34 protein-coding genes (1 of these 34 running past the window's edge) are annotated in these 57,671 nt (G+C 72.3%); 20 read left to right on the top strand and 14 right to left on the bottom strand.

The features are described 5' to 3' along the window. Positions 1-460 precede the first annotated feature (460 nt). Positions 461-2,335: an asparagine synthase (glutamine-hydrolyzing) gene (gene asnB, locus ACH4EB_RS23640; RefSeq protein WP_398349550.1), complete on the top strand. Its 1,875-nt coding sequence runs from the start codon at positions 461-463 to the stop codon at positions 2,333-2,335. A 60-nt stretch (positions 2,336-2,395) separates the two neighbouring features. On the opposite strand, the gene ACH4EB_RS23645 is transcribed toward asnB, so the two are convergent. From ACH4EB_RS23645 to ACH4EB_RS23685, 9 genes are all read right to left on the bottom strand, one after another. Next, positions 2,396-3,766, bottom strand: coding sequence for a glutamate-cysteine ligase family protein (locus tag ACH4EB_RS23645; protein ID WP_398349551.1), 1,371 nt, complete (start codon positions 3,764-3,766; stop codon positions 2,396-2,398). A 170-nt stretch (positions 3,767-3,936) separates the two neighbouring features. Continuing rightward, on the bottom strand, positions 3,937-5,112 hold the full coding sequence (gene metK, locus ACH4EB_RS23650) for a methionine adenosyltransferase (protein WP_398349552.1): 1,176 nt from the start codon (positions 5,110-5,112) through the stop codon (positions 3,937-3,939). Positions 5,113-5,122: 10 nt separating this feature from the next. Beyond that, positions 5,123-6,244, bottom strand: a complete 1,122-nt coding sequence (locus ACH4EB_RS23655; RefSeq protein ID WP_398349553.1) for an aminotransferase class I/II-fold pyridoxal phosphate-dependent enzyme — start codon at positions 6,242-6,244, stop codon at positions 5,123-5,125. Beyond that, positions 6,241-7,341 carry an iron-containing redox enzyme family protein gene (locus tag ACH4EB_RS23660; protein ID WP_398349554.1) on the bottom strand — a complete coding sequence of 367 codons (1,101 nt, stop codon included), beginning with the start codon at positions 7,339-7,341 and terminating at the stop codon, positions 6,241-6,243. Before ACH4EB_RS23660 ends, ACH4EB_RS23655 begins: the two co-directional genes overlap by 4 nt. Positions 7,342-7,403: 62 nt before the next feature. Then, on the bottom strand, positions 7,404-8,600 hold the full coding sequence (alr, locus tag ACH4EB_RS23665; RefSeq protein WP_398349555.1) for an alanine racemase: 1,197 nt from the start codon (positions 8,598-8,600) through the stop codon (positions 7,404-7,406). A gap of 59 nt (positions 8,601-8,659) precedes the next feature. After that, a complete protein-coding gene (locus ACH4EB_RS23670) occupies positions 8,660-9,835 on the bottom strand; it encodes a KamA family radical SAM protein (protein ID WP_398349556.1) in 1,176 nt (391 codons plus the stop codon). After that, positions 9,832-10,896, bottom strand: a complete 1,065-nt coding sequence (locus tag ACH4EB_RS23675; RefSeq protein WP_398349557.1) for a C-terminal binding protein — start codon at positions 10,894-10,896, stop codon at positions 9,832-9,834. Before ACH4EB_RS23675 ends, ACH4EB_RS23670 begins: the two co-directional genes overlap by 4 nt. Positions 10,897-11,537: 641 nt before the next feature. Beyond that, positions 11,538-12,908 (bottom strand): glutamine synthetase, encoded by a 1,371-nt coding sequence (locus tag ACH4EB_RS23680; protein WP_398349558.1) that lies wholly within the window; start codon positions 12,906-12,908, stop codon positions 11,538-11,540. A gap of 193 nt (positions 12,909-13,101) precedes the next feature. Beyond that, the gene (locus ACH4EB_RS23685) at positions 13,102-14,058 is read right to left on the bottom strand and encodes a S1 family peptidase (protein ID WP_398349559.1); all 957 of its coding nucleotides are present in this window, start codon (positions 14,056-14,058) and stop codon (positions 13,102-13,104) included. A 729-nt stretch (positions 14,059-14,787) separates the two neighbouring features. Between ACH4EB_RS23685 and ACH4EB_RS23690 the strand changes: the two genes are divergently transcribed. After that, positions 14,788-17,634 (top strand): LuxR C-terminal-related transcriptional regulator, encoded by a 2,847-nt coding sequence (locus ACH4EB_RS23690; RefSeq protein ID WP_398349560.1) that lies wholly within the window; start codon positions 14,788-14,790, stop codon positions 17,632-17,634. A 26-nt stretch (positions 17,635-17,660) separates the two neighbouring features. Here ACH4EB_RS23690 and rfbB read toward each other — a convergent pair whose 3' ends face one another. From rfbB to ACH4EB_RS23710, 4 genes are all read right to left on the bottom strand, one after another. Next, positions 17,661-18,611 (bottom strand): dTDP-glucose 4,6-dehydratase, encoded by a 951-nt coding sequence (gene rfbB, locus ACH4EB_RS23695; RefSeq protein ID WP_398349561.1) that lies wholly within the window; start codon positions 18,609-18,611, stop codon positions 17,661-17,663. Continuing rightward, complete coding sequence (locus ACH4EB_RS23700; protein WP_398349562.1) at positions 18,608-19,672, bottom strand: glucose-1-phosphate thymidylyltransferase; 1,065 nt, start codon at positions 19,670-19,672, stop codon at positions 18,608-18,610. The genes rfbB and ACH4EB_RS23700 overlap by 4 nt, the downstream gene beginning before the upstream one ends. Positions 19,673-19,995: 323 nt before the next feature. Next, the gene (locus ACH4EB_RS23705) at positions 19,996-21,195 is read right to left on the bottom strand and encodes a cytochrome P450 (RefSeq protein WP_398349563.1); all 1,200 of its coding nucleotides are present in this window, start codon (positions 21,193-21,195) and stop codon (positions 19,996-19,998) included. Between the two features lie 20 nt (positions 21,196-21,215). After that, on the bottom strand, positions 21,216-22,523 hold the full coding sequence (locus ACH4EB_RS23710) for a glycosyltransferase (RefSeq protein ID WP_398349564.1): 1,308 nt from the start codon (positions 22,521-22,523) through the stop codon (positions 21,216-21,218). 358 nt (positions 22,524-22,881) lie between these two features. Between ACH4EB_RS23710 and ACH4EB_RS23715 the strand changes: the two genes are divergently transcribed. From ACH4EB_RS23715 to ACH4EB_RS23770, 12 genes are all read left to right on the top strand, one after another. After that, positions 22,882-24,396, top strand: coding sequence for a flavin monoamine oxidase family protein (locus tag ACH4EB_RS23715; protein ID WP_398349565.1), 1,515 nt, complete (start codon positions 22,882-22,884; stop codon positions 24,394-24,396). Then, positions 24,393-27,725 carry a ferritin-like domain-containing protein gene (locus tag ACH4EB_RS23720; protein WP_398349566.1) on the top strand — a complete coding sequence of 1,111 codons (3,333 nt, stop codon included), beginning with the start codon at positions 24,393-24,395 and terminating at the stop codon, positions 27,723-27,725. The genes ACH4EB_RS23715 and ACH4EB_RS23720 overlap by 4 nt, the downstream gene beginning before the upstream one ends. Positions 27,726-27,739: 14 nt before the next feature. Next, on the top strand, positions 27,740-28,996 hold the full coding sequence (locus ACH4EB_RS23725; RefSeq protein ID WP_398349567.1) for a cytochrome P450: 1,257 nt from the start codon (positions 27,740-27,742) through the stop codon (positions 28,994-28,996). Positions 28,997-29,037: 41 nt separating this feature from the next. Then, the gene (locus ACH4EB_RS23730; RefSeq protein ID WP_398349568.1) at positions 29,038-29,865 is read left to right on the top strand and encodes an SAM-dependent methyltransferase; all 828 of its coding nucleotides are present in this window, start codon (positions 29,038-29,040) and stop codon (positions 29,863-29,865) included. Positions 29,866-29,947: 82 nt separating this feature from the next. Beyond that, entirely contained in the window at positions 29,948-31,381 is a 1,434-nt protein-coding gene (locus tag ACH4EB_RS23735; RefSeq protein WP_398349569.1) for an NDP-hexose 2,3-dehydratase family protein, read from the top strand. A 1-nt stretch (position 31,382) separates the two neighbouring features. Further along, a complete protein-coding gene (locus tag ACH4EB_RS23740; protein WP_398349570.1) occupies positions 31,383-32,384 on the top strand; it encodes an NAD-dependent epimerase/dehydratase family protein in 1,002 nt (333 codons plus the stop codon). 85 nt (positions 32,385-32,469) lie between these two features. Continuing rightward, complete coding sequence (locus ACH4EB_RS23745) at positions 32,470-33,579, top strand: DegT/DnrJ/EryC1/StrS family aminotransferase (RefSeq protein WP_398349571.1); 1,110 nt, start codon at positions 32,470-32,472, stop codon at positions 33,577-33,579. Positions 33,580-33,631: 52 nt separating this feature from the next. Beyond that, positions 33,632-34,249, top strand: coding sequence for a dTDP-4-dehydrorhamnose 3,5-epimerase family protein (locus ACH4EB_RS23750; protein WP_398349572.1), 618 nt, complete (start codon positions 33,632-33,634; stop codon positions 34,247-34,249). Positions 34,250-34,565: 316 nt separating this feature from the next. Beyond that, positions 34,566-35,405: a methyltransferase domain-containing protein gene (locus tag ACH4EB_RS23755; RefSeq protein ID WP_398349573.1), complete on the top strand. Its 840-nt coding sequence runs from the start codon at positions 34,566-34,568 to the stop codon at positions 35,403-35,405. Between the two features lie 87 nt (positions 35,406-35,492). After that, on the top strand, positions 35,493-37,127 hold the full coding sequence (locus tag ACH4EB_RS23760; protein ID WP_398349574.1) for an FAD-dependent monooxygenase: 1,635 nt from the start codon (positions 35,493-35,495) through the stop codon (positions 37,125-37,127). 264 nt (positions 37,128-37,391) lie between these two features. Then, on the top strand, positions 37,392-38,417 hold the full coding sequence (locus tag ACH4EB_RS23765; RefSeq protein WP_398349575.1) for a TerC family protein: 1,026 nt from the start codon (positions 37,392-37,394) through the stop codon (positions 38,415-38,417). Positions 38,418-38,920: 503 nt separating this feature from the next. Then, positions 38,921-39,220: an STAS domain-containing protein gene (locus tag ACH4EB_RS23770; protein ID WP_398349576.1), complete on the top strand. Its 300-nt coding sequence runs from the start codon at positions 38,921-38,923 to the stop codon at positions 39,218-39,220. Positions 39,221-39,309: 89 nt separating this feature from the next. Here ACH4EB_RS23770 and ACH4EB_RS23775 read toward each other — a convergent pair whose 3' ends face one another. Next, positions 39,310-40,278: an NAD(P)-dependent oxidoreductase gene (locus ACH4EB_RS23775; protein ID WP_398349577.1), complete on the bottom strand. Its 969-nt coding sequence runs from the start codon at positions 40,276-40,278 to the stop codon at positions 39,310-39,312. A 59-nt stretch (positions 40,279-40,337) separates the two neighbouring features. On the opposite strand from ACH4EB_RS23775, the gene ACH4EB_RS23780 reads away from it, so the two are divergent. From ACH4EB_RS23780 to ACH4EB_RS23805, 6 genes are all read left to right on the top strand, one after another. Next, positions 40,338-40,781, top strand: a complete 444-nt coding sequence (locus tag ACH4EB_RS23780; protein ID WP_398349578.1) for a MerR family transcriptional regulator — start codon at positions 40,338-40,340, stop codon at positions 40,779-40,781. 466 nt (positions 40,782-41,247) lie between these two features. Beyond that, entirely contained in the window at positions 41,248-52,575 is an 11,328-nt protein-coding gene (locus ACH4EB_RS23785) for an amino acid adenylation domain-containing protein (protein ID WP_398349579.1), read from the top strand. After that, the gene (locus ACH4EB_RS23790) at positions 52,572-54,428 is read left to right on the top strand and encodes a class I adenylate-forming enzyme family protein (protein ID WP_398349580.1); all 1,857 of its coding nucleotides are present in this window, start codon (positions 52,572-52,574) and stop codon (positions 54,426-54,428) included. The genes ACH4EB_RS23785 and ACH4EB_RS23790 overlap by 4 nt, the downstream gene beginning before the upstream one ends. Next, on the top strand, positions 54,425-55,255 hold the full coding sequence (locus tag ACH4EB_RS23795; protein ID WP_398349581.1) for a hypothetical protein: 831 nt from the start codon (positions 54,425-54,427) through the stop codon (positions 55,253-55,255). The genes ACH4EB_RS23790 and ACH4EB_RS23795 overlap by 4 nt, the downstream gene beginning before the upstream one ends. Before the next feature lie 248 nt (positions 55,256-55,503). Then, positions 55,504-56,169: a class I SAM-dependent methyltransferase gene (locus tag ACH4EB_RS23800; RefSeq protein ID WP_398349582.1), complete on the top strand. Its 666-nt coding sequence runs from the start codon at positions 55,504-55,506 to the stop codon at positions 56,167-56,169. 378 nt (positions 56,170-56,547) lie between these two features. Continuing rightward, positions 56,548-57,671, top strand: partial view of a BCCT family transporter gene (locus ACH4EB_RS23805; protein WP_398349583.1) — the 5' portion only. 565 nt of this gene lie beyond the right edge of the window; 1,124 of the gene's 1,689 nt are visible here — the first part of the coding sequence; it begins with the start codon at positions 56,548-56,550; the stop codon falls past the right edge of the window.

Raw genomic sequence — 57,671 nt, forward strand, 5'->3', positions numbered from 1 at the left:
GGCCGGACGAACTCCCACTCGGCATCCGACAGCTCATGTCGACGTATCACCCGACCATGATCCACCACGCAAGATCATTTGAAGACACGACCTAGGCCACCGACATGACCAGGGGCAATACTGAAACCAGCCGCTTCCCGCGACCCCGGAATCGGCCGGCACGCCGGGGTCCGGCGACCATGGCGCCGGACCCCTGCCGCTCTGCCACCCCGCTCCCGCCCCACCTGAGACCGGCGGGCAGCGAAGCGCCTCGCGCCTTGCCACCGGCTCCCACGGCCTGCCGTCCTCCGAACCAGCGGGAGCTGCCCGGCGGTGCCGGCGGTGCCGGCCGGAAGTACCGAATACCGGCTTGTCTTGTCCTCCGTCGGGCCGCCCGTCGGCAGGCGGCGATTCGGCAGACGGCATACGAGGTAGAGGGAACGGGAGCGGACAGCGCGAACGATGCCGAGGTGAGGTTCCCATGTGCGGTATCACCGGGTGGATCGCTTACGACAGGGACCTCACGGGCGAACGTGAACGCGAGATCCTCACCGCGATGACCGGGCCGTTGCGGTGCCGTGGGCCCGAGGCCGAGGGCACGTGGGCCTGCCGGCACGCGGGCTTCGGTCATCGGCGGCTGGCCCTGATCGACATCGAGGGCGGCCGCCAGCCCATGGTGGCGGAGGAGGACGGCCGCGTCGTCGGGGCCATCACCTACAGCGGCGAGGTGTACAACTACCGGGAGCTGCGGCGCGAGTTGGAAAGCAGCGGCCACCGGTTCCGCACCGCCGGCGACACCGAAGTGGTGCTCCGTTCCTATCTGGCCTGGGGAGCGGACTTCGTCACCCGGCTCAACGGCATGTACGCCTTCGCGCTGTGGGACCCGCGCGGCGAGGAACTGCTCCTGGTCCGGGACCGCATGGGGGTCAAGCCGCTGTACTACCACCCCACCGCCTCCGGGGTGCTCTTCGGCTCCGAGCCCAAGGCGCTCCTGGCCCATCCCGAGGTGGCGGCCGTGGTGGACGCCGACGGGCTGAGGAACCTGCTCGGCCTGGTGAAATCCCCTGGGCACACCGCCTACGTCGGCATGCGCGAGGTACGTCCCGGCCACACCGTCCGGGTACGCCGCCCGGGGATCGGCGAGCACCGCTACTGGGAGCTGGAGGCGCGGCCGCACACCGACAGCCTGCGGGACACCGTGGCCACCGTACGCTCGCTGCTGCACGACACGGTAGCGCGGCAGACCGTCGCGGACGTTCCGCTGGGCTCCATGCTGTCGGGGGGCCTGGATTCCAGTACCGTCACCGTGCTGGCCGCCGAGGCACTGCGCGAGCAGGCACGCGGGCCGATCCTGTCCTTCGCCGTCGACTTCGTCGGACAGGCCGAACATTTCGCCCCGGACGACGTCCGCTCGACGTCCGACGGCCCGTACGCCCGCGCGGTCGCCGCGCACGTGGCCGCCGACCACACCGAGGTCCTGCTGGACTCGGCCGAGCTGGTCGACGTGCGCACCCGCGAGGCCGCGGCTCGCGCCTACGACCTGCCCGCGGTCCTCGGCGAGCACGACACCTCGCTCCACTCGCTGTTCAAGGCGGTCCAGCACCACGTGAAGGTGGTGTTGTCGGGAGAGTCCGCGGACGAGGTCTTCGGCGGCTACCGCTGGTTCCACGACACGGGCGCGCTCACGGCCGGCACCTTCCCCTGGATCGCGGAGGGGGCACCGCCGTCCGATCAGGCCCCGGAGCGGACGCTGTTCGCCCCCACCTTGCTCGATCCCACCCTGCTCGACCCGGCCGTGCTCAAGACGCTGGATCTGTCCGGACACCGCCAGGAGTGTTACCGCCAGGCGCTGGCGGAGGTCCCGCACACGGACGTCACCGACCCGGTGGAGCGCCGGATGCGGGAGGTCTGTTATCTGACGCTGACCCGGTTCCTGCCACTGCTGCTCGATCGCAAGGACCGCATGAGCATGGCTTCCGGCCTGGAAGTGCGCGTTCCGTACTGCGATCACCGGCTCGTGCAGTACGTCTTCAACACTCCCTGGTCGATGAAGACGTTCGACGGCCGGGAGAAGAGCCTGCTGCGTGCCGCGGCCCGGTCCGTACTGCCCGAGTCGGTCGCCGAACGGGTGAAGAGCCCCTACCCCCGTACCCAGGATCCGCGCTACACCAAAGCGATCGGCGCCGCGCTCACCGACGCCTTCGACGACCCGACGTCCCCGGTGCACGGTCTGGTGGACGTCGCGGCGGCACGTGACGCCATGGCGCGGGGTGACGAACAGGTGCGGTACGCCGGGGACGTGGTGCTGGCCCTGGACACCTGGCTGCGTCTCTCGGGTGCGCGGCTCACACTGTAGGGAGCGGTCCTTCGGTGTGCGGGCCCCGGGGCGCCACGGTCGGGCGGTGCCGGGGTGCGGTCAGGCGGTGCCGGGGATCCGGTGGGCCGCGACGTACTTCTCGGGGAAGCCGTCCGGGTCCTGGTGCCACTGTGCGAGAGTGCGCTGGGCGAACGTCTCCCCGGTCCGGACCACGTCCTTGAGCGGCTCCAGGAAGGCGAGTGTCTCGGGGCGCTCCAGGCCCGCGTCCACGCGTGCGCACAGCCCCGCCTCGCTCAGGTGGAGCAGCTCGGCTGCCAGAGCACGCACCGGACGTCCCGCGAGGGACGCGTCCATGCCTCGTCGGGCGATGTCGTCGAGGGCCGCGAGGTGCTGCTGGTGGCTGATGCCGCGCAGCAGTTCCCAGGCCGCTGCCCGGGCGGGCGGGTGGTAGGTCAGGCCGGTCCAGAACGCCGGCACCGCGGCGAGGGCCGGGTAGGGCAGTCCGTCCACGGCCCGGAGTTCCAGCGTGTCCCGCAGGCGTACGTCCGGGAAGATCTGTGACAGGTGATCGCGCCAGTCCGGCAGGCCGGGCCGGGTGCCGTCGTCGAAGCCCTCGGTCATCAGGGTACGGAACGGCACCGGGGGGACCCGCTTCCGGCTGCCGTCCGGCATCCCGCGGTGGATCATCGGGAGGCCCAGTGCCCAGTCGATGAACAGATCGATGGTGAAGTCCTCGCGCAGCGTGACGGGGATGATCCGGGTACGTGCCGGGTCGGCATGGCGCCAGAAGCGCATACGGCGGGACAGCAGGCCGCTGGGCTTGCCCGCTTCCAGCGGGGCGTTGACGAAGAGCGCGGCCGCCGGCGTGGCGGCCGCGGACAGTACCCGGAGCTTGTCGGCGAGATCGGTGGGTGAGGTGTAGTCGAAGGAGACCTGCGTCGAGAGAATCATGGACATGATGCGCGGCCCCCACCGGCCTTCGCTGCCCAGGCTCTCGAAGTGCTCGCGCATGATGGCCGTACGGGAGTGCGGCATCCACTGCACGTCCTCGAAGGCGGTGCACGGGTACTGCGCGCCGGGGACGAGGGCGAAGCCGAACCGGTTCGCGGCGGCGGCGAGCCGTTCGAGCGCGGCCCGGGACGTGCCCATCGCCTCGGCGACGCAGGGCTCGGGGGGCGAGGAGTACTCCACGGCCCCGCCGTGCTCCAGGGAGACGTGCCCGCCGTCGGGCAGTTGGACGCCGACGAGCGTGCCGTAGTCGTGGACGGCCGTGGCGCCGGGTGCCGACGCCAGATGGGCGAGGTAGGCACCGATGCCGTTCTCCCCCTCGTAAGGGACCGCCTTTCCGGTCCGGGGGCACAGGGCGGCCGTCTCGACCTCGATGCCGACGAGCTCGTCCTGCTTGTGCTGCTCGAAGACGCTGCGCAGCTCGGCCGGTGAGAGCACACGGGGTGCTGATGTGATGGACATGGAACACACCTTGTGGTCACGGAAGGACGGCGATGTGACGGTGTCGGGTCGCTGGAGCCCTCGACACGCACGACAGTCTTCCACGGTGGACGCGGTTCGGCCGGGTGTACACGGGCGTACACCCGGCCGGGAGGGCCGTCGGCCGGTCCGGGCAGCGGGCGCCCGCCGGGTCAGACCGGGTGCGCGAAGCGCTCTCGCAGCCGGGCGGTGAGACCGGTCCGGTCCCAGGTGAAGTCCTGCGCGGGCCGGCCGAAGTGGCCGTAGGTCGCGGTCGGCCGGAAGCGTACCGTGCGCAGGTCCAGACGCTCGATCATGGCCGCCACCCGGAGGTCGACGAGGTCCGGCAGGGCGTCGGCGACGCGCCCGGCGTCCACGGTGCCCGTCCCCTCGAAGTCCACGTCCACCCACACCGGAGCGGGCCGACCGATGGCGTAGGCCAGTCCGACGCGGCATCGCCGGGCCAGCCCGGCGGCGACCAGGTTCGCCGCCAGGTGCCGGGCGGTGTAGGCGCCCGAGCGGTCGACCTTGGTGGCGTCCTTGCCCGAGTAGCAGCCGCCGCCGTGGCGCACCAGGCCGCCGTAGGAGTCCACCATGAGTTTGCGGCCGGTCAGGCCCGCGTCGGCGGACGGGCCGCCCGCCACGAAGGTGCCCGCCGGGTTCACGTGGATGTGGGCGGGCGCGACGCCCCGCTCCCGCAGCGCGGGCTCGACCAGCTTGCCGGCCACGGTTTCGGTCAACTGCTCCAGGGTGAGCTCCCGCGGGTGCTGGGCCGAGACCACGACCACGGCCTGCGGCTTTCCCGTCTCGCCGGACACGGGGCCGCCGGTCACCTGCACCTGCACCTTGCCGTCCGGCCCCAGCAGCCGGGCGCCGTCGTCGTCGTTCGTCGTGGCGACGCGCCGCGCGATGTCGTGGGCGAGGACACAGACGAGGGGCATACGTTCGGGCGTCTCATCGGTGGCGTAGCCGTAGACGATGCCCGAGTCACCGGCGCCGCCCGAGTCCACGCCATGGGCGATCTCCGGCGACTGGCGGTCCAGCAGCAGCCGTATCTCCGAGGTGGCCGCGGACAGGCCGTGCCGCGCGGGATCGTGGTAGCCGACGTCCTCCAGGACGGCACGCACCGTGGCCTCGACGTCCACCTCGGCGCTGGAGGTGATCTGCCCGGTGACGACGACGCTGCCCCGGGTGACCAGGACTTCGCAGTTGACGCGCGCCCCGGGGTCTGCCGCGAGGAACGCGTCGAGCACACTGTCCGACACCTGATCGGCGACCTTGTCCGGGTGGCCGGGGCACACCGACTCGGCGATCTGCGCGGCCGTCAGTTCGGAGGGTGGCAGGGGCATGAAGACTCCTTCACGGAGGGAACGGGGTGAACGGTGGCCGGACGCGGCGCTGTCCGGCGGTGGGCGGGCGATCCAGGCAGCGCGCCAGGATGTCCAGCACCCGCGCACGCTGGGCGGCGGGGCCGATGCTGATCCGCAGGCAGTCCGTCATGCCGGGGGCGGTGAGGTGGCGTACGAAGACGCCGGACTCCGCCAGAGCATCGGCGAGGCGTCCGGCCATGGCGGGGTCGGCCGGCCGGGTGGTGACGAAGTTGGTCGTGCCGGGCAGCACGGTCAGCCCCAGGTGGCTCAGGGCCGTCGCGTAGTGGGCGCGTCCGGCCGCGGTCTCCTCCAGGACAGCGGACAGGTGCGCCGTGGCGTCGAGGGAAGCCAGCGCCGCCGCCTCGGCGATCCGGCCCACGACGTAGTGTTCGGCGCCCCGGCTCACCAGGGCGAGCAGCTCCGGGGCGCCGATCGCGTACCCGATGCGCAGCCCCGCCAGCGCGTACGCCTTGGAGAAGGTGCGCAGCCACAGCATGCGCCGGCGCGTGACCTGCGAGGCGGTCAGCGTCCTGGAAGGGTCCTGGTACTCGGCGTAGGCGCCGTCGACCAGCAGCAGCGTGCGGGCAGGCAGGGAGTCCGCCAGGGCCAGTGCTGCCGGGGCCCCCTGCGAACTGCCGGTCGGATTGTCGGGGTCCGCGAGGTAGACGATGTCCGCGTTGCTCTCGTGCGCCGCACGCCCCAGCGCGTCCACGTCGGCCTTCCCCGCCCGGTAGGGCACGGTCCGCAGGCCGGCTCCCGACGCCCGGGCGAAGTAGCCGAACGTCGGGTAGGTCGCCCCGCTGGTCACCGCGGTCCGGCCGGGGCCGAGAAGCGCCCGTGCCGTCACCCCGAGCAGCCCGTCCACGCCCGAGCCGATCATGACGGTGTCCCGCCCGGTCCGCAGATGGGCGGCCAGCCTCTCGCGCAGCGCGAAGTGTTCGCAGTCGGGATAGCGGTGCGCCTGCGCGGCGGCGACGGTGATCGCCCGGATCACCTCGGCGGCCGGGCCGAACTCGTTCTCGTTGGTGCTCAGCCGGTCCCGGGCCCGCAGCCCGGTCGCCCGTTCGGCCATCTCCAGTGACGGGAACGGGTTGCCCGCCGCCGGGCTCATGAGGTCCGCTCGGCGGCCACCTCGGTCACGCCCAGCAGGTCGGCGAGGTACTCGTTGTAGCGGCGCATCGCGAGCATCCGCAGCGCACCGCCGGTGACCAGTTCGAGGCCGGCTTCGGGTTCGGCCGCGACGATGGGCAGCACGACACCGTCCAGCCATTCGGGCCCGTGCTCCGCGTCGCCCTCCATGTGGTTGTAGAAGAACTCGAAGTCCTGCTGGGCCCCGTAGCCGTGCCGTTCCAGACCGCTGACCACGGCGGCGTCCCGGTCCACGTCGAACAGCTCCGGCATGGCCAGGCTGCCGAGCGCCTTGAAGTGGTTCCGGCGGTTGCAGGCCAGGACGAAATACAGGTTGTGCCCGGCGTACGGACGCCAGTCCTCCCACGGCGGGACGGTCGGCAGCGACAGGCCCAGGGTCCGCAGGCTGCGGGTGAACTGGAGCGTGTGGGCCCGACGCTGTTCGCCCTCGCCGCATTCGTCCCACAGGTGGTGGCTGATCTCGTGTTTGACGGTCTCCATGAAGTGCGGCTGGGCCAGCACGAGGGCGTCGAAGAAGCGGTAGTTGAGGTAGCCGTCGGCCTGGATGAACTGCGCCAGTTGCGCCATCGTGGCCCGCTCCGCCAAGTGGGTCTCCACCAGGCGGTCGAGTTCGTTGCGTTCCTTGGCCTCGGTGAGGAACCAGTCGCGGACGAATTCGGGCCGGGTGGCCTCCCGCGGGCCCGGCAGCCGGTCCGCGATCGCCGCGGTGTCCGTGCGCAGCACCGCTTCCTCGTACGTCCAGCGGAACGCGTTCAGCCATGCGCTGCGCTCGTGGACCGCGATGCCCAGCGGATGGCCGAGGAGCCCTTCATAGACGGTGTACGCGCTGCGGTGCACGTCCAGCAGAGCGCCGGTGTCGCCCTCGGTCCGGGCGCGCTCCAGGGCCTCGTCGAGCGCCGTCAGCAAGGCGCGGTGTGCGGCGGTGATTTCGAGCGGCTCCACCGGGCCGCGCAGGATGGTGTTGAGGAGGCTCTCCACAGAGCCCTGGGGAACGTCCGCGGCCGGGCGCAGCACGCCCCCGCGGGGCGGAATCCGTTCGGAGGTCGGGTCTTCGGTCATCTTCTCCCGTCCACTCTCGCTGGGGCGCGCGGCGAACGGGCCGTCACACGCCGTCGTGGTGGTCAATGCGCGCGCGGATCTTCGAGGCGTACGGGCATGCGGAACGTCGCGAGCAGTTCGTACAGGCTCAGGCCGAGTTCCGCGCCGGCCTGCTGGGCCGTGCGCTCCGGCCCGCCGCCCGGGCGCCGCGGGCCGATGAAGGTCATCCAGTCCCCCGGACGGGCGTCCGGCACATCGGTCACGTCGAACTGGGTGCAGTCCATGCCCGGACAGCCGACCATGGGACAGCTCCGGCCGCGCAGCAGCCCGCTGAACGCGGGTGCGGCCGCGCTCACACCACGGGAGAACCCGATCGCCACGGAGGCGAGGCGCCGCCCCGGGGGAACAGCCGCCGACCGGTCGTACCCTAGGCCCTCCGCCCGGGTCACGGTGAGCAGGTCCAGCACCCGGGCGCGCACGGAGACCGCGGGACGGAGCCGGTCGAGGCCGGTGCGGGCCGGGTCCGCCGTTTCCTGCCTGGCGGGCTCCAGCAGCCCGTACAGGCCGATGCCGGGCCGCGCCCAGTCGGTTCCCCGCACCACCTCGGGGTGCAACAGGCCGTGGGTGGCGGCGAGCGAGGCTTCGAGGCGTGGGCCGAGCACCGTACGCGCCCGGGCCAGCCGGGCCCGGAACATGGCGACCTGTTCGGCCGTCTCCCGGTTGTCCCGGTCGGTGCCGGGCAGGTGGGCGAACATCCCGGCCACCCGCGTCGTGGTACGCGTCTCGTGCAGAGCGTCCAGTACGGTGGCGAACTCCCGCTCCTCGCGCGGGCCGAACCGGTTGAAGCCGACGTTGGTCCGCAGCCACACGGTCACGGGGGTGCCGTGCCGCCACGCCACCGCATGGTGGCGCCGGATCTGTTCCCGGGTCGCGACGGCGGGCATGAGCCCGTACCGGGCACAGGCAGCCGCGGTGTCGGTGACGTCCACGTCCATCACCAGGACCGGAGCGTCGATGCCGTGCTCACGCAGTTCGGCCCCTTCCGCCACCGTGTCCACGGCGAGCGCGTCCGCTCCCGCATCGACCAGCAGGCGGGCGATCGCCGGCGCGCCCAGCCCGTACGCGTCGCCCTTGACGACGGCCATGATCCGCCGGCCTCCGGCAGCCGTGCGCAGCACCGCGAGATTGTGGCGCACCGCATCGGCCGCGACCGTCTTCTCCAGCCGGGCGGCGGCCAGGGAGGTGACGGACTCGCACCGGAGCGTCCCGGTTCGTGTCATCGGGTCTCCTTCCTGGCGGGCCGAAAGGGGGCGGCGGCCCCGGGACGGGTGCGGACCTTTCACGCGGTTTCGAGATCCGGGTAGTGGATCCGCTCCCCCTGCCAGTTGACCAGTTCCAGCACGCGAAGTCCCTTGCCGTCCCGGGCGTGCCGCGGATAGCCGGCCACGGAGTCGAGGTCCACCAACGGAACGGTGTACTTGCCGGTGGCGTGTGGCAGGACGTACTCGGGGACCGCGGGATTGGAGATGTGCCGCTTCAGCGAACGGACGATCTCTATTCCGCGCTGGACCGGGGTCCGGAAACACTCGGCCTCCGGGCTGTGCGGCATGAAGTGGTAGAGATAGCCCGCGTGCACGCCGCGCCGGTACAGCCCCATGCACAGTTCCCGCATGGTCTCCGGAGAGTCGTTGACCCCGCCCAGGAGGGGCACGTTGGCGAAGATGATGGGGACCACCGCCTGCAGCTTCTTCACCGCTGCGGTGAATTCCGGGGACAATTCCCTGGGATGCGTGACGTGCAGGCCGACCGATACGACGCCGCGCCGGGCGAATACGTCGCAGAGCCCCGTGTCGATCCGGAACGGATTGAACGTCAGCGCCCGTGTGTGGAACCGCACGAGCAGATCGGCCCGGGCGTCCCGGGCTTCGCCGAGCACCTGGTCGATTTGATCGTTGCTGTGCATGAGGGGCTCTCCGCCGCTCAGGATCATTTCCTCGACCCGTGGGTGGGTCCGCAGATAGTCCAGGGTGGCCCGCCAGTGATCGCGGTCGAAGGTCGCCTTCGCCGAATCCTTGTCGAGGGTGCGGAGTGCTTCGTAGCAGAACTGGCAGTAGGCGTGGCAGACGTTCGCATATCGCACGATCACCCGGTTGTCGTACTTGTGCTGGGCGATGGGGGTGACCATCTCGTGCGGAAGTTCCCAGTTCTCGGTTTCGCCGTCGTAGGCGTAGGGCGCTTCGTCCTTGTCGTTTCCCTGCGGGGCGACCTGCTTCCACAACGGGTCGTCGAGCAGCGGGCCCCCGGTGTCCGGGTCGGTGGCGATCAGTTCCAGAAAGTAGGGCGTCACCTGAAATCGTTGGGAAAGATTGTGCCTGCTGATGCGCTCCAGGATCTCCGGAGCACATCGGGGAAAGCGCTGCTGGAGCTGGCGGGCCGTCCGGATCGCATGGCGCTGCTGCCATTTCCAGTCGGTCCACTGCCCCTGTGCGACGGTCGGGGCGACGTCCGTGGTCATCCTGCTCTCCTCGCGACGGAGGGGTGGGGGCCGGAAGCGGGCCGCGGCACGGCGACCGCCGAGGTGACCGGCTCGCCGGTGATCATCTGGCACACCGCCTCGGCGGCTCGGGTGCGCAGTTCGACGAGGGACGGCACGGAGTAGAAGGCCGCGTGGGGGCTCACCAGGGCTCTCGGGTGGGCCCGCAGCCATGGGGGGATGTCCGGCTCGCCCTCCACGACGTCCAGGCCGACCCGGCCCGGCCGTCTCTCGGCGAGCGCGTCCTCCAGGGCCGAGATGTCGATCAGTGCGCCGCGCGCCGTGTTGATCAGGACCGCATCCCGCTTCATGCGGTGCAGGCGGCCGGCGTCCAGCAGGTGGCGGGTGTCCGGGGTGAGCGGCGCGTGCAGGCTGACCACGTCGGATTCCGCCAGCAACCGGTCGAGCGCGTGGCACCGCTCGAAGCCGAGCGCCTTCTCGATGCCGGGGTGGTTGTACGGATCGAAGAACGCCACACGCAGCCCGAACGCCTGCGCCCGTTGCGCCACCGCGAGCCCGATGCGCCCGAGGCCCACCACGCCCCAGACCAGCCCTCTGAGCCGGCGCGGATCGCCGATCGCGCGCCAGTCCCACCCGCCGTCGCGCACATGCTCCTGCAGGGCGCCGAGCCGGCGTTCCAGGGCGAGGAAAAGCGCCAGGGTGTGGTCGGCGACCTCTTCGGTCCCGTAATACGGAACGTGATAGACGGGAATTCCGCGGTCATATGCGGCTTCGATGTCCACGTGGTCGTACCCGACGCTGGCGCACACGACGCCCCGGCAGGACGGAGACCGCTCGAAGAACGCCGCGTCCAGCGGGACCCGGTGCCAGAGAATGGCATAGTCGGCTGCCAGATCCTGGAGAAGTCCGCGCTCCCGCGGCGGCACGATCAGCGGCCGGACATCGCCCAGCGAGCCGATGACGCTCCGCTCCAGTTCGGCTCCCTCGACATACCCCGCTCCCGGCCCGTCCAGCACGACGACCGAAGGCCCGGTGCCGTGCGTGGTTTCCCGCCGACCGTTGACGCAAGGTGGGGTCGCCATACTTCCGCCTCTCCGCATACGGGCCTGTGAGGCACGATCAGTAATTGAAACCATTCACGGAGACGCACACCAGCCCCAATTCCAGCCTACGCAAACCGGCCTACGTACGGCATCGGCGCAGATCAATCAGGCACGTAAACCGCGGACGTGCCCGGGATGCCCACCAGGCGAGCGCTCCGCGGGTCCATGAGCTGGCATGTCTCGCGGGGTGCAGAGGGTGAACGTTTTCTCCGGATCACGGCCGCGACTCCCCTTGACCGGCCGACCGCTCGGTGCAACGCGCGCGGCCGACACCAAGAGCCGGTGGCACGGCCCGTTTCCATCGATCCGGCTACCGGTGGGCAGGCCCACACGGATATCGCCCGGCTGCCATCCCCGTCCACGCGGAAACCGGCGGCACCCCGAAATTCAGAGATGCTCAAAGGCCCGGATAGAAGCCCTGCTCCTCACCGGTCCCCTGCGCATATCAGCGCATCAGGGCAGACGGCGCAGCCACCGAACCACGGCTCTTCAACCAGGCCGGGGAAAGCACCGACGTACGCCTTGGGACTTTTTCCGGAACTCTGCGCCACGTCCCGTGCGCCTCAAGCCGTCCCGCACCACGCGAGGGCCCCGTCACGGCGGACGGTGCGGCGGGACAGTCAGTAGCGCCACCGGGTGGCCTCGACGACATCGGCGCGGGTGTGATCGGCGAAGAGCTGCTGTTCCCTGCGCCGCACAGCGAGGACGGCGCCGAACATGTGGTCGCCCATCGCCTCGCGCAGCACGGCCGACCTCTCGAAGTGCCGGACGGCCTCCTGGAGACTGTCCGGCAACCGTTCGATGGCGCAGCGGGCCCGCTCGTCGGCGTCCGCCCGCGCCGGATCGTTCCCGTACCCGTCGGGGAGCCGCAGGTCCTCCTCCACACCGGCGAGGCCGGCGGCCAGGAGCGATCCCACCACCAGGTACGGGTTGGCCGCCTGATCGAAGCACTTCACCTCGGCGTTCGCGCCGGCGCCCCCTTCGCCTGCCGCGCCGGTGATGAAGCGCAGCGCCGCCTCGCGGTTCTCCAGTCCCCAGCACCGGTACGCCCCCGCCCACACGGACGGCACCAGCCGGAGGTAGCTGGCCGGGGTCGGGCAGCCGACGGCGGTGAGGGCAGGCAGTGACCGCAGCACACCGGCGAGGAACGCCTCGCCGGTCGCGGTCATGCCGTGCGGCCCCTGCCCCGCGTGCAGCAGGTTCTCCTCGTCTCGCCACAGGCTCAGATGCACATGACCGCCGTTGCCCACTCCGGCCGTGGTGGCCAGCGGCGCGAAGGAGGCCCGCAGCCCACGGCCTAGCGAGAGGGTCCGCACGGTGTGCCGCACGAGGACGGCGGTGTCGGCCGCACCCAGCGGATCCTCGGCGACAGTGGAGACCTCGAACTGCCCCGGCTCGTACTCGGGGTGGATCTGCAGGACCTCCACCCCCTGGGCGGCGAGCGCGTCCACGATGTCGAGGAGGTAGGCCCCCGAGTCCGCCAGGCGAGCCAGCCCGTACGCCGGACCGTCCCCCAGGCGGCCGGGGTCGACCGTCCACTCCGTCTCGAACCCCATGCGCAGGCTCAGCCCCCGGTCGGCCGCCGCGCGCGTCATACGGTCCACGAAGGCCCGGTGACACCCGGGGTGGCGCTCTCCCCCCTGACGGAAACGGTCCGCCGGCGCCCACGCCCACCCGGGCTGAGCGGCGAGCGCGGTGAGCCGGCTCAGGTCGGGCACCAGGCGCAGGTCCCCGGTGCGGCTTCCGCACCCGTCCTCGCACGCCATCGAATCGTCCACCAGGAACGCGTCGAACGCCGGGGACACACCGACGCCCCGGCTCGCGACACCGGGCAGCCGGCTGAGCGGCACGGCCTTGAGCCGGCTGATGCCGGCGTTGTCGACCCAGCTCATGGCGACCAGCCGGACGCCTTCGCCCGCCAGGCGCGCCATCACCCGGACCACCGGTGACGAGCCGTCAGCGGCGGTCACGGCCGTACGGCCATCGTCCATGCCTCAGGCTTGACCTCACCATGACGGCCTGAAACGGAAAGCCGAGGTTCGATCACGGAATTGGCCGGAAAGCCCACAGGCCCCCGGCCGCCCGGCATGGCCCCCGCGCTCCCGACGGCTCACCGGACCAACGCGCAGTGGCCTGCGCTCCCCCACGGGAACGCAGGCCACCTGTCACAGCCGGCCGGGCCGGCTAGGGGATGCTCGCCCCGTACGCGGCGAGGGCCTCCGTCACCGGCTGGTAGTACGTGGTCCCGCCCCGCGAGCAGTTGCCGCTGCCTCCCGACAGGAGTCCCAGCGCGGTGGTCACCAAGGACGTGCCGTCCGGGTCGTACGTGAACAGCGGTCCGCCGCTGTCGCCGGGCTCGGCGCACGCGTTGGTCCTGACCAGCCCGTACACGCGGCCTTCCCGGTAGGTCACCGTCTGGTTCAGCGCGGTGACGGTGCCGAGGTGGGTCCCGGTGGTGGCGCCGCTGCGCGCGACCCGGTCGCCCACGACCGCGTCGCGCGCGCCGGTGACCGGCAGCCACCGCCCGTTGTGGAGGTCCACGGCGCTCCAGTGCGGCACCCCCGCGGTGTACCGCGCCAAGGCGTGGTCGTTGCCGGGGAAGCTGGAGCGGGCGGTACGCGCGAACTGCGGGCCGCCCCGGGTCGTGGCCCAGCTCTTGACCGGGTTGCCGCAGTGTCCCGCCGTGAGGAAGGCGTCCGGCGCGCCGGCCCGCCTGACGTTGAAGCCGAGCGAGCACGTCGCGGAGTAGTCCCGGCCGTGGATGGCGTCGCCACCCTCGATGAGCGTCGTGAGTCTGGTGGTGGTCCTGCGCAGCTCCACCGTTTTGCCCAGCGGCTTGAGGAGCGTGGTGAGTCTGGCCAGCCGGGCGCCCTTGACCGTGGGGTCGGCCTCGACGACCACCCGGTTGAGCCGGGGATCGACTCCCCAGGCGGTGCCGGGGATCAGCTCGCTCCGGTCCAGCGTCGCCATGGTCGCCATCAGCGGGTCGGGGGCCCGTACGGCCCGGGACTCGCCGCCCTCCACGGTGTGGGCCCGCGCGGCGGCGTCAGGACTGAAGGGGGAAAGGCTCGCGGCCGCCAGGGCGGCCAGGGCGGCGGCCGCCAGGGCGGCGGTCCGTCGGAAGGGAAGCGATCGCTGCACGGCATCTCCCGAATGCGTACCGGACTCACGGGTCCGAGGCGGTGTTCTGCGTTCTGCCCACGCCGGGCTGCACGCGGGCGAGGGCTTCCATGCTGGACAGCGAATACGCGGCCCGGGGCCGCCGATCAGCGCGGTTGTCACGGAAACCACCCGTGGAAGCGAAAAGCCGCCGACACCTGTTCGCCCCACGCAACTCCGTCCCCGGCGCCGGTGGCGTCGTGCGTCCCGCTGGGCGCGCCGGCTGCTTCGGCTCCGGCCCCCGCATGGACTGCCCGCCGAAACCTGTGGCCCGCTCCGGTACCGCGTCCGGGCAGGCGCACACGGACGAAAGAGGAAGAACATCACCAGATGCGTCCACGCCGCCTGCCGCGCAGTTCCAGCCGATGTGGTTCTTCCAGAGAATCACCCGGGTACCTCGTGGGGAGGCTGGCGACCATGCCGTCACTGCGGGCGCACGAACACCAGCGGCCCCGGGCGGCGCATGGCTGGAACCACCCTCCCGCGGCGCCCAAAACGTTGACCACTGAACCTCCGTTCGCGCCGGGGCGTATTCCCGGTAGCGCGGTGGGGGGGCACCTCCGTCAGGGGCCGGCCGCACGAGTCACCGGTGCGGCCGGCCTGCCGATGGCCCCTCTTGTACAGGCCCGCGGCACGCCTGCCCGTGTACCCGGGCAGGCCGGGGCCGGCCGTGGTACTGGTCCGTTCCTCGAACTCGTCAAAGGGAGCGTCATGGGGTCCAATGCACGACCGTTACCGCAGGTCCGCGGCCGGGATCGGCAGTTGGCGCAGGTCCGCGCCAACCTGCGGCGGGTGGCGAGCACCCGGCACAGCGGTGTCCTGGTGGTGGAGGCCGCGCCCGGGGCGGGCAAGTCCCGCCTTCTCAGGGAAGCCGTCACACTCGCCGGCGGCAGCGGCTTCGCCGTCGTCAACGGCATCACGGCCGGGCCCGCAACCGTCTCCGAAGGTCCGGCAGCGCTTGCGGGTGCCCGCTCGGGCACGCAGGGTTCCGCCGACCACCGGTGCCACGCCCCGCAGGTGACGTCCGTGATCGAGTCGGCGCGGACATGGTTGCGCAACGACAGTGAGCACCGGCGCGTCCTCGTGGTGCTCGACGACCTGCATCTGGCGCCCCTGCCCGCCTGGACAGCGTTGTGCGAACTGATCGAGACGTTCAGTACCCGGCCGGCGCTGTGGCTTCTGGCCTTCTCCTCGGACCGTGACGCCGTCCCGTCCGAGGCGGTGCGGACCTGCCTCGGCAAGCTGAGGAGCAGGATTTCGGTGGAAGCGGTGCACGAGCTGGGGCCGCTCTCGGGTGAAGCGCTGACGCAGTTGGTCACCGATGTGACCGGTGCCGCCCCCGGCTCGGCGCTCCTGGCCCTGGCGGAAAGCGTCGACGGCACCCCCCGGGCGGTGATCGAGCTGATGCGCGGGCTCGTGGAGGACGGTGACGTCTGCGTGGTCGACAACGTCTCCCGGCTGCATCCCGACGTCAGCGGCGGCACCGCGGACGGGGACGGTGTGTGCCTGCCCGCACCGGTGCCGAAGCGTTTCGCCGGGCTGCTCGACAAGGATCTCCAGTCGCTGTCCGAGCCGACCCTGAAGGCTCTTCGGGTGGCAGCGGTGCTCGGCTCGCCGTTCGCACCGGAGGACCTGTCGGCCCTGCTCGGCCAGACGCCGGTCGCCCTGCTGGCGGCGGTGGACGAAGCCGTCAGCCGCAAGCTGGTGGTCTGCGGCGAGCACGACCTCGCGTTCCGCAGTGAGCCGATCTGGCGGGTCCTGCTCGACTCGGTGCCCTTACCGGTGCGCGCGCTGCTGCGCCGGCAGGCGGCGCAGGTTCTGCTGTCGCGCCGCGACGGCCTCGCGCGCGCCGCCCTCCAACTGGTGCACATCGTCCAGCCCGGCGACATGGAGACCCTGCGTATCGTCTCGGAGGGATCCCGGAAACTGCTGACCGCCGATCCGTCGACCGCGGCGTCACTGGCGATGCGCTGCATGGAGTTGCTGCCTCCCGGGCAGGCCGAGCGTTTGCGGTGCGCGAAGACCGCGGTCGAGGCGTTCACCCGAGCGGGTCACCTGGAGAAGGCCGTCACCTTGGCCGAGGACACCATCGACGAGGCCACCCGGCTCGCGGCCCTGTCGCCGGGCTCGCTCGCCGAGGACGTCGCCGCGCTGCGGGCGACGATGGCGGCCGCACTGCTGTTGCAGGGAGACGCGCCCAGGGCACACCGGGCCGCACGCGAAGCGCTGACGGCGCAGGAGGCCGGCTTCGGGCGGCGTCAAGCCGTGATCGCTCATCTCGCCGCCTCCTGGCTGACCGGTGACAGTACCGCGCACAAGCGGGTCCAGGAGATCCTCGACGCCCCCGGACGGCACCCCCAGGCCGTGCACGTCGGCGCGATGGCCTTCCACGCGTTCGGCCGATGGCGCGCCGGCCGGGCGGGCGACGCGCTGCAGACCCTGCGCCAGGCGGTCGCCCTCGGCGGCGGGGACCGGGTCGCGCAGTTCCTGGATCCACGCTGGTTCCTTGCCTTCACGCTCACCCGGCTCGACGAGTACCAGGAGGCACAAGAGGTCGTCGAGTGCTGCGCACCGTTGGCCGCCGCGCAGGCGGGCACCCCGGCCGCCGCCGTCGCGGCCGTCCTCCGGGCACCGCTGTATCTGGCCCAGGGACGCCTGGAGGCGGCCGAACAGGCCGCGCGGGACGGTGTGGGCGCCGCCGGGCCGTGCGTGCCGATGCTCGCCCCCCAGGCGTGGCTGGTGCTGGCCCTGACCGCGCTGCGCCGGGGGGCGCTCCCCCAGGCCGAGGATCACCTCAAGACCCTGGAGAAGGACTTCCCGACAGCTTCCTGGAGTCCCTGGTGGGCCGCGCGCCTGCTGCTGAACGCCCAACTGGCCGAGGCGCGGTCGGATTTCAGGGCGGCCGCGGAGATCCTGGCGGAGATCGCTTCAGAAGCCGGTGCGCTGCGCGAACTGGCCCTGGAGGACCCGGCGGCCGCGGCCTGGTGTGTGCGCTGCGCGCTGGCGGCGGACCGGCCGGACCTCGCCCGCGCCGTCATCGAGGCGACCGAGGACCTGCGACAGCACAACCGCGGCGTTCCCGCGGTGCTCGCCGCGGCCCTGCACGCTCGCGCGCTCGCCGACAAGGACGCGGACGCCCTGGACCGGGCCGGCCGGCTGCACCGCAATCCGTGGGCCCAGGCCGCGGTGGCCGAGGACCAGGCCGTCCTGCTGCTCGACCGTGGCGACCAGGAGAACGCAGTCAGCGCGCTGGACCGGGCGCTGGGCGCGTACGGCGCGCTCGGCGGTGAACACGACGCCGCCCGCGTACGGGCCCGACTGCGCCGGCTCGGCGTCCGGCGCCGGCACTGGACGCGCACCGAACGACCGGTCTCCGGCTGGGAGAGCCTGACCAAGACCGAACGGAAGGTGGCGGAACTGGTGGCGGGCGGTCTGACCAACGGGCAGGCCGCCCGCCATCTGTTCATCTCCCCGCACACGGTCGGATTCCACCTGCGGCAGATCTACCGCAAGCTCGGCATCCGCTCCCGTACGGCCTTGACCCGCTTCACCCTGTAGCGCACACCTGCCCCGGTCGCAGCCGCTCACCCGGTCCCCTGCATCAGCGGCTGCCACCACCGGCGGTTGGCGGCGTACCACGCGACCGTCTCGGCGAGCCCCCGCTCGAAGGTGATCCGCGGCGTATGGCCCAGGGCCCGCAGTTTGTCGTCGGTCAGGGAGTAGCGGCGGTCGTGGCCCTTGCGGTCGGGCACGTGCTCGACGCACCGCCAGGGGGCCCCGAGCGCCTCCAGCAGCCGGGCGGTCAGCTCCCGGTTGGTCAGCTCGGCGGTCCCCGCCACGTGGTAGACCTCGCCCGCCTCGCCGCGCTCGGCGACCAGCCGGACGGCCCGGCAGTGGTCATCGACGTGGATCCAGTCGCGTACGTTCCGGCCGTCGCCGTACAGCGGCACCTTGAGGCCGTCGAGCAGACGGGTGGTGAACAGCGGGATGACCTTCTCCGGGTACTGGTACGGCCCGTAGTTGTTCCCGCAGCGGGTGATGCTGACCGGCAGCCCGTGGGTGCGCGCGTAGGCCAGGGCGATCAGGTCGCCGCCGGCCTTGGCCGCGGCGTAGGGGGAGTTCGGGTTGAGCGGGGCCGACTCGTCCCAGGATCCGGTTTCGATGCTGCCGTACACCTCGTCGGTGGAGATGTGCACGACCCTCGGGGTACCGGCGTCGAGGCATGCCTCCATGAGGCACTGCACGCCCAGGACGTTGCTGTGGACGAAGTCGCCCGCGCCGGCGATCGAGCGGTCGACGTGTGTCTCGGCGGCGAAGTTGACGACGACATCGTGGCCGGGCACCACCTTCCGGAGCAGTTCGGCGTCGCAGATGTCGCCGTGGACGAAGGTGAACCGGCCCTCGGCGGGCGCCAGGTTGGCCGGGTTCCCGGCGTAGGTCAGCTTGTCGAGCACGGTCACCTCGTCCGCGCCGGCGTAGGACCGTACGAAGTGCGAGCCGATGAAGCCGGCGCCGCCGGTCACGAGGATCTTCATGAGGTGACCTGCACCTTGCTGTGGTCGCCGAGGACCAGGCGGTGGGCCCGCAGGGCCCCGGGAGTGGACGTCACCTCGACCTCGCGTCCGATCAGCGAGCGTTCGACGCGCCGCACCCCGGCGAGGGAGGCCCCGCGCAGCACGATGGAGTACTCGATCTCGCTGTCGGTCACCGCGCAGTCGCTGTCGATGGAGGTGAACGGGCCGACGTAGGAGTCGCGGATGTGTGAGCCGGCCGCGATGACCGCCGGGCCGACGATCCGCGACCGGGTGACGGTGGCGCCCTCTTCGACCACCACCCGGCCGACCAGTTCGCTGGAGCTCACCTCACCGGCGCAGTCGGCCGCGACGCCGTCCAGGACCAGGCGGTTGACCTCCAGCATGTCGTCGACGTTGCCGGTGTCCTTCCAGTACCCGGACACGACGCTGGAATCCACCCGGCACCCCGCGTCGATCAGTTCCTGGATCGCGTCGGTGATCTCCAGCTCACCGCGCCAGGACGGCTTGATCCGGCACACGGCATCGTGCACGCGGGCGGTGAACAGGTAGACGCCGACCAGCGCCAGATCGCTCTTCGGGTGCTGCGGCTTCTCCTCCAGTGCGATCACCCGGCCGCGCGGGTCCAGCTCGACCACGCCGAACGCGCGCGGGTCCGAGACGCGGGCCAGCATGATCTGGGCGTCCGGGCGGTTGGTGCGAAACCGCCGCACGAGCGAGCTGATGCCGCCGACGATGAAGTTGTCGCCGAGGTACATCACGAAGTCGTCGTCGCCGAGGTAGTCCCGGGCGATGTGGACGGCGTGCGCCAGACCCAGCGGTGCCTCCTGCGGAAGGTAGGTCACCTCCAGGCCGAAGCGTGAGCCGTCGCCGACCGCCGCCTCGATCTCGGCGGCCGAGTCGCCGACGACGATGCCCACCTCGCGGACCCCGGCCTCGGCGACCGATTCCAGGCCGTAGAACAGGACCGGTTTGTTGGCGACCGGCACAAGCTGCTTCGCCGAGGTGTGCGTGATCGGCCGCAGCCGGGAGCCGGACCCGCCGGCCAGCACGAGCGCCTTCATCGGCGCCCCTTCGCCGGAGCGGCCGCACCGGGGCGGCGCACGGCCCCGCGCCCGTCCGGCCCAAGCAGGTCCGGCCGGCTGCCGAAGGCGTCCGGCCTCAGCCGGGGCGTTCCCCGGTCGCGCGGTACGTCAGCCACAAAGCTAGGAGCCATCTTCTTCCCCATATCCGTGAGCGGGCCGATTCCGTGGCGCGTCCTGGTGAGAACCTGTGTCATGACCCCGGCCGGGCGCCCGCCGCCCGGCCCGGCCGGGCCTCCCCTTCCCGGCGTTCGATCCGCGCAGGTGGGGATCGGCCGGCCCGGCGCGCCGCGGCACGGTCGCCTTCAGGTCAGCGTGGCGGGCAGGGCGCTCAGCCGGCGGATCATCCACTCCGATTCCCACTGGACGGCGGTGTCGCTGCTCAGCCGCGCCCGCGGGAACCGGCGCAGGAAGCCGCGTACCGCGATCTGTGCCTCCAGCCGGACCAGCGAGGCGCCGATGCAGTAGTGCATGCCCAGGCCGAAGGTCAGGTGCCCTTGTCCCTTGCGGGCCGGGTCGAAGCTGTCGGCCTCCTCGCCCGGCCCGCGGTTCGCCGCCGCGATGCTGACCTGCACCGGGGCGCCCTTGGGGATCAGGTAGCCGCCGAGGTCGAGGTCCTCCATGGCGAAGCGCCAGGTCGGGTGCGGGAACGGCGGGTGCACCCGCAGGGCCTCCTCGATCCACTCCTTGATCTCCTCGTCGGTCCGCGGCCGGTCCTCGGGCGGCCGGCGCAGCGCCTCGTACAGCGACGCGGAGATCGCGCTCCCGGTCGTCTCGTAGCCGGTGATGATCATCCCGACCGTCCAGACGATGACCTCGCCCTCGGTGATCGCGTCCGGCCCGTCGGAGGCGGACAGGAAGCCGGTGATCACCCCGTCCCGCAGCGGGGCCGGGTCGCGCACCCAGTCCCGGACCGCGCCGAACAGCGCCCCGACCGCCTCGGTGCGGGCCGGGTAGTCGGAGGAGTAGAGCATCACGTCGGTGATGCTGCGCAGCCGCCGCTCCGCCTCCAGGGGCAGGCCGAGCATCTCGGAGATGAACGCCAGCGGGATGCGGTGGGTGTAGTCCGTGACCACGTCGACTTCGGCGGAGTCCGCGGAGCGGGACTGCTCCAGCTCGTCCAGGAATCCGTCGACCTTGACGCTCACCCGCTCGCCCCACCGCTCGGTGTTACGGGGGCTGAGCACCGGTGCGTGCAGCCGCCGGATCCGCGCGTGGTGCTCCCCGTCGCTCATGATCATGGCGCGGGCGTACTCCGGATCGGGCTGCGAGCCCACCATCAGGCCCGGCTTGCGCATGAAGTCCGGGACCAGGCTCACGTCCTTCTCCATCCGGGGATGCGTCAGCGCGATCCGCACCAGTTCGGGATCGCACACGACCCAGGCGTGCCGGCCGAGGTAGGGGATCCGCACGACCGGCGCCACGCGGGCGGCCGCCAGCAGGTCCGGCATGCAGTCGAACGGCCCCGGGTCCACCGGCATGCTCGCCAGGGGGGCTTGCGCCAAGCCGGTTTTCGTCGTGGCATTCACTGTGTGACACCTCCGGTGGGGACCTGGCCCTGGGAGCCGGCCATGGACTCGATCAGTTCGGCGGCCCGCCGCGGGGCGTCGCAGCTCTGGAACTCCCGCGACATCTCGCGTGCCCGCCGCCGGTAGCGTTCGTCGTTCAGCACGGTGGTCACCGCCTCGCGCAGGCCGGATTCCGTCACGGCCCGCCGTTTGAGGACGACACCGGCCCCGGCCCACTCGACCCGCGCCGCCACATCGGGCTTCTCCTCCGAGCCCGGCGCGACGACCAGCGGCACCCCCTGGGCGAGGGCCGCGTTGGCGCCGTTGTAGCCGCCGTTGGTCACCATCACGTCCACGTGTGGCAGCAGGTGATGGTAGGGGATGAACCGCTCCAGCCGGACGTTGTCCGGCAGCGGCCGCAGCCGGTCGACGTCCACGCCGCTGCCGGTGGTGACCACGACGAGGACGTCCTGCCCGCCCAGGGCCCGGACGGCGGGCGCGAGCAGCCGGTCGACGTCGTTGGCGGTGGTGCCCTGGGTGAGCAGCACGACCGGCCGGCCGCCCCGCAGCTCGTCCCACCAGCCGGGCGGGTCGAAGTGCTCCGGGGGGAGGCCGAGGAGTCCGCCCACGAAGTGGGTTCCCGGCAGCAGGTCGCTGCGCGGGAACTCGAAGGACCGCACGGTGCCCATCAGGTACAGGGCCGGCGGGCGCGCGATGTTCGCCATGGCGCCGGTCCGCAGCCGGGGCAGTCCCACCCGGGCCCGGGTCCGGTCCGCCTCCCGGCGCATGCCCCGCATCACCACCTGGTCGGCGACGAACCTGAGCAGCGCGTTGCGTGCCCGCCCCAGCGGCGACGTACTGGGCATCGCGCCCCGCCCGAGCGGGGCGGTGTCCCTGCTGCCGGCGATGTAGACCGAGTTGTTCAGCCAGACCAGCGGGATTCCGGTGCGCTCGCCGGCGAAGCAGGCGCCGTAGCACATGTCGTCGGCGAGGATGCACTCGGCCGCGAACCGTTCGAGCACCGCCAGCAGGTCGTCCATCTGGCCCGGTGCGGTGCGGTAGAAGATGTCCCGGACGCCGGTGGTGAAGTTGGCGGCCCCGGTCAGCCCGGCGTGGCCGGGGAACGCTTCCTCCCGGCTCCGGCCGCCGAAGTCGAGCCCGGCGTGCATGGGTTCGAAGTGCGCCCCGGTCCGCTCCACCTGTTCACGGAAGGCGCGGCCGGTGTACCACCGCACCTCGTGGCCGCGCCGGGTCAGTTCGCGTGCGACTTCGAGCATGCTGACGACGTGTCCCGGTGCCGGTGTGGTAGCGATCAACACACGCATCAGCTCTCGCTTCCGTCGGGGTCTGGTGTCACCGTTGCCGCCGGGCGGACCGGGCGCCCACGTCCCGGCCGTCCGGCCACACACGCCAGCATCACCCGGCCCTGGCCCCTGGAGGGGGGAACGGGGCAAATCCCGCACGTTCGCGCGGGGTGGCGGTGCCGGGCCGCCCCGATGGCGCCGACGTGTCGCCGACCGAACCGTCCGTCCCCGGGCCCGGCGGGGGATACGAACGCGCCGTCACTGCACAAACAATGACCGACAAGCAATCCCCGGCATCGCCCTTTCCGGGACCGGGAAGGCGCTGGCGTTCATCCAGGACATGCTCCCGGCCTTGGACATCGCGTACTGGAGGAAACCTGTGACGGCACCCTCGCAGAAGATCGACGGGGCGGACGAGGCGCTCGGCGGGCCGAAGAAGGTCACCGTCATCGGCGCCGGCATCGCCGGTCTGGTCACGGCCTATGAACTGGAGCGCCTCGGACATCAGGTCCACGTCATCGAAGGAAGCCGCGACATCGGCGGCCGCATTCACACCCACCGGTTCTCCGGCCGCGGCCAGGCCGGGCCGTTCGCCGAACTCGGCGCGATGCGGATCCCCGCCGGGCACCGGCTGACCATGCACTACATCGCCGAACTCGGGCTACAGCACCAGGTGCGGGAATTCCGCACCCTGTTCTCCGACGACGCGGCCTACCTGCCCACTGCCTCCGGCTACCTCCGGGTGCGCGACGCGCACAAGACCCTCGTCGAGGAGTTCGCCGCCGGACTGCCGAGCCGGCATTACCAGGGGAACACCCTGCTGTTCGGCGCCTGGCTGGACGCCAGCATCAGGGCCATCGCCCCCCGCCAGTTCTACGACGGCATGCACGACGAAATCGGCGTGGAACTGCTGAACCTCGTCGATCACATCGACTTGGCGCCCTACCGGTGCGGCAGCGCGCGCAACCGGATCGACCTGCACTCCTTCTTCGCCGACCACCCCCAGGTGCGGTCGTTCTGCCCGCCTCGCCTGGAGCGTTTCCTCGACGACGTCCTGGACGAGACCAGCTCCACCATCGTGCGGCTGCGCGACGGCATGGACGCGCTCCCCCGGCAGCTCGCCGCGCGGATCCGGGGGCCGATAGCGACCGGCCAGGAAGTGGTCGGCATCGACGTCCGCGACGACACGGTGGTCCTGCGGATCCGCCAGGGTGTCAGGTCCCTCACCCGGACCTGCGACTACGTGGTGTGCACCATTCCGTTCACGGTGCTGCGGAGGATGCAGTTGTCCGGCTTCGACCAGGACAAGCTGGATATCGTCCACCAGACGAAATACTGGGCCGCGACGAAGGTCGCCTTCCACTGCCGCGAGGCCTTCTGGGAGAAGGACGGGATCAGCGGGGGCGCGTCCTTCACCGGCGGGCACGTGCGGCAGACCTACTACCCGCCCACCGAAGGCGATCCGGAGCACGGCGCGGTGCTGCTCGCGAGCTACGCCATCGGGCCGGACGCCGACGCACTCAGCCGGCTGGGCGAGGCGGAGCGCAACGCGGTCGTCACCAGGGAACTGAGCGCGATGCACCCCGAGTTACGCCGGCCGGGCATGGTCCTGGGCGTCGCGGGCCGGGACTGGGGCGCGCGCCGGTGGTCCTGGGGGGCGGCCACGGTCCGCTGGGGCCAGGAGGCCGCGCTCCGCGAGGCGGAGCGGCGGGAGGCGGCCCGGCGGCAGAAAGGACTCTTCTTCGCCGGTGAGCACTGCTCGTCGAAGCCCGCGTGGATCGAGGGCGCGATCGAGTCGGCGATCGACGCCGCGCACGAGATCGAGTGGTACGAGCCGCGGGCCAACCGCGTCTTCGCCGTCACCCGGCCGGGCCCCTCGCGGGAGTCGGCATGAGCGTCTTCGACGTGCCCCGGCTGCACTTCGGCGGGACGGCGACGACGCACCTGCCGACCGGCGCGCGCAGCGGCCTCGTCGATCTGGCGACGAACACGGCGCTCACCGACGACGGGCAGCCCTTTCCCGCGCAGCGCCCGCCCGCCGAGTACCACGACCATCTGGACCGGCTGGGGCCGCGGTTCGACAGCTCGGGCCGGCCGGCGTCCGACGGGCCCTTCAGCGCGGCCAAGGGCGAGGACTTCGCCGGCAACGGGCACTTCTCGATCGACGCGCGGATCATCGGCGTCGAGGTCCGGGCAGGCGATGTGGACACCGCCGACCCGGTGGTCGGCCGCGGTGTCGACATGTGGGGGCACTACAACGAGTACCTGGCCACCACGGTCAACCGGGCCCGTGTCTTCGACGTCGACCCGTCGTCCGACTGGACCACGACGCTCATGGTCGGGCAGTTCTGCTTCGGGCGGGACGGCCGCTCCCACGACGTCGGGTACATGGCCACCGGAGGCGTCCGCGGCTTCCATCCTCCGAGGTGGCACAACGCCCGGCACGTCCGGGGCGTGGGCGGTCGCTGGCTGGCGGAGCGGCTGCGCCGGTCCGTGGTGCACCAGTTCGCCGTGACCGAGCAGGACGAACTGACCTGGCTCGACGAAGCGGCGGTCTCCCCGGCCGTGCGGCACCTGCGGGCCGCGGCCGCCGCCGAGGGGGCCGGCGGCCTGGTGGTGCAGTTCGCGCTGAGCCATCTGGCCGCTCCGCTCGCGCCCGACCGGCCTGGCCGGTGGCGGTTGCGCGGGACGATCGCGCCGTGGCGCCCGCACGAGCCGCGTACGTATCCGGCGGGCCGGCTGCTCGTCCCGGAGCGCCGCACGCCCGGCCGGGCCCCTGGTGAGCTGCACAACCTCTCCGTCGAGCTGACGGACGAGCACGTCACCCTCAACATGATCACTGCGGTGCCCACCCGTGCCCCGGAGGCAGCCCCCGGGGCCGCGGCCGGCCCTCCCGTCCCGGTCGACGTCGGCGATCTCGAACTGCGCACGGCGGACAGCGACCGGCTGGTCGCCCGGGTGCCCCGACAGGCGTACCTCGGGGAGGAGTACGCCCTGGCCGGCGGCCTGGTGACGGTCCCCATCGAGCTGCCGGCGGACGCCGCGGCCGACGAGGCGCTGCGCCTGGTGGGCACCGGCCCGGACGGCCCGGTGGTGCACCTGCGCGAGAAGGAGATCAACGTCCAGGCCGATGACGCGAGCCTCTTCCTGGAGCATCCGCGCGACCCGGACGACGCGGACCAGGACGTCGAGGTACTCGTGCGCTCCTTCGTGCGGGGCCGCCCGGCCGCCGTCGACGAGATCCACGTACGGCAGTTCTTCAACCCCCGGGCCCTCCCGCGCGACCCGGCCGCCCGCTCCCCCGAGGCGCGGTGTTCCGATGTCGCCATCGTCCACCTGCGCGCGGGACGGCGGGACGGCTCCGGCCCGTGGTCCGACACCTGCCTCCTGGACACCGACCAGGCGGGCCTCGGATGGTTCACCCTACGGGGCGCGGCGGCCGGCACCGCCCGCGTCCTGCTGTCCGCCGGCGCCGGCGACCTGCCGTGCGACGTGGACCGGCCCGGTTCGGCGGCCCTCGGCCACGACCACGACGACGCGCTCGGCTACTGGCCCGGCGCCGGCCACCTGTCGGTCCGGGTGCTGCCCGACGACTGGCGGCTGGCCGGCATCCGCCAGGAGGAGGTGACCTTCGACCTGGTCTACACGGAGGTCTTCGCGTTCTACGAGCACCTGTACTCCTTCATGAATGCGGAGGTCTTCAGCCTGGCGGACCGGTGCAAGGTGGAGACGTACGCGAAGCTGATCTGGCAGATGTGCGACCCGCGCAACAAGGCGAAGACGTACTACATGCCGCCGACGCGGGACCTGTCCGAGCCGAAGGCACAGCTCCTGCTGACGTTCCTGCGGGCCCAGCAGGCGCCGGACGAGGTCCTGCTGACGGAGCCCGCGGCCGGCCGCGCGAGCGGGAAGATCACCACCCGCGGCCGCCTCGTCGAGGTGCTGCGCGACGCCGCCGCGATCGAACTGGCCGTCATGCTCCAGTACCTGTACGCGGCCTATTCGGTGCCCACCCACGGTGCCGGCCTGGAGTACGTGCGGCGGGGCACGTGGACGCCCGAGCAGCTCCGGCTCGCCTGCGGCGACGGCGGGGAGACCCTCGACGAGGGCATCCGCAGCATGCTGCTGAACATCGCCCGGGAGGAGATGATCCACTTTCTCCTCGTCAACAACATCCTCACCGCGGTGGGCGAGCCGTTCCACGTGCCCCGGATCGACTTCGGCACCGTCAACCACGAGCTGCCGGTGCCGCTGGACTTCTCCCTGGAGAGGCTGGGGCCCGGCAGCGTGGAGCGGTTCGTGCAGATCGAACGGCCGGAAGACCTCGTCCACGACGTACGGCGGGGCGACACACCGGCGGCCCCCGCGACCCACGACGACCGGCACCCCTACGCCTCGCTGAGCGAGCTGTACGCGGACATCCGCGAGGGCCTGCACCGCGTCCCGGACCTCTTCCTGGTGGAGAAGGGCAGGGGCGGCGGGGAACACCACCTCTTCCTGCGGGAGTCGGTCAACCGGCACCACCCCGACTACCAGCTCGAAGTCGACGACCTGTCCAGCGCGTTGTTCGCGATCGACGTCATCACCGAGCAGGGAGAGGGCGGTGTGCTGGACGCGCGGACCGCCGAGCACTCGCACTACGCCTCGTTCCTGCGGATCTCCGACCTGCTCTGCGGGGCGCCGGCCACCCGGGCCCGCCCGGGCGGCGAACGGTGGAACCCGGCCTACCCCGTCGTACGGAACCCGACCCTCGGGCAGGGGAACGCAGCCATGGAGACGGTCACCGACCCGGACGCCCGGTCGGTCATGGAGCTGTTCAACCGCTCCTACTTCATGGCGCTCCAGCTCATGGTCCAGCACTTCGGTGAGTGCCCGGACGCGAGCCTGCGCCGCTCCGACCTGATGAACGCGGCGATCGACATGATGACGGGGCTGATGCGCCCGCTGGCGGAACTGCTGGTGACCCTGCCGTCGGGACGGCGGGGCCGGACCGCCGGGCCGTCGTTCGAGCTGTCCGAGCAGCCCGCGCCGGTGTCCCGCCCGGACGTGGCCAGACGCGGCATCGCGCTGCGCCTCGACCATCTCGCGGTGGCCTGCGGCAAGCACCCCCTGGTGCCCGCCCGGGTGGGTGAGATGAGCGCGTTCTGGGCCGACCACTTCCGGCCGCCGGGCCGCCAGGCGTCCCCGGCGGGCCCGTACGGAGCGGCGACGCCACACTCATGAGCGAAGGAGACCGCATGCCATCCGCGACGCTGCCGCGGTTCGACCTCAAGGGCTGGGACGGGGAGGACATCGCCCACCCGTACCCGGTGTACCGGCGCTACCGGGAGGCCGCGCCGGTCCACCGCGGGGCGCCGGGCGCGGGCGCACCGGACACCTTCTACGTCTTCTCCTACGACGAGGTCGTCCAGGTGCTGTCGGACCGGCGGTTCGGCCGGGACGCGCGCGTGGCGTCCGGCGACCCCGGCGCGGCGCCCGTCCCGGTCCCCGCCGAGTACCGGGCCCTGCGGACCGTCGTCGAGAACTGGCTGGTGTTCCTGGACCCGCCGCGCCACACCGAACTGCGCTCCCTGCTCGGTACGGAGTTCTCCCCTGCGATCGTCACCGGTCTGCGGCCCCGCATCACGCAGATCGCACACGAGCTGCTGGAACAGCTCGGACGGCACCGGGAGGCCGACCTCGTCGAGGGCTTCGCGGCGCCGTTGCCCATCCTCGTCATCTCCGAACTGCTCGGCATTCCGCAGGACCACCACGGATGGCTGCGCGCCAACGCGATGGCCCTCCAGGAGGCCGGCAGCACCCGCTCGCGCAACGGCACCGGCGGCTACGCACGGGCCGAGGCAGCCGCCGCCGCGTTCACCCGCTACTTCCGGCAGGAGGTGACCCGGCGGCACGGGGACGACCGCGGTGACCTGCTCACGCTCCTGGTCCGTGCCCGGGACGGCGGTGCGCCGCTGAGCGTGGACGGGATCGTGGGAACCTGCGTCCACCTGCTCACCGCCGGACACGAGACCACCACCAACTTCCTGGCGAAGGCGGTGCTGGCGCTGCGGGCGCACCCCGAGGTCCTCGACGAGCTGCGCGCCGCTCCCGAACTGACGCCGGGGGCGGCCGAGGAGCTGATGCGCTACGACCCGCCGGTGCAGGCGGTGACGCGATGGGCGTACCGGGACACCCGCCTCGGTGAGCTCGAGGTGCCGCGCGGCAGCCGGGTGGTCGCCCTGCTCGGTTCGGCGAACCGGGACCCCGCGCGCTTCCCGCGCCCCGACGTCCTGGACGTGCGCCGCCCCGCCGACCGGCATCTGGGCTTCGGGCTGGGCATCCACTACTGCCTCGGCGCGACGCTGGCCCGCGCGGAGGCCGAAATCGGTCTCCGGGCGCTGCTGGACGGCATGCCCGGGCTGGGCCGCGGCGGCCAACAGGTCGAGTACGCCGACGACATGGTCTTCCACGGGCCGACACGGCTGGTGCTCGGCAGATCCGACCTGCCGTGACCCCCGGCGCCCCACCGACACCGCACGAAGGAAAGGCACTCATGACACAGCAGCCCGGCACCAGCCCCGACTCCGTCGGCCAGGCGTACGACGTGTTCGCCGACGCCGGGGCCACGACCGCCCTCGGCGGCAACATCCACGTCGGCTACTGGGACGACGACCCCGGCCTCCCGATCACCGAGGCCACCGACCGCCTCACCGACCTCGTCGCCACCCGCCTCGGCCTCCGGCCGGACCAGCGGCTGCTCGACGTGGGCTGCGGCAACGGCCTCCCGGCCCTGCGGATCGCGGGCGCGCACGACGTCCGCGTGACCGGCATCACCGTCAGCCACCAGCAGCTCGCCCAGGCGGACAAGGAGGCGGACGGCTCCGACGCGCGCGACCGGGTCTCCTTCCGCTTCGCGGACGCCGTGGACCTGCCCTTCGACGACGGCTGTTTCGACGGGGCCTGGGCGATCGAATCGCTGCTGCACATCACCGACCAGACCGCCGCCCTGGCGGAGATCCGCCGCGTCGTCCGCCCCGGCGGGCGTCTGGTCGTCACCGACCTGTGCCAGCGGCAGCCGTTCACCGGCGAGGACCGGGCCGTGCTGGACGGCATGCTGGACGTGTACGAGATCGCCGGGATCAACACGCCCGACGAACACCGCGCGCGCCTGGCGGAAGCGGGCTGGCAGTTGCTGGAGCTGACGGACATCGGCGAGCAGGTCCGCGCCAGTTACGGGCACGCCGCGGCCGCCTTCCGGAACCTCGCCGCCTCCCTCGACGCCCCGGCGGCGGAGCAGATCAGCGCGGCGGCCGACCTGATGGACGCCTTCGGCAAGCACCCGCACGCGGGCTACGTCCTGATCACCGCGCAGCGGACCTGACCCCACGGGCGTGGCCGGCCGGGCGCGTGCCGGCGGGCGAACACCGTTCCGCTCTCGACCCCCGCAGACAGGGAGTACTTCGATGTCGTCTTGCCTCGGCCCACCACCTGCCGCCCCCGTCGCCGTACGTCCGCGCGAGGACCGCGCGCTGGCCGGCCGTCTCGCCCGGTCGGCAGCGGCCCGCAGCGGGGTGCGGTCGCGGACCGAGGACGTTCACGCCTGGCTGGCGGAGCGCCGCCGGGCCCATGTCTTCCGCGTGGAACGCATCCCGTTCGCGGAGCTGGGCGAGTGGCGCTTCGCGCCCGGCACCGGCGATCTCGTGCACCGCAGCGGGCGGTTCTTCACCGTCGAGGGCCTGCACGTGGAGGAACACGACGGGCCCTACGGCGACGGCCCCCGCCGGGAGTGGCAGCAGCCCGTGATCAGGCAGCCGGAGGTGGGCATCCTGGGCATCCTGGCCAAGGAGTTCGACGGGGTGCTGCACTTCCTGATGCAGGCCAAGATGGAGCCGGGCAACCCCAACCTGCTCCAGCTCTCGCCGACCGTGCAGGCCACCCGCAGCAACTACACCAGGGCCCACCGGGGCGCGGACGTGCGGCTGATCGACCACTTCGTGCGGCCCGACCGCGACCGGGTCATCGTGGACGTGCTCCAGTCGGAACAAGGCTCGTGGTTCTTCCGCAAGTCCAACCGCAACATGATCGTCGAGACGGCCGACGAGGTCCCCGCGACGGACGACTTCCGCTGGCTCACCCTCGGCCAGATCGCCGAACTCCTGCACGAGGACGACATGGTCAACATGAACGCCAGAACCGTGCTGTCCTGTGTGCCGTACCCGGACACATCGCCCGGCGCGCTGCTCTCCGACGCCCAGCTCCTGTCGTGGTTCACCGGCGAGCGCTCCCGCCGCGACGTGCAAACCCGCCGCGTACCGCTGGCCTCCGTGCGCGGCTGGAAGCACGGTGTCGAGGCGATCGAGCACGAGGACGGCCGCTACTTCAAGGTCGTCGCGGTCTCCGTACGGGCCGGCAACCGCGAAGTGGTCCGCTGGGACCAGCCGTTGATCGAACCCGTCGGCACGGGGGTGACCGCGTTCCTCGTGCGCGAGATCGACGGGGTGCCGCACGTGCTGGTGCAGGCCCGGGCCGAGGGCGGCTTCCTGGACACGGTCGAGCTGGCGCCCACCGTCCAGTGCACGCCCGGCAACCACGCCCACCTGCCGGAGGCGGACCGCCCGCCCTTCCTCGACGCCGTCCTCGACGCCCCCGCGTCGCGGATCCGTTACCAGGCCGTCCACTCCGAGGAGGGCGGGCGCTTCCTGAACGCCCGGAGCCGGTACCTCGTCGTCGACGCCGACGGGACCGGGGCCGCGCTCGACCCGCCCCCCGGCTTCGCCTGGGCCACCCCCGCCCAGCTCAGGGCCCTCACCCGGCACGGGCACTACCTCAACGTGGAGGCCCGCACGCTCCTGGCCTGCCTCAACGCCATGGCGATACGGACCCGGGGAGAGGTGTGACATGGCACGCACACCGGCAGCCGCCGAACCGCTGATCACCGTGCTCGGCGCCTCGGGCTTCGTGGGGTCGGCCGTCCTGCGCGCACTGGCGCACCGCCCGGTCCGTCTGCGGGCGGTGGCGCGCAGGCCGAGCGCGATTCCCCCCGGCCCGGCCGGGACCACCGTCGTCACCGCCGACCTCACCGACCGGACGGCGCTCGCCGAGGCCGTCTCGGGCTCGGACGCGGTGGTGCACCTGCTCCTGGCGGACGGCGGGTGGCGGGCGGCCGAGACCGAGCCGGAGGCCGAGCGCGTGAACGTGGGCGTGATGCGGGACCTCCTGGACGTCCTGCGGCCGGCCGCGGGCGACGGGACGCCCCCGCTGGTGGTGTACGCGGGCGCCGCCTCGCAGGTCGGCGTGCCGCCGCGGGAACCGCTCGACGGGGGTGAACCCGACCACCCCGCAACCGCCTACGACCGGCAGAAACTGACGGCGGAGCACCTCCTGCTCAAGGCCACGGCCGAGGGCCGGGCGCGCGGCATCAGCCTGCGCCTGCCCACGGTGTTCGGTGAGGGAGCGGCCCCCGGTACCGGCGACCGCGGTGTCGTGTCCGCCATGGTGCGGCGGGCGCTCACGGGCCTGCCGCTCACCATGTGGCACGACGGCACGGTGCGGCGCGACCTGGTCCACGTCAGCGATGTCGCGGCGGCGTTCGCGGCGGCCCTCGACCACCCGGACGCCCTGGTGGGCGACCACTGGCTGATCGGCGCCGGCCGGGGCGACGCGCTCGGCGACGTCTTCCGGCTCATCGCCCGGACCGTGTCCGACCACACGGGGCGGCAGCCGGTCGCCGTGGAGTCCGTCGAACCGCCGGCCCACGCCCCCGCGACGGACTTCCGCAGCGTGACCATCGACTCCTCCCCGTTCCGGGCGGCCACCGGCTGGCACCCCCGGACCTCACTTCCCGAGGGGCTGCGGCGCACCGTCGCCGCTCTGGCCGGGCAGGAGGGCGAGGCCCGGTGACGACACGCACCTCTGATGGACGACACCCACCGCAGGCGTCCGGCCGCAGCACGGCCGTCCGCCGCAGTCCTGGAAAGGCTGGCACATGACCACGCGTGTTTGGGATTACCTGGCGGAGTACGAGGACGAGCGTCCGGACATCCTCGACGCCGTAGCGACGGTCTTCGGCTCGGGGCAGCTCGTGCTGGGCGCGAGCGTGCGCGGCTTCGAGGCGGAATTCGCCGCCTATCACGGGGCGGCCCACTGCGTCGGTGTCGACAACGGGACGAACGCGATCAAGCTCGGGCTGCAGGCGCTGGGCGTCGGCCCGGGCGACGAGGTGATCACGGTGTCGAACACCGCGGCACCGACCGTGGTCGCCATCGACGGCACGGGCGCCACCCCCGTCTTCGTCGACGTGCGCGAGGACGATTTCCTCATGGACACCGGCCAGGTGGCGGCGGCGATCACCGAACGCACGCGGTGCCTGCTCCCGGTGCACCTGTACGGGCAGTGCGTGGACATGGCTCCGTTGAAGGAGCTGGCCGCCCGGCACGGGCTGGCCATCCTGGAGGACTGTGCCCAGGCACACGGCGCCCGGCAGGGCGGCACGCCGGCCGGCACGACCGGCGACGCGGCCGCCTTCTCCTTCTACCCGACCAAGGTCCTCGGCGCGTACGGCGACGGCGGCGCGACCCTCACCTCGGACGCGACCGTGGCGGAACGGCTGCGGCGGCTTCGGTACTACGGCATGGAGGACCGCTACTACACCCTGGAGACGCCCGCCCACAACAGCCGCCTGGACGAGGTGCAGGCCGAGATCCTGCGGCGCAAACTCAAGCGGCTCGACACCTACATCGCCGGCCGCCGGGCCGTCGCGCGGCGCTACGCCGACGGTCTGGCCGACACCGGTCTCGTGCTCCCGCGCACCGTCCCCGGAAACGAGCACGTGTACTACGTGTACGTGGTGCGCCACCCCCGGCGCGACGACATCATCGAGCGCCTCAAGGCGTACGACATCCACCTCAACATCAGCTATCCGTGGCCGGTGCACACCATGACCGGGTTCGCCCACCTCGGATACGCCACGGGGTCCCTGCCCGTCACCGAGGCGCTGGCCGGCGAGATCTTCTCGCTGCCGATGTACCCCTCGCTGCCGCGCGACCTCCAGGACAAGGTCATCCACGCCGTGCGCGAGGTGCTGGCGACGCTGTGAGACCCGCCGACCGCCAGTCCGCCGAGCCGTTCACCCAGCCACGGGAGCAGACATGAAAGCACGCGAACTCGCCGTCGAGGGAGCACTGGAGTTCACCCCCCGCGTCTTCCCCGACGAACGGGGCCTGTTCTTCTCGCCGTTCCAGGAGGAGGCGTTCGCCGAGGCGCACGGCGGCCCGCTCTTCCGCGTCGCGCAGACCAACCACAGCGTCTCCCGGCGCGGTGTGGTGCGCGGCATCCACTACACCGTGACACCGCCCGGCACCGCGAAGTACGTCTACTGCGCGCGCGGCGCGGCCCTGGACATCGTGGTCGACATCCGGGTCGGCTCGCCCACGTACGGCCGGTGGGACTCGGTGCTGATGGACCAGCAGGACCACCGGACCACCTATTTCCCGGTGGGGGTGGGCCACGCGTTCGTGGCGCTGGAGGACGACACCGTCATGTCGTACATGCTCTCCGGGAGCTACGTACCGGAGAACGAACTCGCCCTGTCCGTCCTGGACCCGGTGCTCGGGCTGCCCGTTCCCCGGGACACCGAGCCGATCCTGTCCGAGCGGGACGGCGCGGCGATCACGCTCGCCGAGGCCCGGGAACAGGGCCTGCTGCCGGACTACGGCCGGTGCCAGGAGATCGAGAAAGGCTGGTCACCGGAGGCCGCGAACGCCTGACGGCCCGGCCCGCCGGACAGCCCCGAGAGAGCCATACCCCCCGGCCTGCCCGGGCGCGCATGGGCTGAACGGTGTTCCGCCCACCCGGCCGGACCGAACCGGCGGCGCGCCCCCACGTGAACGAGCGGGTTTTCGTCCGCACCACTGCTTCGCGGCCCGCGCGGCCCGATGCTGAGGGCTACGGCGGCCGGGCCGGGTCCGCCGCCACCCCGCACCGGCCGCGTGGGGGCCCACCTCCCACCGGCCCATCGCACACCCTGCCCGCACCAGTCCCCCGCACCACGCTCCGCACCCGTCGAACCGAAAGGCCGTTGCCATGACCGACTCCGCCCAGACGCTGCCCGTGCCGGGAGCCGTCGGCAAGCTCTACGACCGGCTGACGCTGAACGCCATGAACGACGGCACCTTCAACACCAACGTCCACATCGGCTACTGGGACACGCCGGACTCCGAGGCCTCGATCGAGGCGGCGATGGACCGGCTCACCGACGTGTTCATCGAACGGCTGAAGGTGGACGGCTCGTCCCACGTCCTCGACCTGGGCTGCGGCGTGGGAGGCCCCGGCCTGCGGGTCGTGGCGCACACCGGCGCGCGGGTCACCGGCATCAGCATCAGCGAGGAGCAGATCAAGGCCGCCAACCGGCTGGCGGCCGAGGCCGGGGTCGCCGACCGGGCCGTGTTCCGGCACGCCGACGCAATGAAGCTGGACTTCGCCGACGGGACGTTCGACGCCGTGATGGCCCTGGAGTCGCTCTGCCACATGCCGGACCGGCAGCAGGTGCTCACCGAGGTGTGCCGGGTGCTGCGCCCCGGCGGCCGGCTCGTGCTGACCGATGTGTTCGAGCGCTTCCCGCGCAAGGAGGTGCGGCACCCGGGCATCGACAAGTTCTGCAACGGCCTGATGTCGACCACGGCGGACATCGACGACTACGTCGCGCTGCTCCACCGTTCCGGCCTGCGGCTGCGCGAGATCCTCGACGTCACCGAGCAGACCACGCTGCGCCTCGCCGACGAGATCGCGAAGCTGTCGGCCGTCGAGGACCGCCCCGAAGCCCTCGACGAGAGCAACTTCTTCACCGACGACGCCTTCCGGCCGTCCGACCTGGCGGGCGTCGACGACTTCGGCTGTCTGCTGGCCACCGCGGAACGCCCGTAGCCGATGACAGTCCCGGGAGGGCGCCCCGCGCGCCCTCCCGGTTCCACCGACGGCCGGGACGGGCCCACGAAGAGAGGCAAGGACGACATGACGCATTCCGGTGAGCGGACCGACGTGCTGATCGTGGGCGGCGGCCCGGTCGGGATGGCGCTGGCCCTGGACCTGCGGTACCGCGGGATCGACTGCGTGCTCGCGGACGCCGGTGACGGAGAGGTCCGGCACCCCAAGGTCAGCACGATCGGTCCGCGTTCGATGGAGCTGTTCCGCCGCTGGGGTGTCGCGGACGCCGTCCGCGGCGCCGGGTGGCCGGCCGACCACCCCCTGGACATCGCCTGGGTCACCCGGGTCGGCGGTCACGAGATCTACCGGTACCGCCGGGGTACCGCCGGAAACCGCCCGGCCTTCGCGCACACCCCCGAGCCCGACCAGATCTGCCCGGCGCACTGGCTCAACCCGGTGCTGACGCGGGCCGTGGGCGTCCACCCGGACGGTCCGCTGCGGCTCCGTACCACCGTCGACCGCGTGCTGCGCACCGACGACCACGTCGACGCCACCCTCACCGACCACGCCACCGGCACGACCGGCACCATACGGGCACGGTTCCTGGTCGCCTGCGACGGCGCCGCCTCCCCCATCCGGCAGTCCTGCGGCATCGACGCGCCGGCCCGCCACCGTACGCAGATCTTCCGCAACATCCTCTTCCGCGCGCCCGAGCTGAAGGAGCGGCTCGGCGACCGCGCCGCGCTCGTCCACTTCCTCATGCTCTCGTCCACGCTGCGCTTCCCCCTGCGCTCGCTGAACGGCAGCGATCTGTACAACCTGGTCGTGGGCGTGGACGACGCCGCCGCCGACCGTGTCGACGCGCTGTCGCTGATCGGCGACGCCCTCGCCGTCGACACCCCGGTGGAGCTGCTGAGCGACGGTGAGTGGCACCTCACCCACCGCGTCGCCGACCGGTACCGGGCCGGACGCGTCTTCCTCGCCGGCGACGCCGCGCACACCCTCTCGCCCTCCGGCGGCTTCGGCCTCAACACCGGCATCGGAGACGCCGCCGACCTGGGCTGGAAACTCGCCGCCACGCTGAACGGCTGGGCCGGGCCGCAGTTGCTCGACACGTACGAGACCGAGCGCAGGCCGATCGCCGTGCAGAGCCTGGAGGAGGCCAACCTCAACCTGGAGCGCACCCTGCGCAGGCGGCTGCCGACCGAGGTCCACCTGGACGGGCCCGAGGGCGAGCGGGCCCGTGCGGAGATGGCACGGCGGCTGGCGAGCAGCGGCGTGGAGCGGGAGTTCGACGCCCCCGAGATCCACTTCGGGCTGCGGTACCGCTCCCCCGTCATCGTCGAGGACCCCGACGTACCGGTGCGTCACGGCAAGCCGGACGCCGGCTGGCGCCCGGGCAGCGAGCCGGGCTACCGCGCCGCGCACGCCTGGTGGGACGCCGGCACGTCCACCCTGGACCTGTTCGGGCGCGGGTTCGTCCTGCTGTGCTTCGCCGAGCACCCCGGGGTGGCGGGGGTCGAGCGCGCGTTCGCCGAGCGGGGCGTGCCGCTGACCGTGCGGACCGGGGGTGACGGGGAGATCGCCAAGCTCTACGAGCGGCCCTTCGTGCTGGTCCGCCCGGACGGCTGTGTGGCATGGCGCGGTGACGAGCTGCCCCGGAACCCGGGATCCCTCGTCGATACGGTGCGAGGTGCCGGGGCCGCGCCCGGACACCGGTGAGCGGGCACGACGAGCGGGAAACGCGGCGGACCGCACCGGAGCGAATAGCCTGCCGCCGCGAAGCCGGGAGCAGCGCTTTTGCCGCGGCGCCGGGGAAACGACCGTCAGCCGGACACGGAATTCCCTGCCCGGACGTCCTTCACATGCCGGCGCCGGCGAGCCGGCGCCCGGACGGGCGCCGATATGTGTGGGCGACAAGCAGGAACTCTTGAGTCAGACTTTTTACAGAGGCAGGAAGTGTTTCTGGCCTGTAAGGGGACTCCCGTGCTCGATGTGCCGTTCTGGCTGTGGGCGGTGTTCGCCGTCACCGTGGTCGTGTCGCTGGCCGTGGACCTGCTGGCACATCGACAGGCGCATGTCATCGGGTTCAAGGAGGCCGCTGCCTGGAGCGGGGTGTGGGTCGGGCTCGCCGTCGTCTTCGGTGCCGTCGTCTTCCTGGTGCTGGGCGCGACGCCCGGGGTGGAATACACCACGGCGTGGCTGCTGGAGAAGAGCCTGTCGGTCGACAACCTGTTCGTCTTCGCGCTGATCTTCGCCTATTTCCGGGTGCCGCGCGCCTACCAGCATCGCGTGCTGTTCTTCGGCGTCATGGGCGCGCTGGTGTTCCGAGGTGTTTTCCTGGCCGCCGGCGTGGCCGTGGTCAGCCGGTTCACCGCGGTGCTGTTCGCCTTCGCGGCCGTCCTTTTCTACAGCACCTACAAAATCCTCAAAGGGGAGGAGGAGAGCTTCGATCCGGGCCGGAGCATCGCCGTGCGGCTGCTGCGCAAGATCATGCCGGTGCGGGACGAGTACGCCGGGATGAAGTTCTTCGTGAAGGAGGCCGGCAAACGGATCGCCACCCCGTTGCTCGCGGTGGTCGCCGCGATCGAGGCGGCGGACCTGGTCTTCGCCGTGGACAGCGTGCCGGCCGTCCTCGCGGTCAGCGACGACGCCTTCATCGTCTACACCAGCAACGCCTTCGCCATCCTCGGGCTGCGGGCCCTGTACTTCCTGCTCGCCGGGCTGCTGGACCGCTTCCGCTACCTCAGCAAGGGCCTGGCGCTCATCCTCTCCTTCATCGGCGTGAAGCTGATCCTCCAGGCCTCCCACAAGCTGTTCAGCAGCAGCATCCCGGAGATCCCGTCTCCGGTCAGCCTGGCGGTCATCGTCGTCGTCCTGGGGGTGGCCGTCACGCTGAGCATCAGGCGTCCGGGCCCGCCCGACCAGCACGATGCCGCCGCGGGGCCGGCCGCCGACGGCCCCGCGGGGCAGGAGACACGGAAGCCGGGCGATCACCTGCGGGACGGCTGAACTGTTCCCCTCACCGCGCGGATCCCCGCCCCCCTCTGTGAAAAGTTTTCACCAAGAAAAGGCAAAAAGAGCTATTGTTGTCATATGGCCAGAGACGAGCATGCGACGGCACCGCAGGCCGGAAACATCTGCCATGTCTGTCATCACTCCGTGTCCGCGGTGCTCACGCGACACAAGACGATGGGGGTCTTCGTGCCCCGCTGGGAGCCGGGCCCCTGCCGCAACCCCGACTGCCCGAACTGCCCGGAACACACACGACGGGAGCAGCGGCCGGTAGCCGACGGGACGAAGTCCTGACATCCGGGACCGCGCACCAACCAGGGCCGTGACCGGCGACAGGTTCCGGTTTCGCGGGACGCCGACCGCGCGGCCGGTGTCCCGCGCTGGTCGCGGTGACGCCCGGATGCGGTACGGAAAGGCCACCGCACCGCCCAGGTGAGCGCACGCACCAGGAGGCCACCATGACAACCGGGGCCCGCCCCACCCCAACACCCCCGCCACCCGTGACCATCGCCAGTGTCGACGACTGCCGCGTCGTGCTCACCCTCCGCGGCGAACTGCACGCCGACACACTCCGCATGCTCGAAACCCGGTTCGCCGACCCGCGCCTGCGCGAAGCCCGCGCCTGGGTCCTGGAGCTGCACGAGCTGACCCACATCGACTTGGCCTGTGCGTACGCCCTCCTCCGCGCCCTCTCCCGACGGCCCGACGGCACCGCGCTCACCCTCCGCGGCGCGCGCCGCCACGTGGCGCGGACCCTGCGGCACGCCGGCATCGACGCGGTGGGTGCGATAGAGGCGTGACACCGGCGCGCCCGGAGACGGCAGGCCACGGCGCCCGACGAACAGGGCGGTCCGCCGACTCCGGGAGCGAGCCATGCGAGGGCGCGGGATCACCCCTCCTGGAACCCCTGGGACTCCTGGAACCCCTGGGACTCCTGCCTGGAGGATGGGCGCGAAGCCGACGGCGCCTTCTTGAAGACCTCCGACACAGCCAGGTAGTTCATCGCGCCGTACCCCTCGGTGATCGCCTGCTCGGCCATCTCCTTCATGAGCCGCGGCTGGCCGGGATGGATGCCCTGCTCCTCACAGGTACGGGTGATGTGCTCGATCGCGTTCAGGTTCATCTCCATGGTGCCCATGTCACCCGGGTAATCGCCCCGGTCGAGACGAGGCGCCTGCGCGGCGAGGGTTGCACTCACCACCGAGGGCAGGAACCAGTCGAGTGCGAGGCCGGCGAAGTCGACCGCCGGGACACCCGCCGAGCCGACCAGGGCGGCGGCGTGCAGGAAACCGTTCGTGGTGGCGTACATCAAGTCGAGCAGCGCCGCGTTGTAGAGCACCGCCAGGCCGGGGTCGGATCCCAGGTGGCGGGGGTCGCCCAGGCTCGCCAGGATGGCCCGGTGCTCGTCGAAGACGTCCTGTGAGCCGCTGTAGAGGAAGACGGAACCGGGGTGTCCGACGAGCGGCGGCGGCACCATGATCGCGCCGTCCAGGTAGGCAACACCGCGCTCGGCCGCCCATCCGACCACCGTATGCGCCTCATGCGGCGTACCGGACCCGAGGTTCACCACGACGCGACCCCTCAAGGCGTCACCGGCGGGTGCGAGGACCGCGTGCAGGGTCTCGTAGTCCTTGAGGCACACGACCGTGACCGGGCTCGCGGACACCGCCTCGGCGACGGTGTCCGCGCGGTGGACCCCCTTGGTGACGAGGTTGTCGGCTCTTTCCGGAGAGCGGTTCCAGACGGTCGTGGGGTGGCCGTGCTTCCAGAGCGTCTCGGCGAGGGCGAGCCCCATGGGGCCGAGACCGATGACCGTGACGGGTGTGTGCCGCGGAGTTGCTGATGGCTGGTTCGTCATGGGCCATAGACTGCTGTCTCACACCGATGTGAGAGTCAACTGGACGTGGTGGTCGTCACATGCGCATGGGGGAGTTCTCCCGACGGACCGGGGTCAGCCAACGCCTGCTGCGCTATTACGAGGAGCAGGGGCTGCTCAACCCGGCACGGCGGCCGAGCGGATACCGCGAGTTCACGGAAGAGGACATCTCCACGGTCCGGGGCATCCGCATGCTGCTCGGCGCCGGCCTCAACACCGCCACCATCGCCGAGCTGCTGCCCTGCATGATTGACGACGGGAAGATCCTGGCGCCCGCCTGTTCCGGCATGCTGCCGGACCTGAACCGGGAACGCGCACGCATCAGCGAGGCCGTCGCCGGCCTGCTGGCCGCCCGCGACGCGCTGGATGCCCTCATCGCCGCCACGGTGCCGGCCGGCACCGACGATCCGGAGGCGTGCTACGCGGCCGGTGTCGCGAAGCGGCCGGCCGGCAAGGCGGTACCGCTGGGCGCGAAGGCCACCTGACGCCGCGTCAGCCGGCGTGCGGAAGACGAGTACGTCGTCGACGTGACCAGCCGGGGCATCGTCCACCCGGTCCCCGGTGCCCGGGAACCACGAGTTCTGTGGCACCGCTGTCAACGGTGGTGCCGGATCCGGCACATCCCCTTGCGTGGTCACACCACGGCCGCCCAAGGCCCGGGCCCAAACCCCGGCCCCGGCCCCGGACGTGACGAAGAAGGGTGCCCCGCTCTCCGCCCTGGTCCGGGCTGGACGAGCCGCGGGAATCTCACACGTCGGCCGCGTCTTCCGCCGCGCTCACCAGCGCGTTTGAGAGGGTCCATCTAAACGTGAGATAGAACATATTGCCGACTCTTTACCGTCTCATTGCCTTCCGTGTTTCGATGAGGCGGCCCGTTCTCCTTCCACTCGGCCACATCCGACGGCAGTCCGCCGGCGCCCTGCCGGCAAGACGATGGGGATGCTCGTTCTCATGCCCTTAGACCGCCCTGAACTGCCCCTTTCCGATGCGCAACTCGGGGTCTGGCTCGCGGAGCAGGCCGGCTTCAGCCGTCCCGGCGCCTATCAGTGGGCCGAGTACCTCGTGCTGGACGGCGATGTCGACACCGGCCTCCTGGCCGCCGCGGTCGGCAGAGCGGCGGCCGACTGTGAAGCGGTCAACGTCCGCGTCATCGAGGCGGCGGAGTCCGCACCGGTGCAGCGGCTGCTCCAGGATCGGGACCACTCCGTCGAGGTGATCGACCTCCGGGGAACGTCCGACCCGGACGCCGCCGCACTGGAGTGGATGCGGGCCGCCATGGCCGAGGCCGGGGGCGGCGACGCCGGGCCGTTGTTCCTGGGGGCCGTGCTGCGGGTCGCCGAGGACCGTTCGCTGGTGTTCCACCGGGTGCACCACATCGCTCTCGACGGCGCGGGCATGGCCCTGTTCGCCGAACGCGTCGCCGAGGTCTACAGCTCTCTGCACGACGGGCGCACCGTCCCCGAGAGCGGCTGGAACGGACTGCGCTCCTTGCTACGGGCCGAGGCCGCTTACCGAGCGGCCCCCGACCACACCGCGGACCGGGACTGGTGGCTGGAGCGGCTGGCCGGGCGGCCGGACTTCCTGAGCCTGGGCACCCGCCCGGTCGCGGCCACGAGTGGTTCGCTGCGGCTGACCAGGGTGCTGTCGGCGGCGGAGTTCGCCGGGCTGCGGGCCGGGGCGCAACGGCTCGGACACCGCTGGTCCCGGCTGCTCACCGCGGCGACCGCGCTCCATCTGCACGCGGTGACCGGCAGCCGTGACGTCGTACTGAGCCTGCCGGTCGCCGGCCGCCCACCCGAACTCGCCCGCACCGTGCCGGCGATGTCGGCCAACGTCCTCCCCTTGCGGCTGCACGTCGATCCGGCGGCCACCATCGGCGCGCTGCTCGACCAGGTCGCCGACGAGCTGCGGCTGGTGCGCCGCCACCAGCGTTACCGGGGTGAACACCTGCGGCGGGAGCTGCGCTGTCCCGAGGACGGCCGGAAGTTCTTCGGCCCGGTGCTCAACATCCAGCGTTTCGACCGCCCGTTGCGGTTCGGCACGGTGACCGCGACCGTCCACAACCTCCAGGCGCCGCCGTCGGAGGACCTCTCGATCGTGGCCTACGACCGCGGTGACGGCGTGCTGCGCTTCGACTTCGACGCCAACCCCGCCGGCCACGGCGAGGAGTCGCTGCGTGACCTCGCCGACCGCTTTCTGCACGTGCTGTGGCAGGTGGCGGAGGCCGGCCGGGACACGCCGTCGGCGCGGATCGCGGCGACGACCGCGCGAGAGCGCCGGCACAGCGCCGCGCTGGGCACCGGCGCCCGCACCTCGGTCGCGTCCCACGGCACCGCCGTCGGCCGGTTCGCCGAACAGGTCGGCCGTACGCCCGGCGCGTTCGCGGTGCGCTCGGTCGAGACCGGTGAGCGGCTGACCTATCGCGAACTGGACGCGCGCAGTTCGGCGCTGGCCGCCGGGCTGGCCGCGGCCGGCGCGGGCCCGGAGCGGACCGTCGCGCTGCTGCTCGGCCGGTCGGTGGACCTGGTCGTCGCGGCGCTGGCGGTGGTGAAGGCGGGCGCGGCCTACGTGCCCCTGCAACGGGACGACGCGGTCCCACGGCAGGAAGCGGTGCTGTCCGACGCGGGCGTACGGGTGCTGCTCACCGACGGGGGCACCGAGGGAGACCGGATCGTCGCGCGGGCCCGTGACCACGGGGTGCGGCAACTGGACGTACGGGCCGGGGGAACCGCGAGTCCGGAGCCACGGGCCACGCCGGACGCGTTGGCGTGCGTGATGTTCACCTCCGGCTCCACGGGACGGCCCAAGGGCGTGGCGGTCACCCAGGGCGATCTCGCCGGGCTTGCCGCCGACCGGTGGTGGGCCGAAGGGGGCGCGCAACGGGTGCTGTTGCACTCGCCGCACGCCTTCGACGCGTTCAACCTGGAGCTGTGGGTGCCCTTGCTGACCGGTGGCGAGGTGGTCGTCGCCGCGCCGGGGCGGCTGGAGCCGGCCGAGCTGCCCCGGATCACGGCCGCCACCGGGATCACCGGACTGTGGCTGACCGCTGGGCTGTTCAACGCGATCGCCGCCGACGACCCCGCGTGCCTGGCCGGGCTGCGCCAGGTCTGGACCGGCGGTGACGTGGTGGCTCCCGCGGCGGTGCGCGCCGTTCGGTCCGCGCTGCCGGACCTCACCGTCGTCAACGGGTACGGGCCGACCGAGACCACGGTGTTCGCGACCAGGTGCGCCGTCGAGGAGGTGCCCGAGGACACCGGACCGGTCCCCATCGGGACGCCGCTGGACGGCAAGCGGATGCTGGTGCTCGACGACGCGCTGCGGCCGGTGCCGCCCGGTGTGGTGGGTGAGCTGTACGTCGGGGGCGTGGGAGTCGCGCGCGGCTACCTCGGGCGGGCGGCGGCGACCGCCGAGCGTTTCCTCGCCGACCCTTCCGGCCCGCCCGGCGCCCGCGTCTACCGCACGGGCGACCTGGCGCGCTGGAACCGCGACGGGCGGCTGGAATTCGCCGGCCGGACCGATGGGCAGGTCAAACTCCGCGGCTACCGGATCGAACCGGGCGAGATCGACGCCGCGTTGCTGGCCGAGCCCGGCGTACGGCAGGCCGCGACCGTCCTGCGCGAGGACCGGCCCGGCGTACGGCGGCTGGTCTCCTACGTGGCCGCCTCGGGTGACCCGACGGCGCTGCGCGAGGGCCTGGCGGACCGGCTGCCCCCGTACATGGTGCCGTCGGCCGTGGTGACGGTGGACCGGCTGCCGCTGACCCGCAACGGCAAGCTCGACCGGGCCGCGCTGCCCGCTCCGGACGCCGGTGGCGAGGCCCCGGCCAGGGCCCCCCGTACCGCCGTGGAACGCCGGCTGGCCGAACTGTTCAGTACCGTTCTCGGCCTGCCGGACGTCCCGCTCGACCGGGACTTCTTCCAGCTCGGCGGCGACAGCATCAAGGCGATTCAGCTCGCCGGCGCGGCCCAGCGGGCCGGTCTGGCCGTCAGCACCCCGGACGTGTTCCGTACGCCCACCGTCACCGGTCTGGCCGGTGCCGCCGAGGCGGGGCGGCCGGAGCCCGGGCCCCGGGTCACGCTGGGCGACGCGGACGATCCCACGGTTCCGCTGACGCCCATCATGCACTGGCTGCGCGAACGCGGCGGGCCCATCGACGGCTTCGTCCAGTCCTTGACCGTACGCACTCCGGCGGGCAGCACCGAAACGCAGGTGCGCGCGGTGGTGCAGGCGCTGGTCGACCGGCACGGCATGCTGCGGCTCTCGCTGACCACGGTGGACGGCCTGTGGGCTTTGGAAGTGCTGCCCGGCGCCACCGTCGAGCTGAACCGGTCCGGCGCCGTGCTCCACCCCGAGTACGGGCAGGTGGTGCAGGCGAGCTGGCGGGATGCCGGGCCGACGGAACCGGGCGAGCTGACCCTCACCATCCACCACCTCAGCGTCGACGGAGTCTCCTGGCGCATCATCCAGGAAGATCTCCGGACCGCGTGGGAGTCCGTCCGGCACGGGCGCACACCGCACCTGCAACCGACGGGAACCTCCTTCCCCCAGTGGGCGAAGGCCCTGGTCCAGTACGCGCACCACCCGTCCGTGCTGGCGGAGTTCGCCCGGTGGCAGAAGACGCCCGAAGACCCGCCGGTCGCCGGCCGCGCCCTGGACGGCGCGGTGGACACCGAGGCCACCCGGCGGCGGCATGCGGCCACCCTGTCCGGCGCGCTCACCGCACGCCTGGTGTCCGACGCGACCGCGGCCTTCGACTGCTCGGTGCACGAACTGCTGCTGACCGCGTTCGCCCTGGCCGCCGCCGACTGGCGGGAGGGGCCGGACACGCTGTCGGTCGACCTCGAAGGCCACGGGCGCGAGGAGTTCGCCGCCGACCTCGACCTGTCCCGCACGGTCGGCTGGTTCACCACCCTGTACCCCGTGGTGCTCGATCCCGGCTGCTCCTGGGCAAAGGCCCGTACCGATCCGGCGGCGCTGGACGGCGCGGTGGCCATGGTGCGCTCCTGCGTACGGGATGCCGCACGCGCCGGGCTGGCTTACGGCCTGCTGCGCCACCTCAACCCGCAGAGCGGGCCGGTGCTGGCCGCCCGGCCGACGCCGCAGTTCGCCTTCAACTACCTGGGCCGGTTCGATGTCGGCGGCGACGGCGACTGGGCGGTGGCGGCCGGAGCCACGCTGCTCGGCGCGCCCACCGGCGGCGGACTGGCGATGAGCCACGCCGTGGAACTCGACGCGGTGCTCGCGGAGCACCCGGACGGTCCCCGGCTGGTGGCGAACTGGTCCTGGCCTGGCGGGCTGCTCGCCGAAGAGCGGGTCGCCGAGCTGGGGCGGCGGTGGTTCGACGTGCTGGCGGCGCTGGTGCACCGGGCCCGCGCCCGGGCGACGGGTGAGCTGCCGTTGCCGCCGCTGGCGCAGGGGCTGCTGTTCCACTCGCTCTACGACCATGACGGCGCGGACCCCTACCTCGTCCAGTTCGTCTTCGAACTCGGCGGAACGCTGGACCCCGCGGCGCTGCGCGACGCGCTGCACCGCCTGCTGCTGCGCCATCCGCAACTCGCCGCGGGCGTCCGGCACGGTCCGTCGGGACGCCCCGCGCTGGTGGCCGTCCCGGACTTCGCCGTGGAGTGGCAGGAGATACCCGCGCACCAGGATCTCGAACGTTTCCTGGACGCCGACCGCAGGCGGCGGTTCGACCTCACCAGCCCCCCGCTGGTCCGTGCGGCCCTGCTGCACCGTGCCGGCGACCGGCACACCTTCGTACTGACCACCCACCACCTCCTGCTGGACGGCTGGTCCCTGCCGATCCTGATCAGGGAGCTGTTCGCGCTCTACGCCGGCCGCACGCTCCCGCCCGCGACGCCGTACCGCGACTTCCTCGACTGGCTGTCGACGAGGGACTCCCGCGCGGACGAGGCCGCCTGGCGCGCGCTGCTCTCCTCCGTGGACGGTCCGACGCTGGTCGGCGGGGCGGGGCGGCGTGGTTCGGCCGCGGCCCGCCACCGGCTGACGGCCGAGCTGGACGGCACCACGAGCGCCCGGGTCGACGCCGTGGCGCGGCAGCACGGGCTGACCGCCAACATCGTGGTGCAACTGGCGTGGGCCGTGCTGCTCGGCACCCTGACCGGCCGTACCGACGTGGTCTTCGGCGCGACGGTCTCCGGCAGACCGGCGGAGCTGCCCGGCGCGGAACACATCGTCGGGCTGCTGATCAACACCATTCCGGTGCGCGTCCGCCTCGATCCGCACCGGTCGGTCGCCGAGTCCCTCGCCGGACTGCGCGCCCAGCAACTGTCCATGCTGGACCACCAGCACGCCGACCTGACGCGGCTGAAGTCGATCGCCGGGCATGCCGAACTCTTCGACACCGTCGTGGTCTTCGAGAACTATCCGATCGACGAGAGCGCGCTGCGCGATTGCGTGCCGGGACTGGAACTCCGGGACGTCGAAGGGCGGGACGGCACGCACTACCCGCTGACCCTCATCGCCATGCCGGGTGACGGACGCCTGCGGCTCCGCCTCGACCACAGCACCGACCTGTTCGACGAGGAGGGGGCCCGCCGTCTGCTCGACCGCTTCAGCGCGCTGCTCCACCAGATCACCGCGCGTCCGGAGGCGCGGCTGGGGCAGCTCGGTCTGCTGCTGCCGGACGAACGGGACGAACAGGAGGGACCGGCCGGCGCCGAGGCGGCATCCGTTCCGGTCGCCTTGTCCACGCTGTTCGAGGAGCAGGTACGCCGTCGGCCGACGGCCCCGGCCCTCACCTGCGGGGACGCCACCCTGTCGTACGGGGAACTCAACGCGCGGGCCAACCGTCTCGCGCGGCTCCTCGTCGCGCGCGGGGCCGGGCCGGAACGCCTGGTGGCCCTGCTGCTCGCACGCTCCGCGGACCTCGTGGTCGCGGTGCTGGCCGTACTGAAATCGGGAGCCGGCTATCTGCCGCTGGACCCGGCCCACCCCGAGGAGCGGGTGCGGCGGGTGCTGGCCGACGCCGCTCCCGTGCTCGTCGTGACCGGCGAGCCGATCGCGGTGCCCCACCCGCAGATCGTGCTCGACGGCAGCGATCCGGCCGCCCGCTACCCGGCGGAGGACCTGGGCCTGGCCGTGCACCCCGACAGCGTCGCCTACGTGATCTACACCTCGGGCTCCACCGGAGCACCCAAAGGTGTCGTGGTGTCGCACCGCAATGTCACCCGGCTGCTCGCGGTCACCGGCACCCGGTTCGGTTTCGGTGACGACGACGTGCACACGTTGTTCCACTCCTACGCCTTCGACGTCTCGGTCTGGGAGCTGTGGACGGCGCTGGGCAGCGGGGGCCGCCTGGTGGTCGTGCCGGACGACGTCGCCAGGTCGCCACGGGACTTCCTGGAGGTGCTCGCCCGGGAACGGGTCACCGCGCTCAGCCAGACGCCCTCGGCGTTCCACCCGCTCATGCGGGCCGAAGCGGAGGCGGGCCCCGGGCTGCCCGCACTGCGGGTCGTCGTGTTCGCCGGTGAGGCGCTGGACCTCACCCGCATCGGCTCCTGGTACGGGCCCGGCCGGCCGCGGCTCGTCAACATGTACGGGATCACCGAGACCACCGTGCACGCGACCCACGCCGAGCTGACCGACCCCGACGAGACCGCCGGCGTCATCGGCACCGCGCTGCCCGACCTGCGCCTGCGCCTGCTGGACCACGCGCTGCGGCCGGTCCCGCCGGACTGTCCCGGTGAGATCTACGTGGCGGGCCCCGGGGTGACGCGGGGCTACCTGGGGCGGCCGGGGCTCACCGCCGGCCGGTTCGTCGCCGATCCCTTCGGCGCGCCCGGTACCCGGATGTACCGCTCCGGGGACCTGGCGCGACGCCGGGCCGACGGCACGCTGGAGTATCTGGGCCGGGTGGACCAGCAGGTGAAGATCCGCGGTTACCGGATCGAACCCGCGGAGGTCGAGCACGTTCTCGAACAGCACCCCGCCGTGGACCGCGCCGTGGTGCTCGCCGACGCGGACGCCGACGGCGGCAGGCTGCTCTGCTACGCCGTGACGAAGGGCGAGCCGTCCCCCGCCGAGCTGCGCGCATACGCCCGGACGGTGCTGCCGGCGCACATGGTGCCCGCGTTCGTCCTCCCGGTCGACGAGATTCCCCTGACCGGCAACGGCAAGCTGGACCGCAGGGCCCTGCCGAGGCCGGAGGCGGCACTCCGCGTGTCCCGCCCGCCCGAGAACGAGCGCGAACGGCTGCTGTGCCGGCTGTTCGCGGAGACGCTGGGCGTCCCCGACGTCGGCGCGGAGGACAGCTTCTTCGACCTGGGCGGGCATTCGCTGCTGGCCACCCGCCTGATCAACCGGGTGCGCACGGAGACCGGGCGTGAGCTGGGCATCCGTACCCTGTTCGACGCCCCGGTCGTCGCCGACCTGGCACGGTGCCTGGCGGAGCCGGCCGGCCCGGCGCGCGCCGGGCTCGCCGCGGCCGCGCGGCCGGAGCGGATTCCGCTCTCGCCCGCGCAGCGCCGACTGTGGTTCTTCCACCGGTTCGCCGGCCCCAACTCCGTGTACAACATGTCCTTCGCGGTCCGGCTGAGCGGCCCCCTGGCGACGGACCACCTGTACGCGGCGCTCGGCGACGTACTCGCCCGGCACGAGAGTCTGCGCACCACCGTCGCCGAGGCCGACGGCGAGCCCTACCAGCACATCGGCACCGAGACGGAGCCGCCGTTCCGGACGGTGACCACCTCGGAGGCCGAGCTTCCCGGCCTCCTCGCCGACGCGGCCACCCACGCCTTCGATCTGACCACCGAACTCCCGGTCCGGGCCCTGCTCCTCGAAACCGCACCCGAACGGCATGTGCTGCTGATCCTGCTGCACCACATCGCCGCCGACGGCTGGTCGCTGGCCCCGCTGGCCCGCGACCTGTCCACCGCCTACCGGGCCCGCGTCGCGGGCGAGATCCCACAGTGGGCGAACCGGCCCGTACAGTACGCGGACTACGCCCTCTGGCAGCGCGAACTCGACCTCCGCGCCGGTGTCGCGTACTGGACGGAGGCGCTGCGCGGCGCCCCGGAGGTGCTGCCTCTGCCGCTCGACCACGCCCGACCGCCGGTGTCCGCGCACCGCGGGGAGACCGTCGCATTCACCCTGGAAGCCGACCTGCACGCGCGGCTCATCCGGCTCGCCCGGTCGACCGGCACCAGCTTGTTCATGGTGCTGCACGCCGCGATCGCGGTGCTCTTGTCCCGGCTCGGCGGCGGGGCGGACATCCCGATCGGCACACCGGTGGCCGGGCGCCATGATGACGCGCTGCACGAGACCGTCGGCTGCTTCGTCAACACGGTGGTGCTGCGTACGGACCTCAGCGGCACACCGACGTTCGCCGAGGTGCTGGAGCGGGTCCGGGCCACCGATCTCGACGCCTTCGCCCATCAGGAAGTGCCCTTCGAGCAGGTGGTGGAGGCGGTCAACCCGCCACGCTCGCTGTCCGCCCACCCCGTCTTCCAGGTGATGCTGGCCTTCCAGGACACGCCGCCCGTTGCGTTCGACATGCCGGGGCTGCGCGTCGAGCCGGTCGCGGCACACGGCGGCGCCTCCCGCCTGGACCTGCTGTGGAGCCTGCGCCAGCAACACGGCGCCGACGGTGCGGAGGCCGGTGTCGAAGGCGAGTTGGAGTACGACACCGAACTGTTCACCCCGGCCTCCGCGCGGCGCCTGCTCGCGCGGCTGGAGGGGCTGCTGCGCGCGGTGGTGGCCGCGCCGCACCGCCGGATCGCCGACCTGCCGGTCCTCGTCGCCGGTGAGCGGGAGCGGATGACCGGGCGCTGGAACGCCACCGCCCACGACGTGCCCGCGACCACCGTGGCCGAACTGTTCGCGGCACAGGTGCTATGCGCTCCCGGCGCACCGGCCGTACGGCACGGGGACACCGTGCTCACCTACCGGGAGCTGTCCGAGCGCGCGGCCCGCATCGCGGCGCGGCTCAAGGCCCGCGGGGCCGGCCCGGGCAGCCTGGTCGCGCTGGTGCTGCGGCGTGACCCCGACCTGCCCGCCGCCCTGCTCGCGGTCCAGTCGCTCGGCGCCGCCTATCTGCCCGTCGACCGCACCCTGCCGCCGCGGCGGATCGCGGCGCTGCTGGCGGACGCCCGTCCGCTGCTGGTGGTGCGCCACGACCGCGGGCTCACCGTCACCGCAGGCACCGGGGACCCGGCGCCCGTGCCGGAGAACACGGCGTACGTGACCTACACCTCGGGCTCCACCGGGCAGCCGAAGGGCGTCATCGTGCCCCACGGCGCGCTGGTGAACCTGCTGTTCGCCCTGCGCGAGCAACTGGCGGTCACCGCCGCGGACCGCGTGCTGGCGGCCGCACCCGCGGGCTTCGACATGTCCAAGCCCGAGCTGTACCTCCCGCTGGTCACCGGCGCCACGATGGTCCTCGCCGACCAGGGCGCGCTGCGCGACCCCGACGAGCTGTCCGCCCTGCTCGACCGGCACCACGTCACCGTCATGCAGGCCACCCCGTCGTTGTGGCGGTCCCTCGTGACCCGGCGGCCGGACCGGCTGCGCCACGTCCGGGCGGTCATCGGCGGCGAAGCGGTCCCCGCGGAACTGGCCGGGACACTGTCCGGCCGGACGGCGTCGCTGCTGGCCTGCTACGGCCCGACGGAGACCACCGTGTGGTCCACCACCCATCCGGCCGGCCGGGCGGCGACCGGCTGGGTGCCGCTCGGGCGTCCCCTGTGGAACACCCGGTGTCATGTGCTCGACGCCCGGCTGCGGCCGGTCCCGCCGGGGGTGACCGGCGAGCTGTACGTGGCCGGCGCGGGTGTGGCGACGGGCTATCTGCGCCGGCCGGGACTGACCGCGACCCGGTTCGTCCCGGACCCCTTCGGCCCGGACGGGCACCGGATGTACCGTACCGGCGATCTCGCGTCGTGGACCGCCGACGGGGTGTTGCGCTTCCACGGCCGGACCGACGATCAGGTGAAGATCCGCGGCCATCGCGTCGAGCTGGGAGAGATCGAGGCCGTACTGACCCGCCACGAAGACGTCGACGCCGCCGCGGTGGCCGTGCACGACCGGCACGCCGACGACCGCCGTCTGGTCGGCTACGTCACCCCTGCCGGCGCCGACCTGCGGTCGGTGGGGGCGCACCTGGCCCGGCACCTTCCGGACTACATGACGCCCGCCCGCCTGGTCGCGCTGGACCGGCTGCCCCTCAGCGCCAACGGAAAGCTGCTGCGCGACCGGCTGCCCGAGCCGGACTGGGCCGGCGCGGGCGACTCGCCACCACCGGAAACCCTGCGTGAGCAGATGATGTGCGAACTCTTCGCCGACGTACTGGGCCTGCCCCGGGTCGGCCCCGGCGACAACTTCTTCGAACTGGGCGGGCACTCGCTCCTGGCGGCCCGGCTGACCGACCGGGTGCGGACCGTGCTCGGGCTGGAGCCGACGGTCCGCGACGTCTTCGAGGCGGCCACCCCCGCCGCCTTGAACCGTCTCCTGGAGGAGGCACCGCCGGAGGGCCCGCCGACGCACCTCGTGCCGTTCCGCGCGGGCGGGCCGGCGGCGCCGGTGTTCTGCGTGCACTCGCTCAGCGGCATCAGTTGGCTGTACTCGGGGCTGCTGCGGCACATCGACCGCGACCATCCGGTGTACGGCATCCAGGCCGAGGGGCCCGGCGGGCCGGACGATCTGCCCGGCACGGTCGAAGCGATGGCCGAGCGGTACGTGGGCCTGCTGCGTTCGGTACGCCCCAGCGGGCCGTACCACCTGGTCGGCTGGTCCTTCGGCGGCCTGGTCGCGCACGCGATGGCGGTCCGGCTGCACGAACTCGGCGAGCCCGCCGGCGCCCTGTTCCTGGTGGACGCGATCGCCGCCACCGCGGCCGGACCGGAAGAACCCATCGACGACCAGCGCGTCTTCCAGGTACTGCTGACGGCCGCGGGCCTGGACGGCGAGCGCTGCGCCGGCGCGGGCCTCGACTTCGCCACCGTCTCGTCACTGCTGCGCCGGGAAGGCAGCGTCTTCGCCCGGTTCACCGAGGACGACGTCGGCCGCGTCATCGCGGTCTCGCGCCACAACGACAAGCTCGCCCGGGCCTACCGGCCACCGTTCTACCCGGGTGACACCACCTTCATCGAGGCGGTGGCGCCCGCGCCGCACCCCGTCGCGAACCACGAACTGTGGCGGCCCCATGTCGGTGGCGAACTGACCGTCGGCCACGTCAACGCACGCCACCACCAGGCGATGCAGCCGCAGCACGTGGACGAAGTCGGAGTCCAGCTCGGTGCCCTGCTGAGGAGGCGGCGTTGACCCGCGCGGGTACCGACGTCCTCGCCGAACTGCCCGCAGGTGCGCGGGTGGTGATCCGGCTGCCCAACGGGCAAGACCTGGCGGACGCCCTGCTCGCCTGCTTCGACCTGCGTCTCGTCGCGGTCCCCCTGCCGCCGCGCACCACCGACCGGGCGGTCGCGGGCATCGCCGAGCGGGTGTCAGCGGCGGCCCTGGCCGATGTCCACGGGGTGCGCCGCACCGGTCTGCCCGACGTCCACCCGGCCCCGGACGACCTCGCCTTCATCATGTTCACCTCGGGCTCCACCGGCCCGCAGAAAGGCGTGATGCTCAGCAGGCGCGCCGTGCTGGGCAACGCGGCCGGAACCGCGGCGCTGCACGGGCTGACGCCGGACCGCCCCCACGGCACCTGCCTCCCGCTGTACCACTGCAACGCGCTGGTCATGTCGCTGCTCGGCACACACCTCACCGGCACACCACTGACCCTCCAGGCCGCCTTCGACCCGGCCGGGTACTTCGCCGCGCTCCACGCCACCGGGGCCAGGACCGCGTCCATCGTGCCCACGCTGCTGGCGGACCTGCTGGAGGCCGGCCCCGACTGGCCGGACGGCCTGGAGTACCTGATCACCGCGGCGGCTCCGCTGACCACCGACCTCGCCCGCCGTTTCCACCGCCGGTACGGCCCGCGCCTGCGGCAGGGCTACGGCCTCACCGAGGCGGTCAACTTCAGCTTCACCATGCCCCGGCTCGACGGCACGGCATTCCGCCGCCACTACCTGGAGCAGGTGCCCCCGGTGGGGGTGCCGCTGCCGGGCACCGAGCTGCGGCTGGAGTCCGGTGAGGTGTGGATCAGAACGCCGGACCTGATGACGGGCTACTGGCAGGACGGCCGCAGCACCGCGGCCACGGTCACCGACGACGGCTGGCTGCGCACCGGTGACCTGGGTGAACTGCGTGACGGGCTGCTGGTCCTGCGTGGCCGCGCCGGCGAGCGGATCAACCGGGGCGGGGAGAAACACCACCCGCTCGACCTTGAGCGCGGCTGGCGCGAGGCCGGTCTGACCGGCCGGTTCGCGGCGGTCGCGGTGCACGAACCCGCACTGGGCCAGGACGTCGGACTGGTCGCGACGGACCAGCCCGTCTCCGCCGTGCGCACCCTGTACGAACGGGCGCCGCTGCGGCCGTCGGCGATCCAGTTCGGCGGGTTCCTGGCGACGTCCACCGGCAAGCCCCGGCGCACGGCGATGAGCCGGACCCTCGCCACCCGCCGGCTGGCTCCCGCACGGTACGAACGCCTGCTGCGCTACGCCGCGGCCACCGCACACGACCTGCTGCGCTCAGGAGCGGAGCACCCCGGCCTGCGCGCGCTGGCCACACGGGCGGGAACCCGTCCGCACGCGGACGGCGAGGCAGTCTTCGACGCCTTCGACTTCCTGCGCGAACACTGGCACCGCGTGGACGACACGGAACTGTCCCGGGCCAAGGCACGGTGGCGTACGGCGCTGCTCAGCGAGTGGCCGCTGGCGGCACACGCGGAACTCGCCGCGGAAGTGGCGGCCCGCCACGGGTTCGAGGGACCACCCGTACCGCTGGGCACCGAGGCCCGCTTCGCCGGGGGCGCACTTCTCGTGCTCCCGCACGGGCCCGCGGCCGACGGCCCGGTGTGGCCGCTGGGGCCGCTGCTGTCCTTTCTGGACGGTTCCACCGGGGGCGGCGAAACGGACCGCTGGGCACACCTGGCCCGGCTGCGCGAGGGCGGGTTCCGCACCACGGGCTGCTCGGTGCTGCGCGCCGGGCGACACGACCTGGGCGGCGTGCTGTGGGCACGGCAGCCGGATCCCGGACCGAACGAGCACACTGGAGCGACTGGATGACCCGAGGCACCGACACCACCGGCCGGATGACCCGAGACACCGACACCACCGACCGCCTGGCCCAGGACACCGGAACGGCCGGCCGGATGAAGCGCTCCCCCGACGACGAGGACGAGATCCTCGACGTCCGCCGGCACCAGGACCCCGACCGGAACCGGCTCACTCCGGTGGTGCAACTGCCCCCGGACGTCGCCCTGGGCGTGGTCGACGCCCTCGCCGGCCTGGTCCGGGCGGCGCACCGCGGGGAGGAGGCGAACCCGCCCCCGTCCGGCGCGCTCAAACAGGCGCAGGAGTTCGAGGAAGGCGATGTCTTCATGCTGGAACCGCCCTTCGAGGGCTTCTTCGCCGACCGCTATCTGATGGACTTCTACGACACCGCCGAGCGCGACATCTGCTCGCGCATGCACCTGCACACCGGGCTGCGGTTCGTACGGATGATGACGGGTCCGGGGACCACGATCCGGGTCTCCAGCCTGTCCCCGATCACCGTGCGGCCCGCGGCGGCGGGCTGGTCCGGCCCGCTGAGCACGTTCACCGACGCACTGCCCGGTACGCCGGCCGGGGTGCGCCGGGACCGGCACAACGTGATCGTGCCGCCGAACTCCTGGGTGGACATGCAGATCCCGCGCGGGGTGTCCCACCAGTTCAACGCGGTGGGCCCGCACGCGGTGATCGACTCGGTGCACCCGGAGGAGTCCATCGAGACGCTGCGCGAGGGAATGTCGGGATACCAGATGATGGCGCAGACCATCTTCCTCGCCAAGGCCAGGAATCCCGCCGTCACCTGCACCGACATCACCGGACCGCACGGCGGCGAGCGCCCCTGACCACCGCGCCCGCGAGCCGCCGGGCACGCACCGTCAGCCGCGGGCGATTAGGCTGGACCTGGGGCGGCACGACAAGACCTTGCGCGCGGACGCAGCCCAGGGAGCGGCCATACGTCCCGGACGGCTGCCCCGTTCCACCGGCTCCCGGGTGAAGGGGTGTCATGAACGACAGGAACCGCGGGTTTTCCCCGGCCGGCGTACGGCATCCTCCCGTCCTCCCGGCTGCCGGCGATGCATCGGGACGGGCGATGGAGGACATCTTCGGCGAACTCTATGACAGTGACGCCTGGAAGCTGTTTCCCGGAGGCGACGGAGAGAACGAGAACCGGTCGCGTTCGGGCAGCGGATCGAATCTCGTACAGACCGCGGCTCTCCGCCGGAAGCTTCCCGACCTGCTCTCGCGGCTCGGTGTCCGCAGCTTCCTCGACATGCCGTGCGGGGACTTCCACTGGATGTCCCAGGTGGAACTCGGAGTGGACTCCTACGTCGGCGCCGATGTCGTCCCCTCGGTCATCGAGCGGAACCGGCGGGACTTCGCACGGCCGGGCCGCGAGTTCCGCGTGCTGGACATCACGCGGAGCCGGATTCCACGGGTGGACATGATCTTCTCGCGGGACTGTCTGGTGCACTTCAGCGACGCTGCCGTGCGGGCCGCCCTGGAGAACATCAAACGCAGCCGCTCCACCTATGTCGCGACGACCACCTTCACCGGCCGGGACGGCAACGCCGCCGACATCGAGACCGGCGGCTGGCGCTCCCTCAACCTGTGCCGCGCGCCGTTCTCGCTTCCCCCGCCCCTGCACGTGATCGAGGAGGACTGCTCGGAGGTCCACGTGTCCGGGGAAGGCGGGGCGGAGGTGGAGCACCGCTTCGCCGACAAATCGATCGGCGTCTGGCGGACCGCCGACCTTTAGGCGCCTTCAGCCCCCGCTTCGCTTTCGCCATGGTCGCCGGTACCGTGAGCCGCGCTGCCGTCGAAGCGGCGTCTCCGCCCCGTGCCGGACACGGCTTCAGCGGTCAGGCCATGCCGTGCTCTCGCGGGCGGCCAGGAGTGATCCTTCTCAACCACCACCCCCTCCAGAGGAAGAAAGCGCACGTCAGAGGGGGTGTCGGCGGGTCAAGGGCGCCTGTTCGAAGCGGTCCGAATTTGACCGTATCGTCCATGGATAGCAGCCTTCTCTGCGACCCACGCACCGAGCGGACCAGCGTCTCGTGGGCGTGCGTGTCCTTGCGATGCGTCGCGCCCCGCGCGCGTACCCCCGTGCGAGTGCCCCCCTTCAGCAAGGAACCCCATGCCGACTCTCCCTGCCCGAACCGCCACGGGTTCGGCCGTCCCCACCGGGACGGAATCGATCACGGACGGTGACGAAGGGTGCCATACCGCGACCCCACCGCCGGACGACAGCCGTAGACGCACCGATGTCCTCGTCCTCGGCATCAGTGGCGGACTGCTCACCGCGTTCGTGCTGGCCTCGCTGATCGCGCCCACCGCCACGGGCGACGTCGTGAACGCCGTCTTCACGTTCGTCGCGCGCTGGTTCGGCCCGCTGTGGCAGGTGCTTCTGCTCGCGACGTTCGGCGTCGCGCTGTGGCTGGGCTTCTCCCGGTACGGCAAGGTGCGGCTGGGCGGTGCGGGCGCCCGCCCGGAGTACGGCAGGTTCCAGTGGGTCGCGATGATCATGTCGACTTTGCTGGCCGGGGGCGGTGTCTTCTTCGCGGCGGGCGAGCCCGTACAGCACTACGTCGACACACCCCCCTACTACGACGGCGTCGAGAGCGGCAGCCGGCAGGCGGTCGACGCCGCGCTCTCCCAGAGCTTCGCGCACTGGGGCTTCCTCGCCTGGGCCGTCCTCGGGACCCTCGCCTCCATCGTCATGATCCGGGGCCAGCAGCGCGGCCTGCCGCTGCGCCCCAGGACGCTGCTGTACCCCTTGTTCGGTGAACGCATCCGGCACTCCCGGCTGGGCGCCGCCGTCGACATCGTCTGCATCATCGCGGTGGTCGCCGGAACCGTCGGACCGATCGGCTTCCTCGGACTCCAGGTCTCCTACGGCCTGTCCGAGGTGTTCAACATCTCCGGGGGCTACCCCGTCCAGCTCGGCGTCATCGTCCTGCTGACCGCCGTCGCCGTCGTGTCGGTGGCCAGTGGCGTCAACCGCGGCATCCAGTTCTTCAGCCGGGCCAACGTCTGGCTCGCCGTCGCCCTGATGGCCGTCTTCCTCGTCCTCGGTTCCGTGGGCTTCGTGCTCGACTCCTTCCTCGGCGGACTCGGCCAGTACGCCCGGGATTTCGTGCCCCTGGCCCTCAACCGGGGCGACCACGCGTGGCTGGGCTCCTGGACGGTCTTCTTCTTCGGCTGGTTCCTCGGCTACGGGCCCCTGATGTCCATCTTCGTGGCCCGCATCTCCAAGGGCCG

The sequence above is a fragment of the Streptomyces sp. NPDC018045 genome, assembly GCF_044327445.1.
Classification (GTDB): Bacteria; Actinomycetota; Actinomycetes; order Streptomycetales; family Streptomycetaceae; genus Streptomyces.

What these genes read in the sequence shown, in the direction of transcription:
- asnB (WP_398349550.1), top strand. Translation starts at nt 461, where the DNA reads ATGTGCGGTATCACCGGGTGGATCGCTTACGACAGGGACCTCACGGGC.
- ACH4EB_RS23645 (WP_398349551.1), bottom strand. Translation starts at nt 3,766, where the DNA reads ATGTCCATCACATCAGCACCCCGTGTGCTCTCACCGGCCGAGCTGCGC.
- metK (WP_398349552.1), bottom strand. Translation starts at nt 5,112, where the DNA reads ATGCCCCTGCCACCCTCCGAACTGACGGCCGCGCAGATCGCCGAGTCG.
- ACH4EB_RS23655 (WP_398349553.1), bottom strand. Translation starts at nt 6,244, where the DNA reads ATGAGCCCGGCGGCGGGCAACCCGTTCCCGTCACTGGAGATGGCCGAA.
- ACH4EB_RS23660 (WP_398349554.1), bottom strand. Translation starts at nt 7,341, where the DNA reads ATGACCGAAGACCCGACCTCCGAACGGATTCCGCCCCGCGGGGGCGTG.
- alr (WP_398349555.1), bottom strand. Translation starts at nt 8,600, where the DNA reads ATGACACGAACCGGGACGCTCCGGTGCGAGTCCGTCACCTCCCTGGCC.
- ACH4EB_RS23670 (WP_398349556.1), bottom strand. Translation starts at nt 9,835, where the DNA reads ATGACCACGGACGTCGCCCCGACCGTCGCACAGGGGCAGTGGACCGAC.
- ACH4EB_RS23675 (WP_398349557.1), bottom strand. Translation starts at nt 10,896, where the DNA reads ATGGCGACCCCACCTTGCGTCAACGGTCGGCGGGAAACCACGCACGGC.
- ACH4EB_RS23680 (WP_398349558.1), bottom strand. Translation starts at nt 12,908, where the DNA reads ATGGACGATGGCCGTACGGCCGTGACCGCCGCTGACGGCTCGTCACCG.
- ACH4EB_RS23690 (WP_398349560.1), top strand. Translation starts at nt 14,788, where the DNA reads ATGGGGTCCAATGCACGACCGTTACCGCAGGTCCGCGGCCGGGATCGG.
- rfbB (WP_398349561.1), bottom strand. Translation starts at nt 18,611, where the DNA reads ATGAAGATCCTCGTGACCGGCGGCGCCGGCTTCATCGGCTCGCACTTC.
- ACH4EB_RS23700 (WP_398349562.1), bottom strand. Translation starts at nt 19,672, where the DNA reads ATGAAGGCGCTCGTGCTGGCCGGCGGGTCCGGCTCCCGGCTGCGGCCG.
- ACH4EB_RS23710 (WP_398349564.1), bottom strand. Translation starts at nt 22,523, where the DNA reads ATGCGTGTGTTGATCGCTACCACACCGGCACCGGGACACGTCGTCAGC.
- ACH4EB_RS23720 (WP_398349566.1), top strand. Translation starts at nt 24,393, where the DNA reads ATGAGCGTCTTCGACGTGCCCCGGCTGCACTTCGGCGGGACGGCGACG.
- ACH4EB_RS23725 (WP_398349567.1), top strand. Translation starts at nt 27,740, where the DNA reads ATGCCATCCGCGACGCTGCCGCGGTTCGACCTCAAGGGCTGGGACGGG.
- ACH4EB_RS23730 (WP_398349568.1), top strand. Translation starts at nt 29,038, where the DNA reads ATGACACAGCAGCCCGGCACCAGCCCCGACTCCGTCGGCCAGGCGTAC.
- ACH4EB_RS23735 (WP_398349569.1), top strand. Translation starts at nt 29,948, where the DNA reads ATGTCGTCTTGCCTCGGCCCACCACCTGCCGCCCCCGTCGCCGTACGT.
- ACH4EB_RS23740 (WP_398349570.1), top strand. Translation starts at nt 31,383, where the DNA reads ATGGCACGCACACCGGCAGCCGCCGAACCGCTGATCACCGTGCTCGGC.
- ACH4EB_RS23745 (WP_398349571.1), top strand. Translation starts at nt 32,470, where the DNA reads ATGACCACGCGTGTTTGGGATTACCTGGCGGAGTACGAGGACGAGCGT.
- ACH4EB_RS23750 (WP_398349572.1), top strand. Translation starts at nt 33,632, where the DNA reads ATGAAAGCACGCGAACTCGCCGTCGAGGGAGCACTGGAGTTCACCCCC.
- ACH4EB_RS23755 (WP_398349573.1), top strand. Translation starts at nt 34,566, where the DNA reads ATGACCGACTCCGCCCAGACGCTGCCCGTGCCGGGAGCCGTCGGCAAG.
- ACH4EB_RS23760 (WP_398349574.1), top strand. Translation starts at nt 35,493, where the DNA reads ATGACGCATTCCGGTGAGCGGACCGACGTGCTGATCGTGGGCGGCGGC.
- ACH4EB_RS23775 (WP_398349577.1), bottom strand. Translation starts at nt 40,278, where the DNA reads ATGACGAACCAGCCATCAGCAACTCCGCGGCACACACCCGTCACGGTC.
- ACH4EB_RS23780 (WP_398349578.1), top strand. Translation starts at nt 40,338, where the DNA reads ATGCGCATGGGGGAGTTCTCCCGACGGACCGGGGTCAGCCAACGCCTG.
- ACH4EB_RS23785 (WP_398349579.1), top strand. Translation starts at nt 41,248, where the DNA reads ATGCCCTTAGACCGCCCTGAACTGCCCCTTTCCGATGCGCAACTCGGG.
- ACH4EB_RS23795 (WP_398349581.1), top strand. Translation starts at nt 54,425, where the DNA reads ATGACCCGAGGCACCGACACCACCGGCCGGATGACCCGAGACACCGAC.
- ACH4EB_RS23800 (WP_398349582.1), top strand. Translation starts at nt 55,504, where the DNA reads ATGGAGGACATCTTCGGCGAACTCTATGACAGTGACGCCTGGAAGCTG.